Annotated in this window: 49 protein-coding genes and 2 pseudogenes (1 of these 51 running past the window's edge); 17 read left to right on the top strand and 34 right to left on the bottom strand. The window is 33.2% G+C overall.

From position 1 onward, the window contains the following. From HOY35_RS10460 to HOY35_RS10400, 13 genes are all read right to left on the bottom strand, one after another. Positions 1-392, bottom strand: partial view of a carbohydrate ABC transporter permease gene (locus HOY35_RS10460; RefSeq protein ID WP_172213463.1) — the start only. Its footprint begins 496 nt before the window's first position; 392 of the gene's 888 nt are visible here — the first part of the coding sequence; the start codon lies at positions 390-392; its stop codon lies off the left edge, out of view. A gap of 23 nt (positions 393-415) precedes the next feature. After that, positions 416-1,336 carry a sugar ABC transporter permease gene (locus HOY35_RS10455; RefSeq protein WP_172213465.1) on the bottom strand — a complete coding sequence of 307 codons (921 nt, stop codon included), beginning with the start codon at positions 1,334-1,336 and terminating at the stop codon, positions 416-418. Positions 1,337-1,467: 131 nt separating this feature from the next. Beyond that, a complete protein-coding gene (locus HOY35_RS10450; RefSeq protein WP_172213467.1) occupies positions 1,468-3,156 on the bottom strand; it encodes an extracellular solute-binding protein in 1,689 nt (562 codons plus the stop codon). Between the two features lie 242 nt (positions 3,157-3,398). Further along, positions 3,399-4,403, bottom strand: coding sequence for a LacI family DNA-binding transcriptional regulator (locus tag HOY35_RS10445; protein WP_172213469.1), 1,005 nt, complete (start codon positions 4,401-4,403; stop codon positions 3,399-3,401). A 316-nt stretch (positions 4,404-4,719) separates the two neighbouring features. Then, on the bottom strand, positions 4,720-5,001 hold the full coding sequence (locus tag HOY35_RS10440; protein ID WP_172213471.1) for a metal-sensitive transcriptional regulator: 282 nt from the start codon (positions 4,999-5,001) through the stop codon (positions 4,720-4,722). A gap of 87 nt (positions 5,002-5,088) precedes the next feature. Next, positions 5,089-5,679 (bottom strand): sugar O-acetyltransferase, encoded by a 591-nt coding sequence (locus HOY35_RS10435; RefSeq protein ID WP_172213473.1) that lies wholly within the window; start codon positions 5,677-5,679, stop codon positions 5,089-5,091. Positions 5,680-5,872: 193 nt separating this feature from the next. Further along, the gene (locus HOY35_RS10430; RefSeq protein ID WP_172213475.1) at positions 5,873-6,763 is read right to left on the bottom strand and encodes an aldo/keto reductase; all 891 of its coding nucleotides are present in this window, start codon (positions 6,761-6,763) and stop codon (positions 5,873-5,875) included. A 194-nt stretch (positions 6,764-6,957) separates the two neighbouring features. Continuing rightward, a complete protein-coding gene (locus tag HOY35_RS10425; protein WP_216656372.1) occupies positions 6,958-7,899 on the bottom strand; it encodes an NmrA family NAD(P)-binding protein in 942 nt (313 codons plus the stop codon). A 192-nt stretch (positions 7,900-8,091) separates the two neighbouring features. Next, positions 8,092-9,036: an NAD(P)H-binding protein gene (locus HOY35_RS10420; RefSeq protein ID WP_172213477.1), complete on the bottom strand. Its 945-nt coding sequence runs from the start codon at positions 9,034-9,036 to the stop codon at positions 8,092-8,094. A gap of 123 nt (positions 9,037-9,159) precedes the next feature. Beyond that, entirely contained in the window at positions 9,160-10,044 is an 885-nt protein-coding gene (locus HOY35_RS10415; protein WP_172213479.1) for a LysR family transcriptional regulator, read from the bottom strand. Between the two features lie 693 nt (positions 10,045-10,737). Next, complete coding sequence (locus tag HOY35_RS10410; protein ID WP_172213481.1) at positions 10,738-11,118, bottom strand: pyridoxamine 5'-phosphate oxidase family protein; 381 nt, start codon at positions 11,116-11,118, stop codon at positions 10,738-10,740. Between the two features lie 656 nt (positions 11,119-11,774). Further along, the gene (locus HOY35_RS10405) at positions 11,775-13,055 is read right to left on the bottom strand and encodes a 2-hydroxycarboxylate transporter family protein (RefSeq protein WP_172213483.1); all 1,281 of its coding nucleotides are present in this window, start codon (positions 13,053-13,055) and stop codon (positions 11,775-11,777) included. A gap of 13 nt (positions 13,056-13,068) precedes the next feature. Beyond that, positions 13,069-14,691 (bottom strand): malolactic enzyme, encoded by a 1,623-nt coding sequence (locus HOY35_RS10400; protein ID WP_172213485.1) that lies wholly within the window; start codon positions 14,689-14,691, stop codon positions 13,069-13,071. A 156-nt stretch (positions 14,692-14,847) separates the two neighbouring features. Between HOY35_RS10400 and HOY35_RS10395 the strand changes: the two genes are divergently transcribed. Then, a complete protein-coding gene (locus HOY35_RS10395) occupies positions 14,848-15,750 on the top strand; it encodes a LysR family transcriptional regulator (RefSeq protein ID WP_172213487.1) in 903 nt (300 codons plus the stop codon). A 218-nt stretch (positions 15,751-15,968) separates the two neighbouring features. Here HOY35_RS10395 and HOY35_RS10390 read toward each other — a convergent pair whose 3' ends face one another. Next, entirely contained in the window at positions 15,969-16,622 is a 654-nt protein-coding gene (locus HOY35_RS10390) for a recombinase family protein (RefSeq protein WP_172213489.1), read from the bottom strand. A gap of 427 nt (positions 16,623-17,049) precedes the next feature. Here HOY35_RS10390 and HOY35_RS10385 point away from each other — a divergent pair, with 427 nt between their 5' ends. Then, positions 17,050-18,516, top strand: coding sequence for a helix-turn-helix domain-containing protein (locus HOY35_RS10385; protein ID WP_172213491.1), 1,467 nt, complete (start codon positions 17,050-17,052; stop codon positions 18,514-18,516). A gap of 914 nt (positions 18,517-19,430) precedes the next feature. Here HOY35_RS10385 and HOY35_RS10380 read toward each other — a convergent pair. From HOY35_RS10380 to HOY35_RS10360, 5 genes are all read right to left on the bottom strand, one after another. After that, entirely contained in the window at positions 19,431-19,757 is a 327-nt protein-coding gene (locus HOY35_RS10380) for an LPXTG cell wall anchor domain-containing protein (RefSeq protein ID WP_172213493.1), read from the bottom strand. 16 nt (positions 19,758-19,773) lie between these two features. Next, positions 19,774-20,832 (bottom strand): DUF916 and DUF3324 domain-containing protein, encoded by a 1,059-nt coding sequence (locus HOY35_RS10375; protein WP_172213495.1) that lies wholly within the window; start codon positions 20,830-20,832, stop codon positions 19,774-19,776. Between the two features lie 103 nt (positions 20,833-20,935). Beyond that, positions 20,936-21,682, bottom strand: coding sequence for a WxL domain-containing protein (locus HOY35_RS10370; protein ID WP_172213497.1), 747 nt, complete (start codon positions 21,680-21,682; stop codon positions 20,936-20,938). Positions 21,683-21,771: 89 nt separating this feature from the next. Further along, a complete protein-coding gene (locus tag HOY35_RS10365) occupies positions 21,772-26,226 on the bottom strand; it encodes a pectate lyase-like adhesive domain-containing protein (protein WP_172213499.1) in 4,455 nt (1,484 codons plus the stop codon). Positions 26,227-26,380: 154 nt separating this feature from the next. After that, positions 26,381-27,859, bottom strand: a complete 1,479-nt coding sequence (locus tag HOY35_RS10360) for a glycosyltransferase family 2 protein (protein ID WP_172213501.1) — start codon at positions 27,857-27,859, stop codon at positions 26,381-26,383. A gap of 736 nt (positions 27,860-28,595) precedes the next feature. On the opposite strand from HOY35_RS10360, the gene HOY35_RS10355 reads away from it, so the two are divergent. Further along, a complete protein-coding gene (locus tag HOY35_RS10355) occupies positions 28,596-28,955 on the top strand; it encodes a hypothetical protein (protein WP_172213503.1) in 360 nt (119 codons plus the stop codon). Positions 28,956-29,027: 72 nt separating this feature from the next. On the opposite strand, the gene HOY35_RS10350 is transcribed toward HOY35_RS10355, so the two are convergent. Further along, a complete protein-coding gene (locus HOY35_RS10350; protein ID WP_172213505.1) occupies positions 29,028-30,854 on the bottom strand; it encodes a leucine-rich repeat protein in 1,827 nt (608 codons plus the stop codon). A gap of 410 nt (positions 30,855-31,264) precedes the next feature. On the opposite strand from HOY35_RS10350, the gene HOY35_RS10345 reads away from it, so the two are divergent. The 6 genes and pseudogenes from HOY35_RS10345 (at position 31,265) to HOY35_RS13675 (ending at position 38,009) form a co-directional block, all read left to right on the top strand. Further along, the gene (locus HOY35_RS10345) at positions 31,265-32,350 is read left to right on the top strand and encodes an S-layer homology domain-containing protein (RefSeq protein ID WP_172213507.1); all 1,086 of its coding nucleotides are present in this window, start codon (positions 31,265-31,267) and stop codon (positions 32,348-32,350) included. Positions 32,351-32,483: 133 nt separating this feature from the next. Then, positions 32,484-35,261 (top strand): hypothetical protein, encoded by a 2,778-nt coding sequence (locus HOY35_RS10340; RefSeq protein ID WP_172213509.1) that lies wholly within the window; start codon positions 32,484-32,486, stop codon positions 35,259-35,261. Between the two features lie 126 nt (positions 35,262-35,387). Continuing rightward, positions 35,388-35,713 (top strand): annotated as a pseudogene (locus HOY35_RS10335) (tyrosine-type recombinase/integrase); the annotation flags it as partial. A 1,121-nt stretch (positions 35,714-36,834) separates the two neighbouring features. Beyond that, the gene (locus tag HOY35_RS13510; protein ID WP_349627508.1) at positions 36,835-36,945 is read left to right on the top strand and encodes a DUF2786 domain-containing protein; all 111 of its coding nucleotides are present in this window, start codon (positions 36,835-36,837) and stop codon (positions 36,943-36,945) included. Positions 36,946-36,952: 7 nt separating this feature from the next. After that, positions 36,953-37,438 (top strand): DUF2786 domain-containing protein, encoded by a 486-nt coding sequence (locus tag HOY35_RS10330; protein ID WP_249641542.1) that lies wholly within the window; start codon positions 36,953-36,955, stop codon positions 37,436-37,438. Between the two features lie 514 nt (positions 37,439-37,952). After that, positions 37,953-38,009, top strand: coding sequence for a hypothetical protein (locus HOY35_RS13675; protein ID WP_367649913.1), 57 nt, complete (start codon positions 37,953-37,955; stop codon positions 38,007-38,009). 163 nt (positions 38,010-38,172) lie between these two features. Here the strand turns inward: HOY35_RS13675 and HOY35_RS10325 are convergent, their stop codons facing one another. Continuing rightward, positions 38,173-38,400, bottom strand: coding sequence for a hypothetical protein (locus tag HOY35_RS10325; protein WP_172213511.1), 228 nt, complete (start codon positions 38,398-38,400; stop codon positions 38,173-38,175). A 186-nt stretch (positions 38,401-38,586) separates the two neighbouring features. Here HOY35_RS10325 and HOY35_RS10320 point away from each other — a divergent pair, with 186 nt between their 5' ends. The 5 genes from HOY35_RS10320 to HOY35_RS10300 all read left to right on the top strand — a co-directional run bounded on the left by HOY35_RS10320 (position 38,587) and on the right by HOY35_RS10300 (position 41,892). Further along, positions 38,587-38,865, top strand: a complete 279-nt coding sequence (locus HOY35_RS10320; RefSeq protein WP_172213513.1) for a TIGR04197 family type VII secretion effector — start codon at positions 38,587-38,589, stop codon at positions 38,863-38,865. Between the two features lie 2 nt (positions 38,866-38,867). Then, a complete protein-coding gene (locus HOY35_RS10315; RefSeq protein WP_172213515.1) occupies positions 38,868-39,230 on the top strand; it encodes a hypothetical protein in 363 nt (120 codons plus the stop codon). A gap of 161 nt (positions 39,231-39,391) precedes the next feature. After that, positions 39,392-40,816, top strand: coding sequence for a hypothetical protein (locus HOY35_RS10310; protein ID WP_249641543.1), 1,425 nt, complete (start codon positions 39,392-39,394; stop codon positions 40,814-40,816). Between the two features lie 17 nt (positions 40,817-40,833). Next, a complete protein-coding gene (locus HOY35_RS10305; RefSeq protein WP_172213517.1) occupies positions 40,834-41,391 on the top strand; it encodes a hypothetical protein in 558 nt (185 codons plus the stop codon). Positions 41,392-41,451: 60 nt separating this feature from the next. After that, entirely contained in the window at positions 41,452-41,892 is a 441-nt protein-coding gene (locus HOY35_RS10300; RefSeq protein ID WP_172213519.1) for a hypothetical protein, read from the top strand. Positions 41,893-42,010: 118 nt separating this feature from the next. Here HOY35_RS10300 and HOY35_RS10295 read toward each other — a convergent pair whose 3' ends face one another. From HOY35_RS10295 to HOY35_RS13505, 12 genes and pseudogenes are all read right to left on the bottom strand, one after another. Then, positions 42,011-42,613 (bottom strand): recombinase family protein, encoded by a 603-nt coding sequence (locus HOY35_RS10295; RefSeq protein WP_172213521.1) that lies wholly within the window; start codon positions 42,611-42,613, stop codon positions 42,011-42,013. A gap of 30 nt (positions 42,614-42,643) precedes the next feature. Continuing rightward, positions 42,644-43,456, bottom strand: coding sequence for a MerR family transcriptional regulator (locus HOY35_RS10290; protein ID WP_172213523.1), 813 nt, complete (start codon positions 43,454-43,456; stop codon positions 42,644-42,646). 486 nt (positions 43,457-43,942) lie between these two features. Further along, positions 43,943-44,533 carry a recombinase family protein gene (locus tag HOY35_RS10285; RefSeq protein ID WP_172213525.1) on the bottom strand — a complete coding sequence of 197 codons (591 nt, stop codon included), beginning with the start codon at positions 44,531-44,533 and terminating at the stop codon, positions 43,943-43,945. 13 nt (positions 44,534-44,546) lie between these two features. Next, positions 44,547-44,858 carry a BRCT domain-containing protein gene (locus HOY35_RS10280; protein WP_349627507.1) on the bottom strand — a complete coding sequence of 104 codons (312 nt, stop codon included), beginning with the start codon at positions 44,856-44,858 and terminating at the stop codon, positions 44,547-44,549. Positions 44,859-45,592: 734 nt separating this feature from the next. Next, on the bottom strand, positions 45,593-46,750 hold the full coding sequence (locus HOY35_RS10275; RefSeq protein ID WP_172213529.1) for a mannitol dehydrogenase: 1,158 nt from the start codon (positions 46,748-46,750) through the stop codon (positions 45,593-45,595). Between the two features lie 43 nt (positions 46,751-46,793). Beyond that, a complete protein-coding gene (locus HOY35_RS10270; protein ID WP_172213531.1) occupies positions 46,794-47,465 on the bottom strand; it encodes a ribulose-phosphate 3-epimerase in 672 nt (223 codons plus the stop codon). A gap of 62 nt (positions 47,466-47,527) precedes the next feature. Next, entirely contained in the window at positions 47,528-48,352 is an 825-nt protein-coding gene (locus HOY35_RS10265; protein WP_172213533.1) for a PTS system mannose/fructose/sorbose family transporter subunit IID, read from the bottom strand. A gap of 18 nt (positions 48,353-48,370) precedes the next feature. After that, entirely contained in the window at positions 48,371-49,132 is a 762-nt protein-coding gene (locus HOY35_RS10260) for a PTS sugar transporter subunit IIC (protein WP_172213535.1), read from the bottom strand. A 22-nt stretch (positions 49,133-49,154) separates the two neighbouring features. Further along, positions 49,155-49,631, bottom strand: coding sequence for a PTS sugar transporter subunit IIB (locus tag HOY35_RS10255; protein WP_249666052.1), 477 nt, complete (start codon positions 49,629-49,631; stop codon positions 49,155-49,157). Next, positions 49,628-50,053 (bottom strand): PTS sugar transporter subunit IIA, encoded by a 426-nt coding sequence (locus HOY35_RS10250; RefSeq protein ID WP_172213539.1) that lies wholly within the window; start codon positions 50,051-50,053, stop codon positions 49,628-49,630. The genes HOY35_RS10255 and HOY35_RS10250 overlap by 4 nt, the downstream gene beginning before the upstream one ends. Positions 50,054-50,252: 199 nt before the next feature. Further along, positions 50,253-52,706, bottom strand: coding sequence for a sigma 54-interacting transcriptional regulator (locus tag HOY35_RS10245; RefSeq protein WP_172213541.1), 2,454 nt, complete (start codon positions 52,704-52,706; stop codon positions 50,253-50,255). A gap of 503 nt (positions 52,707-53,209) precedes the next feature. Next, a pseudogene (locus HOY35_RS13505) lies at positions 53,210-53,332 on the bottom strand (ATP-binding protein); the annotation flags it as partial. 1,451 nt (positions 53,333-54,783) lie between these two features. Between HOY35_RS13505 and HOY35_RS10240 the strand changes: the two are divergent. The 3 genes from HOY35_RS10240 to HOY35_RS10230 all read left to right on the top strand — a co-directional run bounded on the left by HOY35_RS10240 (position 54,784) and on the right by HOY35_RS10230 (position 57,218). After that, entirely contained in the window at positions 54,784-55,698 is a 915-nt protein-coding gene (locus HOY35_RS10240) for a hypothetical protein (protein ID WP_172213543.1), read from the top strand. A gap of 211 nt (positions 55,699-55,909) precedes the next feature. Beyond that, a complete protein-coding gene (locus HOY35_RS10235; protein ID WP_172213545.1) occupies positions 55,910-56,767 on the top strand; it encodes a macro domain-containing protein in 858 nt (285 codons plus the stop codon). Next, positions 56,757-57,218, top strand: coding sequence for a TIR domain-containing protein (locus tag HOY35_RS10230; protein ID WP_172213547.1), 462 nt, complete (start codon positions 56,757-56,759; stop codon positions 57,216-57,218). Before HOY35_RS10235 ends, HOY35_RS10230 begins: the two co-directional genes overlap by 11 nt. A 207-nt stretch (positions 57,219-57,425) precedes the next feature. Here the strand turns inward: HOY35_RS10230 and HOY35_RS10225 are convergent. Continuing rightward, positions 57,426-57,671, bottom strand: a 246-nt coding sequence (locus HOY35_RS10225; RefSeq protein WP_172285821.1) for an IS3 family transposase, incomplete at its 5' end; no start/stop codon positions are given.

Below are 57,671 nucleotides of genomic sequence, written 5' to 3'. Positions count from 1 at the left end.
CTAACAACTAAGTAGGTCGGAATCATACCACCTGAAAAGAGCATCGCAAAAATCATCAAATTCATAAATATTTTGCGTGAACGAAAAACTCTCTGTGATTTTCCTAACGGATATGCCATTGTCACGATTAAGACTAAATTTAGGATTAACGCAGCAAAAACCCGAAATACAGAGATACCAAACGAACGCCAGAATTGCTGATCATCTAATATTTTATTATAGGCTGCTAGCGTAAAGTCAACTGGCAATAGACCAACCTTATTAGCTGCAACCGACTGAGCACTACTCATAGAAAGTGCAAGTACATTTAGCATCGGAATCAGACAAGATAGCGATAATAGAATAACAATTGTATAAATAATAAATTGGCGAAGTCCAAACTTCTCCTTCATAGCTTTTCCTCCTTTGAACTTGTCTAAAACATAATCCGATTTGTTTTCTTTTCAGCAATCCGATTAGATACGACAATTAGCACTAGCCCAATAATCGATTTAATTAAACCAACCGCTGTTCCCAAGCTATAGTCTCGACCTATTAAACCGATTCGGTAAACATAAGTGTCTAGAATGTCACCACTTTGATAAACTGGTGGTGAATAAAGGTTATAAACTTGGTCAAAGCCTGCATTTAGGATGTTTGGCAATGCCAAAATGGTCATTAAAATAATGAAGGGCATCATTCCTGGTAAAGTGACATGCCGAACACGCTGAGACCAGCTCGCGCCATCCATTGTAGCTGCTTCATATAAGCCTGGGTCAATTGAGGTAATAGCCGCTAGAAAGACGATTGAATTATACCCAAATTCTTTCCAGACATCTGACCAAATTAATAGATGAGGGAAAACTTTATTACTACCTAAAAAATTAACATTATCAATACCAATACTGTTTAAAATTTGATTAACTGTACCATCTAAATTAAAAAGATTGACAACGACTGAGGCCAGAATAACCCATGATAGAAAGTGAGGTAAGTAGACAATGGTCTGCATGGATTTTTTCATCCATTTAACCCGAATTTCATTTAACAAAATAGCAAATGCAATCGGAATAACCGTGTTAAAAATAATTTTAAAAACAGCAATAAATACAGTATTATAGGTTACTTGCCAAACATCAGGTAAATTAATTAGATATTTAAAATTTTCCAGCCCAACAAATTCTGAGCCTGTCACCCCTTTTGCTGGGACATACTTTTGAAACGCCATAAGCAGACCGAACATTGGGCCGTATGAAAAAACGATTAAAAAAAGAATTCCTGGTAAAACCATCCCCATAAAAAAGAGCTGATCTTTACTAAACCATGATTTCTTTTTAGCCTTTACAGTTTGTTCCATTTCGTATCCTCCATTTGTAGCAGTATTGACTAAGAAAAAAGGACGGAGGCGATATGCCTCCCGCCTTCATATTTCTAACTTCAAGCTTGATAGACCTTAATAGCTTTTGTTAAATGTCTTAGAAATACTTACTATTCTTGCTTTTCGAGCGCCTTTTGCATCTCATCAATAATGGCGGTACCGCCTTGCTTATTCCAAGTTTTAGCATATTGATCGAATTTATCTAACGACTCTTCACCGGTAATAAATTTAATAAAGGTTTCCTCTTCCAATTTAGCAATTTGAGCACCATTTCTTTCGGTTGCATCAATCTTATCCAAAATCACTGGTGGCTTGATTTCATTGAAAATTCCTGCCTCACGAACACCATTCATTACATTATTAACTGCTAGTAAGCGAGAAGCATAAACTGCCCAGTCTGTCGGATCAGCGCCTGTCGGATTATCTAAATAGGCTTTAATTTTTTGGGCATTATTTTTAACGGTAAAATTCGTAATATCATCAATATTGGTTTTACCCTCTGCTGCTTGAGAGGCCTGAACTGCATCATCAATTTCACTTAGATTTTTAAATAATTCAATATTAACCGGTCTAACTGAGCCATCAACAGCAGATTGTGCATAGCTATAGATTTCTGGAAACTCTGTTGCCATATCCTTTGAGTTAGGTACTTCATCAAAAATCAAGTTAATAATCTTGATCAGTGCTTCTGGCTTTTCAAAGCCTTTACGAATAACAATAAATGAGCCCGTGCTTGGTTTTGAAATGCCATTAACCTTACCGTCGCCATTTTGATTTTCTAAGGCGAATGGTGTAAATAATGCATTTGGATTTGCTGTTTTAGCTTGAACTAAAGACCAATCAGATAAATGCCAAGGTCCAGGGACAATACCTAATTCACCATTAACCATCATCGCTGTAATATCATCAAAGGTTCTTGTGCCAAACTGAGGATCAAGTAACCCTTGATCATACCAAGTTTTCAAATAAGAAAGTGTATCTTTCATCTCTTTAGTATTTGAACCATAGTAAAGTTTACCGTCAGAGTCTTCCAAATATTGTTTTGGAAAGGCACCAAAGGCATTGGCAATTGCTGTCGCTGTAAATCCTGAGCCACCGTGGTCACCTGAGGTTAAATATGGTAAGAATGCTGCACCAACAGCTTTCCCCGTCTTATCTGGGTCATTTTCCTTAAAGGCTTTAGCTGTGCTTTGTAACTCATCCAAGCTGATTGCATGATTACCATCCTGATCGAGCTTGATATTCAACTTGTCTAACCAATCCTGTCTAATCCAAACCATATTTGGTCCAAAATCATTGGCGGTGCCCGGAATTGCCATCAGCTTGCCATCAAATGTTGCGGCATCAAGCTGCATATCATCAAATGAGTCATAAATTGACTTAATATTATCACTTGCGTATTTTTTATAAACATCACTTAAATCAGCAACTAAATCGTTGTCAACCAATTCCTCTAGCTCATCACGACTAACAGCCATCATATCTGGGATGTCACCTGAAGCAATCGCTAGAGATACCTGACGTGTATAGTCATCTCCTGTTGCTTCAAATGAGCTTTGAATATCAATCCCCAGTTTTTCTTTGATTAAACGACGATAGGCATTATTATCATAAGTATCACCCTCAGGCAATTTTGAATTGGGCTGTGTTTGTTGCCCGATTTTCATAATGATATTACCATCAGAATCCTTTGGTGCCGATTCTGTCTTACTACCACCCTTACAACCTGCAAGTACAACAGGAGCAACCAATAAAACAGCCGCCATTGCAATTAATCTTTTTTTCCAAACCTTTTTCATTTAATAATCCTCCTTGGTTAAACGTTTACGTTAATTGCAAAAAAATTTATCCCTGAATTAACGAACTAAAATAAACTGATTGCTTCCCGATTAATCAGTCTAAAGCGCTTTACAAATTATTACTTGAGTAACAAATAACTGAAGATTGTATATATAGCAGCTAGCAACTGCATTATACAAACTTCATTATTAAAAGCAAAACAATCTGAATAATTTATTATAAAATATATGAATTAAACCATTTATAGCATTGCAGTTACTGAATTCCTTTCAATTAGTTTAAAAGGAATAATTTGTGAATCAATCTTCTTTCCAGTAGCAATTGCAATCAGCAAACTTTCACAACCAATACTACCCATATCATAAAAGGGCTGCGCAATCGTTGTAAGCGGCGGAATCGACATTTGTGAGACAGAAGAATTGTCATAACCCACGACCGAAATATCATTTGGAACGTTAAAACCTCTCGTATAGCAAACTGATAAAACCCCCAAAGCCGTTTCATCGCTCACACAGAAAACTGCCGTAATTGCTTGATTTTGCTCAATCAGCTCAGTCATTGCTGCCTTTCCAGATTCAAAACTAAAATCACCCTGCTTGATTAAATTTAGATCTGCTTGAATATGATGGTCTTCTAAGGCAGTTAAATAGCCCTGTATTCGTGGTTTTCCAGCAATCGGATCCCCCGGGTTGACACCAGCGAGGCCAATTTTTGTATGCCCATTTTTAATTAAATATTGTACCGCTGCATAGGAAGCAGAATAATCATCAACTTTAATATATGGAATTTTCGTATTTTCTGCCTTTGTTGAGAGTAGCAATAAGGGAATATCCAATGAATCAATCGTACTAATGTCCTGAACGGAAAGATTAAGAGAGAAGATAATCAAGCCATCTACTCGTCGCTCTGCCATTAAATTCAAGCTTTCCTGTAATCGCTTACCTTCGACTCCAGCATGCGTCAAAATAACACTATAGCCATTATCATAAGCCTTATCTTCGATTCCATTAACAATATTACCGTAAAATGAAGTCGCCACGTCTGGCATAATAACCCCAATCGTTTTCGTTGTATTTTTAACTAAACTGATTGCATTTTCATTTTTACGATAACCTAGCTCCTTAGCAATTTGCAATACCTTCAATTCGACTTCTTTACTATAGCCACCTAAATGATTGATAACTCTCGATACGGTAGCCGTTGAAACGCCTGTCGCTTTTGCAATATCTTTAATCGTGGCCACCATCTTAAGACACCTCCTTAAAATTTACCATTTAGTTAAACGTTTACGTAATGAATATAATACATTTTAAAAGTGAAGTCAACCATTTTTTGAAAGCCTTTTCATATTTATGATAAAACAGTATTCTTTCCGACAAGCAAACACAAATTAGAGCTATAAAGCGCAAGTCAAAATATTTATCAATCCAATTTATTGTAGAATCAAAAAAACAAAGCATACTCTGAAAGTATACTTTGTCTATATTCTAAATTATCCAAAGTAATCGGATAATAATTTAAATGTCAAATAATATAAAATAACATTATAATAAAATAAGCCTTTAATTCATCTTATTATATTGAGTAATGACTCTGCGTAATTGTTGCATTTCTGCTTCTAAATTTTTACCCTCATTAACATGCATTAATGAATGATCTGCCTGAGCCTCCAACAGTATTTGACTTAGCCTTTGTAAAGCTGAACGAGCAGAATTAATCTGAATTAACACTTCATCATAAGGCTTCTCCTCATTAAGCATCTTTTTAATGCCGGAAACCTGTCCTTCTATCCGATTCAGTCGATTGATTAGATTTTTATTTTGATGCTCTTCTAAATGTGACACAGTGCCACTTCCTTTCACCTTATATTATCCTTGATATTAAATAGACTCTATCATCAGCTAAAACTCGCATAATCAACAATCATAGCTTTATACATGAAAACCTGTTTTATCTGCTGCAGTAATTTTACGAATTACCCTACAGGGCACTCCAGCAGCAATAACGTTCGCTGGAATATCCTTATTGACAACACTTCCAGAGCCGATGATTGAATTTTCACCAATAGTCACACCTTGATTAATATGAACGCCAGCCCCAACCCAAACACGATTACCAATTTTAACACCTTTTGCATAGCAGGCACCAGCAACTCGCTCCTCAAAATCAATTGCGTGGTTTGAAGTATAAATGCCGACTCGAGGTCCAAATAACACATCGTCGCCGATTTCAATGGTCGCGCCATCCAGCATGACACAATCAAAGTTTGCATAAAAATTTTTCCCTAAAGAGATATTAAACCCAAATTCACAACGAAAATTAGGCTCAAAATACGCTCCCTCGCCGACGGAATGCAGGACTCTTTTTAAAATTGCGGCTCTAATTGCTGGAGAAGCGCCAAAGCTTTCATTATATTGATTCGTAAGGACAACTGTTTTCGCTCTTGCTTCAATCAATTCTCTTGATAAATCATTATACATCGCACCGCTCAGTATTTTCTGCCTTTGTTCTTCTAAATTCATAATTCATCTCACCCTTTGTTATTTTAATTTATTTTAACATAAAATCTAAGATCAAAAGTTACCACATCATTAATAAGATATGCTCTAATCCTAATTAGTAAAATTTATATTAAATAAACTACTTTACCAATTAAAAAATGCCTCACAAGTTAAACTGTAAGGCATTCATTATTTACCAATAGCAGGCAACTAATTATTTAAAGGCAAGATCAATTTTTTGATAATCAGCTTTAGACAGTTGAATCGTCAAAGCCTTTGCTAAATCCTTGGCTTGTGCCGCATCCCTAGCACCTGGAATAACGTGAGAAATGCTAGGATTAGCCATATACCAAGCTAACACAATATGTGTGACGGTTGCCTGATGATTATTGGCAATCTCTCTTAAGACCTCAATACCTTGTATGGCTCGATCAAAGGATTCATCAGTTAATCGGCTAAATTTAGCGCGATCTAAAGCGCCATAACGACCAGTTAATAATCCTGACTCAAGTGGAAAATACGGTACAAAATCAATCTGATTTTCTTTTAAATAGGCCCACTCATTATTTTCAGCTTCCCGATGCGCTAAACTATAATAATCCTCTACAATATCCACATAACCATCACGATTGGCTTCCTTTATCTCGGTAAGTGAAAAATTTGACAAGCCAATTGCTCTGATTTTACCCTCATTTTTTAATTCCTGTAAGGCGGCAACAGCTAATCTTTTATCTGTAGTCTTATCTGGGAAATGAATATAAAAAATATCTAGATAATCCGTTTTTAAACGTTTTAAAGCTGCATTAACTGATTGAATTAAAAATTCAGGCTGATTCGTCAGCTGCAAATCATGTTTAGGATCTTGTGCCGCCTTAGTTGCAATGATTAAGTCCGATCGCTGATAATCTTGAAGCACATCACCAATTATTTCTTCTGAACGTCCCAAGCCATATACAAAAGCTGTATCGAGTATGCTTATACCCGCATCAAGCCCTGCCCGAAGTAAATCATAGCCATCCTGATCCTTCAAATTATCAAAAAGATTATGCCCCCCTACCTTATTGGTACCTAAACCAAGCTTTGAGTGTTTAAAATTTACTGCCATCAGCTTCTCCTCCTTCAACATGATTAATAGCTCTGATACGCCCATTTTAAATTATTATTAATCATTAAAATATACTATTAACAGTTTCTATAGGAAAAGCTTAATGCTTTCAGCAAATATTTGCAAACAACTAGATTTAATCAAGCAGGATTCAACAATTTTATACTTATCTAAAACAATATTAGCAGTCTAATTTAATCATCAGTGGCATTCCTTACCCCTACTTGATATGCCTCTAGCTGTTCAAACATTGCTTTAACACTAACTGGTTTCTGCCCAGTTAATAATTCAAAATCCTCTGTAAAGGTATTCATTTTACCCTCGCGAATTGCTTGACCAAATGTTACCATCCCTTCACTAGAATACGGTGCTGGTGAATCCTTTTTAAAATCACCATCGGTTGTCCTAGGTACACCCATTGCATCAAAAGCAGCATAAGTCTCTTCGTCACTAGCCACTTGATAATGTACATTTTTACCCGTTACCTGATTTCCGATTTCAACAAAACGGGCAAGCGTCATTAATTCAGCACCATTAATATTAAAAATTCTTTTTTCTTCAACAGGCCCTTGTAACGCGTACGCAGCAGCTAATGCACAATCCTTTCGGGAAACATATGCCATCTCACCATCAGCCTGATTTGAAGCCTGAACACCGCTCGTTGCTGCTGCATTCAGATAGCTAGTAATCATTGCTTCAGCATATTGAGAATTCCGCATAAAATTGTAATACAATTTGGTTTGATTAACCAGATAGTCTTCAGTGTATGCATGATCAATTTTTTCAATACTTGGATTAGTTGGGTCTGAAGCATTAACCAGCGAAGTATAGACAATTTTTTGAACGCCTGCATCAATCGCAGCGTTAATCGCATTTCGATGCGCCTGTTGCCGTTTTTTCCCAACAAAGGGTGCTGAAATAAGTAGCATCACATCTCCACCTTTAAATGCTTCAACAAGTGACGATTGGTGATTAAAGTTTGCAACTCTCAAAGTTGCACCAGAATTTAAAAATGAGTCTAAACCGCTTTCACTTGGTGCAGTAAAGATTAAATTTTCGGCATTAACTTTAGTCAATAATTCTTTTGCAACAATTGAACCAAAGTTGCCATCCACACCATTCACAATAATTTTCATAATTTCCTCCTTGTTTGTAAATAACTTCACAATATTTTTAATAATTCTAGTATAAGTGTGAATAGCGTAAAATCAAAGCATTGAATTATAATCAAGATCGTAAGTAAATCTAACAATGTTATCTAAATTTAATAAAAAAACTGAGTATAGCCTTCAAATTACAAAGCTTACTCAGTTTATAGATTAATTACTTTAATCAGACTCTAGCGCATGACGCTCACCCAATAAAAAATCATCCAGATGCTCAAACATAAATTTAAGACTTAAAGGCTGGCGTCCTGTTAGCTTTGGAAAATCATTCACTTCAACGTCAAGATAGCCGTCTCGAACAGCCATACCAAAAGTTACCATACCTTCTGAAGTCGCTTGAATTGGGCTCTTAGAAAAATCACCATCAGTATCTCTGGGCACACCGATTTGATCAAAATAAATATATAATTCTTCATCAGTTTGTCTTTGATACCGTATTTGATTATTGGTCACTTGATTACCAATCGCTAAAAATGCCTCATAAGAGACCAACTCAAAACCATTAATATTTAATATTTGTCGATGTAATAAGTCATTTGCTAGTGCACATGCAGCAGCATATGCCGCATCTCTTCTTGAAATGTAGGCAACACGACCTTCACCTGCATTTTTAGTAATTATTGCTTGATGATTATTAACAGTTAACTGATATTCAGAAGTAAAGGCTTCAGCAAAAAGTGAATTTCTTAAAATTAGATAATCCAGTGGCGTATTTTGAATAATGGACTCAGTATAAGCATGATCGATATTTTCAATACTAGGATTTAATGGATTTGCAGCCGAAAGAACTGATGTATAGACAATTTGATTTACATTAGCCTTAACGCAAGCTTCAACAGCATTTTGATGCGCTTGACGACGTTTTTCACCGACAAAGGGCATTGAAATTAATAAAACCTTATCAGCATTTTCAAAAATTGAAATTAATTTTGAAACATCGTTATAATCAGCAACAGCAGTTTCAATACCCAGCGACTGAAATTTTTGTAAGGATGAACTATCAGGGGCAGTAAATAACAATTTTTCCTTTGGGACAAGCTGCTGAATTTTTTCAGCAACCACACTGCCAAAATTACCATTTACACCGTTGACTACAATTTTTCGCATAAAAGCCTCCATATATAAGCAGTTATATTTTGTTAAAAAAGTAACAATCTATTCTAGCAAAATTATAGCCCGAATTGGCTTGAAATAAAAGAATAATTCACTTATCAACACTATTAGAAAAAATTACAAAATATTTGGTATATCGTTAAAATAATCAATAACATGTTGAATAAAAGAATGAATTAATGGCGTCGTAGGAATTGCGTAGGCTACACAGTACGATGAATGGTGATGCGTCTCTTTCAAATCAATCATTGCAATGTCCTCTTGATTTTTTACCACCTCTTTTGAAATTACAGCGACTCCCTTCTGCACTCGGACAGCTGTTAATAATTCATCAATATTATCATAGGTTGCATGGATTACTGGTGTCACTCCATCTAATTTAAAGGATTTAAATAAGTTTTGATAATAGTATTCACCTGTTGCCTTTGAGAAAATAACAAGAGGTATGTCTTTCAACTGCTTACCGGTCAATAATTTTTCCGTGGCAAGTGGATGCTTTTTTGCACAAATCACTACCATCTCTAGCGGCTTTAACGGGACAATTTCAATCATTGGCGCCTTAAAATCATCCTCAATGCCAAATGCAACGTCAAGACTACCGTCTAATAAGCTCTCACGCAGCATTTTAAAGGTGCCATGCTTAAATTCAAATTCTAAGTCCGAATATTTTGTCCGATATGCATCTAGTAATACTGGTAATAAATTACGCTCCACAGGACCTGTCGGTCCAATTCTAAGCGTTTTTGCTGCCTCATGTGCCAGCTCTATGGCATGATAATAAGCATCAACAAGCTGCCGAGCCTGCTGATAAAATATTTGCCCACTTGCCGTCAAAACCGGCTTATACTTCGTACGATTAAATAAAACCAGCTTAGTTTCGTTTTCTAATGCTGTAATTTGCTGATTAACTGCTGAAGCGGATATATATAAATGCTGAGCTGCATTTGAAAAGCTGCCATATTCAACCGTTGCAATAAAGTATTCTAATTTACGAATGCCCATCATCAATTCACCATTCCTAACTGATATTTTATGCTCATTATATCACAATATATTCTCGCTTAATTTTAAAATTTTCAAAACGATTACTCCTAATTATTAAGAAGTTTCAAAAGCCTTAGATAAAAAAAGCATTTCACCGATTAATCGTAAAATGCTTACACATCATTTAACTATTAGCTGAGTCAATTAAATTTAAAACCTTTCAGCAGCAAATCGAAAATCAACCCTATTAATTATATTGATAAGCCTTAGAAGATAAAAATATTTTAATTGCTATGATATTAATTAAAAATCATAGCTGACCTCTTTTCCTGCCCAATAAGATTATAGGCTTTAGCGAAAAGAAAAATATTATCTATCAGCTGATTAATCCTGAAATGGACATCATCGTTAATAAATTGTGGTTGAAAAAAATCAAGCACCTCAGTAAAAATATAATTTGATAGCATATAGCCTTCAAATAATTTATGATTAGTTTTAGCTGTGTTTCAGCCACTAAAAAATGCTTTTTAGATCCACCGTTCTCACCAAATCGATAATTTTATTTTGAAATGCACTCGGTGGCAAAAGCTCAAAAGCATTTTTTAAGAAGGCCGGTCTTGATACCTGTAAGATTGGAGAGCCAATAATGGTTATATTAGCCAACATCAGCTCTGATGTTAAAAATTTGGCATCTCCAGCAAGATTAATAATTTAAATTGATGAACAAGTTACAGGACCATTTGATGGATATTCAATTAAGGTACCGTTCCTTAACACAAAGGTTACTGCATCATTTTGCTGTCCATACTTTGGAAATGCTCGCCTAAAGGCCTCCAAGGATTCAACTGATCCTTCAGCTAGGTCACCAGAAATTCTGAACCATCTATCAGGCAGAATTGCGGAAATTTGAATACGTGGATTAGCCTTCAGCTGCTCAAAAACTGCCTTACCTGTGTTAGTAATAAAATAGATTTCATCTTGAAAGACGATGTAGACGCCAAACGGCCGAATTTGCACACCCTGTGTTGACGTAGTTGCCAAAAAAAATACTTCTGATAAATCAAGTAGCTCTGTTACCCGTTTTAAGCTCATTACTCTCCCTCCACTTTCTCACTTCATTTTCAAAGATTGATAACTGCTATTATTACGGTCTCAAAACGATTATTAATTAAATATAGCTTATCATAAATGTAAATAAATCAATATCATCCACAATAATCAAGTAATTAATCATTAAATCCTTTAAAATAAAAATTTTTAAAAGGGGTTACCGATTAATCCAGCTATTGCATCGTAAAAATCTTTATTGATAAAATAAGGGGTTAACCATCATTAAATAACAAACAGTCAACGCAATTATGTCATGTTTCAAAATAAATGAAATTAATTTCAACCAAAAATATCGATTGTTATTAATATTCTAAGGGATATAATTTTTCCGATAAATTAAGTAAAAAGCGTTGGTGATAAAAAGGCATTTAGCAAGCTATAAATTTATTAATTTCTACCTTATTCCTACCATTCCAATAGGCTGCTTGATAAGAAATCGAGCAAGTAGTATGAAGACCTCTTTTCACAAATGATTGAGACTTATACCGAGAGCTTCAAAACGATGACCTTCATTACTCTCAGCATTAAATCAAAATAGGAGGACTTATGTCACAGCCCTCCTATTTAGTATTTATCAAATTCTCTAGCTACTATTTCATATTTATACATTTAATATTTTAACTCGTAGCTCATAAAAATTAATGATAAAAGAAACGAATTAAAATACCACCTAGAATTAAGACAATGGCACCACATAAGCGATTAGCCATTTGAGCAAAGGCAATCATTTCCATTCTATCAGCTGCTGATAAAACCGCAATATTACCTGTACCACCCATTGAATTATTAATCATACCTGCACCAATCGCTGTTTCAACTGGGTACATACCTAGCGCCATTCCTAAAAACCAACTACAAAGCCCCATCGAAATCACGCTTGTTAGACAAAGCACGACAAACTGCCATGTAAATGCTGATTCAAGCGTTGTTAAATCAATCATAGCAAGACCAATCCCAGCTAAAACCGCATGTGTCAGATTAGTCATAATCACTTGATTAAACATTACAACAGACGCTTCCAATTTTTTAGGGACAATATTGACCGCCTTCAATATAAAGACGATAATAATCATAAAAGCATATTCATGAACCTTAGGGAAAAAGTTATTTAAAATACAGCCGACTGTAAGTAATGAAAAGGCAAATAGCATCCCAACGCCGATTTTTTGTGCATCTAGTGTAATTTTTGGCTTTTCCAGCTCCTCTTTCGTCGCTGAAATTAGCGTACCATGTCCATTATATTTTGAATTGGCAAACACCTTTGAAATTAATAATGCACCGATGACTGCAATAATATTACCAAAGGTCACTGATGGTGCTAATTGTGAAAATATTGCGGCCTGATTGCCATGAGCTAAGCCGGCAGCATAGATTTGAGAAAGTGGGGTTATACCAGCACCCATCCCTCCAGCCATCATTGGCATCGAAACATACATCACAGAATGCGCAAAGCCTTGTCCTAAAAGCACGCCGACTAAGCCGACTGAAAAGAAGCCGACAACCATCGTCCCTAAAGCAACTGGGATAAATTTGGTAGAGGCCTTCACTAATAAATTACGATTCATGCCTAAAATGGAGCCACAAATAAGCGCTGCAATATAGAAATCAAGAAAACCAAATTGTCCTCCCATAAATTTGCCAACCGCTGTAATCACATGAGCTGGTATCAGATGAAAGGAGGCTAGCAGTGTCGCTCCAATTAAAGTAAATACAGAGCCTCCCCCAAGATATGAATTCATAATCGGCAGCTTTTCACCAATGTAATATAGAAAATGCCCCAGAGCAACTAATAATAACGTCAAGCCAACCATATTAAGCGGTAATTTATCTAATGCAATTGCCCCAGCAATCACAATCATAAAGAAGACATATAGCGGTAGACTAATCCCCGAAATTTTAATATCTTTAAAATTTTTCATTTACTTACCTTTCCTAATATTTTGGATACCATTTAAGCTTTTTAACTGCTTTGGCCATGTCTGTTTCTTCGGACTGAGCTAAGCCTTGTTCCTGCGCTTTATTAGCAACTGCCTCAGCCACTTTAACTGAAACATCTGCGACATATTTAAATGGTGGTAAGACTGGCGCACCAGCTTGTCTTGAATCAACAAGACCGCTTAATGAATGAGCAGCTGCACCAATCATTTCATCGGTAAGCAAAGACGCTTCCGAAGCAAGCATCCCTAAGCCCAAGCCCGGATAAATTAAAGCATTATTCGCTTGACCAATTTGATAAGCAACACCTTTGTAATCGACAGTCCCTGAAGGAACTCCTGTTGCAACGAAGGCTTTGCCATCAGACCATTGAATTACTTGTTCTGCCGTTGCCTCTAATTTTTTTGTTGGATTTGAAATTGGAAAAATGATTGGACGATTTGTGTTTTCACACATCGCCTCAACCACTTCTTTGGTAAATGCACCTGCATCTGTAGAGGTCCCTACCAAAATAGTTGGCTTAACGCTTTTAATCACATTTAGCAGCTGAGCCATCTCACCTGAATTTTTAAAATCTGAACGTTTTTTTGCAAAAGGTTTTTGTGCAGGCGTCAAGTCTTTCATATCATCAAATAATAAGCCTTGCTGATCTACCATAAAGAAATGCTGATATGCTTCTGCCTCTGACAAGCCTTCACTAACCATTTCCGCATGTACTCTGCTCGCAATCCCTGCACCTGCTGAGCCGCCGCCATAACAAAGGTAAACTTGGTCAACTAACTTTTCACCGGTAATATCTAAAGCACCAAAAATACCACCAAGAACAACGATTCCCGTCCCTTGAATGTCATCGTTAAAAGTTGGTATTTTATTTTTGTATTTATCCAAGATATTAGCTGCATTCGAGCGTCCAAAATCTTCCCAATGTAAATATAGCTTAGGGAATAATGCCTCAGCTGTTTCCACAAATTGATTGATAAATGCGTAATACTGTTCGCCATAAATACGTTCTTGGTGGTTGCCAAGATATAAAGGATCATTAAGCAGCTCTTTGCGTGTCGTGCCTGCATCAATAACAATCGGCAATACACAGGAGGGATCAATACCGGCCGCTGCTGTATAAACCATTAATTTACCGACTGAAATATCAACACCTTGGGTTCCCCAGTCCCCAATTCCAAGAATGCCTTCGGCATCAGTAACCACAATCAGGCGTATTTTTCGCTCTCCTGCAGCATTTTTTAACGTTTCCTTAATATTTTCTGGATGATTAATATCAAGATAGGCTGCATATTGTGGATCAATAAATAAGTGACTATAATTTTCTATCGTATCAGCGATTGTTGGATCATAAACTATTGGATTAAATTCAACAATGTGCTGATTAAATAAATAATAAAATAACGTTCTGTTTGTATTAAAAATTTCCATTAAAAAATGACGTTTTTCAATATCAGATTGTTTGGTCAAATACTGCTGATAGGTCTGCTCCGCCTGTTCTTCAATGGTTTGAATATGTGGTGGCAGTAAACCGACCAAACCAAGTCCTTGACGTTCTTCTAATGTAAAGGCAGTACCTTTATTTAAAAAAGGGTTATTCAAAATTTCATGTGCACGCATTGTACATCCTCCAATTAAAATAATTTAGTAATAAAGCTAATTTACATTTGTTACTTTAATTCTCTATAATAAATATAGTCAAATCAGCATGTTATGATAAATTTTATTTATAACAAACAATTAAGTGATAAACTAACTAAAAGGAGAAATTGAAGAATGAATATACGTGATTTTGAATATTTTAATGCGTTGGGCGACTTACTATCATTTACTCAGGTAGCCAACCAGTTTAATGTAAGCCAGCCTACGATTAGTTACGCTATCAAACGATTAGAACAATATTACGGTTGTGATTTGATTAAAAGAGAAGCATCACATCGCTCGATTTTACTTACGAATGAAGGCGCAATCTTAAAGGTGCATATTGAGAACATACTAAATGAATTTATCACCGTTGAACGTGCGATTGAGCATTCTAAAAAGAATAAAATTCATATCGGCTTTCCACCAATCATCCGCTCGAGAATCTTTTCACAGCTACTAAATGAGAGAGGGGCACTTAGCTTTATAGCAAATTTTCATTTAGTCTCAGGTGGTTCAAATAAACTACTTGCCCAGCTACTATCTGGGCGGCTAGATTTTAGTTTAATTGGAAGCGTTACACCTTTGCAGCATCCTGATTTAAGCGTTAAATTAATTCAGCAGCAAGAATTCTTTATTTTCGTTTCTAAAGATAACCCACTTGCAAAAAAAAACGAAATTTCATTTGAAGAGACGCTTGATTATCCTTTTATTTTACTAGAGGAAGGCAATACACATATGAAAGCCTTCCAAAAGCTCAATGAAAAATATAAAAAAAAGGCTCAAATCTTATTTTATTTTTCTGATGTCCAAACAATCGGTCAACTAGTTAAGTCAAACATTGGTATTACACTAATGACTGATTTTCCCTACTTTCAGGATATAGAAGGCCTAATCAAAATTCCATTAGTTCCACAAGACAAAGAAATATTTTATATTCAATATGCCTTCTTAAAACAAGCTGTGCTAAGTGATGATTTAAGCAAACTAATCAATATCTTGGATAAAATTGCTAGCAATAATCAACTGAAATATTAAAATAATAGCGGCAGTTAAAAAACGGCTAATCATATTATCAAATAAAATAGACACCTCTCCGGGATTGGATAGATGTCTGTTTTATTATCTGTATTAATGCAATAATATCAATTCTACTTGTTGAAAAATTGCCACTATTTCTTGATCCTGTCAATATGAGTAGCAATTTCTATAAGTATAGTTCCAAATTCTTCTAATGAATAAATTAATATATTTCATCAACGATTTTTATCTTTTTTTTTTCGTGATAACCCATGCTGTCGAGCAATTTTATAAACTGTGCTTTCTGAGACTTCTAAGCGCTCAGCAATACGTTTAACCGAAAGTGTATTTAAACGATATAATCTGATAATTTCTCTTTGCTTTTGCTTTGAAACAGGCGGTTTCCCAAGTACAACACCATTTTTTCTCGCCTGCTCAAGCCCCTCTCTAGTTCTCTGCCTAATATTATTTAATTCAAACTCAGCAAATATACCTAATAATTGATACATAAGAATACCAGTTGGAGTTGAGGTATCAATATTTTCCTTTACGCTTACAAACTCAATTTGATGCTCCTTTAAATCCTCAACCAATTTTAGTAAGGTTGATGTCTTACGACTTAATCGATCCATTTTATAAACACAAAAAGAAACCTTCTTACCGCAGCCAGCTAGCTCTTTAGCAAAATTAGTACCCTTAATTAGCTCTGTGCGTTTATCATTACTACCTGATTGCTTTTCTGAAAAAATAATTTGGCAGTCTTTTAATGCTTCAAGTTGAACTGCGAGGCCCAATTTTTGACGATCATCAATAGAAGAGACCCGAGCATAGCCAATCTTAATTTCTTCTAGCTGACGTATTGCGACGTATTGATTCTGTTTTTTTCTCATTCCAATTTCCCCCATATATTTTTATTGATACTCATATATGGTAAGCCAAAAACACACTAAATTTAACTTTTATTTACATTTATCATTTTTTATTTTTAAATAGTATGCTTTAAAATTAATATTACTCATTTATTCTAAAAAAGCATTAGACCAGAATCATTTTAATCTATTATAGTTATTGCCTAATAATTAAACAAATAATAATATTTACTATCTACTTAAAATATTAATTCTCAAAATTTCATTTTCGTTACTTATTATAAATAAGATATATTTAAAATTATTCAATCTATAACTTAAAGTTATTTTATTATCTGATTTTATAATTTTTTTATTTTCAAATAGAATAATACAAATGATATAATAACCTCAGACAATTTTTAAAATGTTATAAATATCCTATCTATTTGAATGAGGAAGTGAGTTTTTGTTTACAAATTTTTTTACCAAGAAAGAAATAACTTATATTAAGTTAATTGAAGAGGCCTACACAAATAATCAAATACAATTATCTAAATTAAATAGCGAATTTTCAATTGAAACAGATCAAATTGAATATGAAATCAAAAAGATTAATTCAATTATTACGCCTAATTATTTTGAAACCACCAAATCCTCTTTAAATTTAGTGACTGTTAAAAGTGAAAATATTTCTAATATCTATGCTAATTTTTTAAAGAACAACATTTATTTTAACATTCTTGAAAAATTATTTTTCAACTCTCAGCTCACGATTTTTGACCTTTCTCAAGAATTATTTTTAAGTTTATCAACCCTGAAAAGAAAACTAAGTGAGCTTAGAAAAATACTCTCACCATTTAATATTGAAATCAAAACTCGACCGCTTAGAGTTGTGGGCGATGAAAAAAATATTATTGACCTCTATACAATTTATTTCCTTGAAGCTTATCCAAGTCGACCATATCCATTTCCAGAAGCACAAATAGACCTATTTATAGAATTTTATAAGACAATTCACAAGGATTGGGGTAAAAAAAGTCAAATTACGGAAATTGGCCATGATACAACTAAAGTGCTTATTAATTTGTATCGGCAAAAATCTGGTTTTCAATATAAGGCATTGCCAAACCCTGAAAAAATCCACACTGGATTAAATTTAAGCTCATTATCTTCAAGTGAGTTTGTCAATTCTTTCAAGGCTATTTTTAAAATGGATTTAACCTCAGATATAATTGTGAGAATATTTTCAAATTATCTTGATTTCCCCTATCAATTTTCATACCAATACTTAATGGCGAATCAAAAGGATAAAGTAATTCAAGAAAAAACAATCGCTACAGAAGCATTTTTGAATCAACTTTCAAGCAGCTACTCAATCCCAATCGTGAACAAACAAGATTTAATTCTTGAAATTGTTAATTATTTATCTGAAATGGAATATCGAAAAATACCAACTTTTATCTTAAACGATTCATCAACACGTTTTATTTTAGAAAACAAAGAAATCTCGGAGGATTTTTTCTTAAATTTCAAGCATATTTTTGAACAGCATATCGAGCCAATTGTGTCGGTTGAAATTAATATCTACGAAATATTCTTTAGAGTTATTATAAATTGGGACCATCTTTTATATTCAATTATTTTGAGACAACCAAAAGTCAATGTAGGTATTTTATTAAACAGCTTTACTGCACATTCTAACTTTATAGTGGAGCAGCTCAATTTGCAGCATTCAAACTTTGCAAATTTTTATCCAATTTACGTAAATGATTCTTTAGAGAGTATCGAAAATTATGATTTAATTCTTACCAACATTTCTGATTTCAAGACCTCATGTAAAAAAATCATCATTGATATGGCTTTAATGGATAATGACTGGGTAAAAATCGCTAATGAAATCCGAAATATTCGTCAAGCAAAATTTAATAATTAAATTTTAAAGCTAAAACAAAGGTGGGAAAAAAACATTCAACGACTTAGAAAATAGGCTAAATTACCTTGTCAAAAAATTATAAAGCAAGGTAATTTCTTTCTCTTATTAAAACTGTGAAAAATAGACAAGCCAATTTCGCGTTTATTTGCTCGGGCATACTACGCTCGAACAGAAAATGTACTTTTTTTGAGATTGTTTAGGTAATCTAGCTCCAACGGCTTGAAATATTCGATACAAGAAAAAATAATTCAATTGCATACCTTACTGACTAACTGCCTCAAATTTCATTCTGAAATTTGAGGCAGTTAGTCGGCATGGCAAAAAAACGCCATTATCCACGACCTCTAAGCACTAAAGTGCTTAGAGGTCGTGGATAAGATTAAGCAATTATTTTCTGCTTAGACGCATATTTCGGAACAAGCCGTTTACGCTTTTTAAACAATCAGCTTCAATGACCAGCGTATAGGAAATTAAAGAAAAAGTGCGAACAAGCTAGTCTTGCATTCATTCACTTTGGCGATTTTTGCCAAATTGCAAGACATACTTGTATCACTACTTTTCTAGTTGATTTAACCCATTAACGCTAAACAGTCATTTCAGCTTTTTTGACAATCTAGCTTCAACGGCTTGAAAGTATCGGCATAAGCTGAAAAAATAGATAGGCAAAGAACGCCTTTACTATTTTCCAGTCTTATGCTCAACTTTCAAAGCAAGTCGTTACAGCTTTTTTGACAATGTTCAAAATTTTGTCTATTTTCCTATGGCATTGAAGCTGTCGCTTCAGCGAATTACATAAAAACTTATGGCAACGTGCCTTAGCGGATTTTCCGCTTAGACGTTGACTAGTCTTTGTCGTATTGTCCTCCGTAAATTACGAACAATACAAAAAAGTTAGGACTTTTGTCACATTCCTATTATTTATATTCATTTGAATTATCATTTTTGTAGTTATGCCTGATGGCAAAAAATAGAATTACTAAGATAATCAGTAGACCGATAAAGCTTAGAAATTGATTTTTGGTTTCACTAGTTTTAGGCAGGCTCTTTTTTTCTCTACTGTCTGATTTGATATCTGATTTTGAATTAGTGGTAGTGCTTGATGCTATTGGATCAGTAAAAGTTATCCCTGCATTTGAATTGTTTTCAAAAGCATTTACAGAATTGTTTAAAATAATCATAGAGCATGATGCTAAGAAAATTAGAAGAATAATCTTAACACAGGCTATTTGTAGCTTTTTCATGACAAACTGCCCCCTTTTAACTAGTACCTTCACTATTTTTTTGAGTTCTTCTCAATTTTTGATTGCGAACCACCAATAAAATAATAATAAATGTCAGGATACAACAAAAACCAATTAGAAAATATAAATAAAGATGATCATTTTTTTCAATTGTTACGTCCTCAGCGTTCAACGAGTTGGCCTCTTTTGCTGTAATCGTAAATGTTTTAGAAAAGTGCCACTTATAATCTCCACTCGTAATGGTTTGTTTCCAAACATACTCTCCCGCAGTAAATGCTGTATTATTTTCTAAGTTCAAAGTATAGTTAAAATTTGAATTTGGTGCCATTTGCTGACTAGACGTTTTTTGAGTATATATTACCTTATCTACACCTTTTTTAGATACCTTAACTGTACTTTCAATATTATTAATGTAAGTGCTGGTTGGATTTTGTAGATTAGCTAAAATCACATTCCTGGCATTATTCTGCCCCGCCTTGACATTATTAATTTTTATCTCAGGCGTAACTGGATCAGAATTTTGTTGAATTAAAATGGCATCCATATACTGAACTTCATTTTTCAAAGCTATACCGTTCGTATTCGTCGTATCGGAGTTATTAGTGGTTTGATTCGTATTTTTTTCTTTAAAGGTGATACCACCAGCGATTAGACCTGTGATAGCCTTATTTGGCATTGTAATATTAATAATATAATCTATAGATTCATTAGGCTTAATGACGACTTCCTTTGGGTATTGAACCAGATCTGCAAGATTAAATTTTAAAGTATCATCTAAATCATCAATTTTTGACTCTGAATAATCAACCACACCGTTATCATTTGTAGTGGCTGGGCCAATCTCCGATATAATAGTTATTTCTTGATTTTTGTTATTTTTCAAGGTTAGATGAATTTCTTGTACTTCACCAGCAGCCATCTCTAAATTAAAATAACCTTTAGTTGAATCAATTTGATTAGCGGGAAAAATAGGAGTGACACTAAAGCCTACATTGTCCGCAGCAGCCAAATCAATTTTAATCATAAAAATTGATATTATCGATATAATAAGAATCAATAATTTTTTTCGTTTCATATTAATGTTTAATTTCCTTTCATAATAGATACATGCGTACCCATTTTTAAAAATTAAATTTTTAAAAATACGTACGCATATCCTATATTTTCTATCGTTTTTCTTAAGGCTGTGCTGAAAGTGTCCACGTCAATGTAGACTCATAGGTTTGTCCAGCATCTGCTGATCCACCAATTACCTCCAAGGTTGCCGCTTCAGTAGTTGAATCTGCACTATCCAAAAGCGTAAATTTGCCATCTGAAACCGCACCAAAGGTACCATATGTTACGTTTTTACCTGTATCAGTACCTGCGGATAATACAGTTGCTGCTTGACTAGAAACAGTAACTACTGATGAAGCAGTAGCATCTCCAATTGCCGCTGCCTTTAATTGTAATTTAGCACCAGTTAATTTTTTGGTTGCATCACTTGTACTGGTTGGTACATCATTCCATTGCACCTTTAAATTCCAACCAGTTGCTGGTGTCGCACTTTGATAACGTAAATCCGAAACCTGTAACCATGGCGCCACGTAATTATTAGCAGAGGTTACAACCGATTTTGCTTTATAAATAGTCGTCGTTGCTGGCGCTGGATGTGTGCCAAAATCTAAATTAGATATGTAATCCAAGCGTAATAATTTAGTTATATCGCCATCACCTTCTCCAGTGCCAGCACCTGGTCCTTCAGGATTTGCTGGATCAGTTCCTGGTAATTGTGGGTCTGTATTATTTTCAGTAACTTCCGTAAACTCAACCTTACCCTTAGTATCAACAATTGAATCATCAGCAAAAGTAGTTAGAGCACCACTTAAAGTTGTAGCAGCTAATAGACCTAATGCACTTGCCATCATAATTTTGTTTCTTTTCATAATATCTTTTTCTCCTTTTGCCTATCGGCTTTTTTTATATCAAATTTCTTAGATTAATAAATAAGAAAATTGGTAACTAAATTAATAAATTACGGGGCTACCGATAATGTCCATGTGATTGTATACTCATACTTTTTATTCGGTAGTATCTTACTTTTATCAGGAATCATTAGTTTTACCTTTTCCTGATCACTACGTTCCATTAAGTGATATTCATTACCTACAATTAATGGGCCTGAGTCATTGGTTTTTTCAACAAAATTCGAATTGCTTTGATTAATTATTTTGTCATTGATAACTAAATAGCTGCCCGGTATTTCTGTAGCAGCATTTGATGACGTAATCTGAGATTGTAGTCGCCAAAAGGCTTGCTTTTCATCCGCTGTATCAATTACAACTAATGGCTCATTTAATGCTTGAGCTGAAATTGCACCATTTGAAATTTTATTTTTCCCAAAATCAATATCTGGCGCAGAGGAAATTGTAAAAATATCGGCACCCTTTGTATATGCTATTTCAACATTCAAGCTGCCTTTTCTAGAGATCGTATCATCACTAGCTGCAGAATCTAACCATTGCCATACTGCTTTAAATTTATTATTTTTATCAATCGGCATGCTTTCAAAATCATACTGGATTGGCAGAGTGACTACTTCTCCCTCAGATAAAATAATCGGGTCAGAATTATTAACAATAACCACCGCAGAATATCCTGGTTTTCCTATTGTGATTGCCGTTGATGAATCACCATATTTTCCATTTTGTTGGGTTATCTGGTTATTATCATCCAATCCGCTTTCAGCAATATTTATTTCAAAATCAATTTTCTTAAGTTTTAGAACTGGATTATCATAAACTGGATTTCCTTCGCTGTCATTACTTTCTATATAGGAGGCACGCCAATTTTCAAAGGACTGCATTGATGAATCATCCCAAGTCATTCCTTTAAAATCGTGATAATATTGTGAAATACCATCAGTTTCCAGTGTCTGCGCTATATTGTAGTGATTAATAAGCGGCTTTAGAGCATTAATCCCCTCTGTTAAGCCTTGATAGCGATAATGAATTTGTGAAGCACCAGGTTCTTTAATTTGTGTTTTAAAGATGTAATCTAATGAAGTGCCAAAGCTATATCGAACTGCAGGATTCAAATTACCAATCGCTGCAAATTCTTTTTTGGTCGTCTCATCTTCTTCAAATTGATAGTACACACGCGTCATACCTTTAATTTCAGCTCGAATACGACTGATATTAGACATTGCATCAGTTGCTCTAAAATCTGTCGCAAACTGTGAATGATCTGTTGTTAAGGCTAAAGCACTACCTGTTGCTGTTATATCCGCATAATTGACATCGGAATATGAATAATCTGGTGTATTCTCGGTTGCACTCAGCTCCGTCTGTAATTGCCACAGCGAAATATTAGTTTTATTAAGCGAAAATACAGTGTGTTCACCAGTTGATGATGCTTGTTTTGAAAACACTGGTCGATTGGAAGTATTTTTTAAATCTAAAACCTTTGGATTAGTGATAGAGAAGGTTGTACCAACAGGCAAGTCAAAAACAAAACCACCTGAGCCCTCCGCTATGAATGAACCACCATTTTGAATTTCTATATTCCCTTTACCAGAGCTTGGTTCAGAAGCTAGCTTTTGCACAACTGCAACATTGGGATTTTTACTATTTGACTTTAAGCTTAATAAGCCACCCCGTTTTACAATATATTGTGCAAAGCCACGATTCATTGTACTGGAGCTACCTCGATCTCTAAACCAATTTATAGCATTACCAACGCTCTCAATTGCAAGCTGTCCGTCATTTTCAACGTTAATATATTCAAAAGAGGAATGAATCGGTGAAGAGATATTATTACTATCTTTATTAGGATTATCCTTATCCATATAGCCCCAACCATTAAGCTTCACATTAGCACCAGCTTGTATATTCACCGCACTACCTGATGTGTCTGAATTACTACCAGACCATAAAACTGATTTTTTGGCTGTTATCTCTGCTGAGGCGCCGTCATCCTTAATTCGGCCGATGTATTTCATTTCAATATTACCAGCCGTAAAATTAATTACTTTACCAATTGCGGTCATATCTGAGTTTGAGCTAATAAATACATTTCCACCCAGATTGATTGTGCCTCCTACAGAACCAACAGCTCTTGATTTAATAGCTACCCGATAACCGATAATTTCATTCCTATTAGCTGACTCAGTTCCACCCTCTGTAGTCACCACACCGTCAACACTATTCGTTAGATTAATGGCAACACCACGATTACTATCATCATCTGAGCTATAGGTTGCAGTAATCTGATTGCCCGAGCCACCAACTATCACCGAAGGCGCACTGCTCCGCCAATTCAATATGCCATTATCCTGCGCACTCAGATTATTATTATTACCTGTGATAGAAACTATTAGCGCACTTGTATCAATGGCATTGGCTTTATTATCTGTATTTACCTTTGGCAAGAGCTGATTACCATTACCACTGATTGAAATAACGGAATTTTGCTGCTGATTACCATCAGAAGTGACAAATGCATAGCCTTTTCCAATAAACGTATTTGCGCTACCACTAACAGCTACATTACCAGTTGCTTTAATGGCAGCCGTATTGCTAATTCCTGTATAAGCATTGGTTACAGCTGGCGCCGTTGAATGATACGTCACCACGCTATTATCACTACTTTCAATGGCAACATTCTCAGCTGTAATACCACCAACTACGTTACTGCTATTGGATTCCAAACCGCCACCATAAATATGATTATTATTTCCAGTCAAATTAACAGAATTAGAAGCAGAAATTGCAATTCTTTTTGGCGAGGTTTGCCGATCAAAGCCCCCATTAGTACCGCTTCCGATTGTGACATTGCCTGCTAATACAACATCCGTTGCACCATCAATTCCATAATCAAGATTGGCCCAAGATTGACCAATAACTGTTGGTGTATAGGTACCATTTGAAGCAATACTTGTATTCATCAGGCTGAGAGCTGCAACATTTTTAATGCCACTCGTTGCTGCAGAGATAGCTAAGCTAGCACCATCGGTCATCGTTAAGGACTGACCTGTGCTTATACCTGTATCGCTCGTTTTCATGGTATAAGCTGTGCTACTCCCAGATAAGCTTATGTCATTAAAATTAGTGACACCACCCATTTTTGAGGTTGAATCGATTGAAGTCGCTGAATTAATATCCAATGAGGTAATATTATCAATTGCAGCATAATTACTTGAATTCAATTTAACTTCTGCACCGATCATTTTAATTAAGCCAAAACTGGAAATTGCCGAATAGCTGCCAGAGGTTCCATTAGCATAAGCACTGAAAACTGAATTTTTATTAATAATTAAGCTGGAGCTTGCTTTATTAGGTGCACTAAAAGCAACTCTAGCACGAGCAGTAACATCAACTGTGGCTCCCAATCCATCAGCTGTGCCAACATTAATTTGATTAAAGCCAACAATACCCGCACCATTAGAAACAACATTTAAATTTGAGCCATCTGCCATAGTCAAAGTACCATTTGCAGCGTTAGAGGTATTCGCAATGCCATAATCACCAGTTGATATCGTAAGATTTGCACCACTATTCAAATTTAATCTTGAATCAGGATTGGAAAAGGAAATGCCTGTTGCTGAGCTTGCAGGATTGATGGTGACAGGTGAACTCAAATCAATATTATTAAATTTCTCTATACCGTTACCATTACTATTAATAATAAAAGTTGCATTACGTTCAACATTTAATGTACCCACTTCTCTTGAATTTGAAATTCCTACCCCTCTGGAATTCAAGGTAATATTTGAACCTTCATTAACAGATAGTGTACCTGTTAGGTCTATGGCTGGATTCGCAACATCCGACCTAATTGTCACTTTTCCATCTAAAATCAAATTACCGCCTAAAATAGGTATAAGACCAGAACCTGGACTAAAGTTTCCACCTTGATTAGTTATATTCAAATTTGATAGACCTAATGTTGTGTCATTAAATAAGCTTAATTGTGCTCTTTCCGGTGACCAAGACAAAGTACTTGACAGCCTTAATTCAAAACCATTTCCGATTATATTAATATCTGAGGTTCTTTGAGCTAAATTGAGCGCAATTGCAATACTCGCTGTTAAGGTGATTTGATGGCAATCATTATTTTCCCATGCTGCCTTAAATTGTTGCGCGTTACTTACATCAATATTTCCAGTTTTTTCAGGTAAAGAGCGAGTTACTATTTCTTCTCCCTGTTCAATTTGCAATTCCGGTTCAGCAGCTGACGATTTAGTAGAGGCTTCACTTACTGAATCCCGATCAGAAGATGAAACGGCTTCCTCATTTAAGCTTTCATTTTCAGATTTTTGTATACTGGTCGAAGGACTTGCATCTGCATTATCCGCTGAGGCTCCTGATTGATTCTCACTACTTATAGCCGATGTCTCAAGCTCTTCAGCAATAGCAATATTAACAATCGATGTAGTGAAAATATTGAGCATCAATGAACATAAAATTAATAATATTTTTGATTGCTTCAACGATTTTTCTCCTTTTTATTTAATCTGTTGCTAGATTAACAAAAATACTCAAATTAAAAAGTTCAATAAAATTCTAAAAAGAATAAAAAAGAGCTCATCAATAGAAAAAATCGATGAGCGCTTTGGCTATAGCTATTTAGTTAAAAACAATATTTTAGTATAAATCACTAATATCAGTAAAGGAAATCATTGTTGTATTAAGTGGATATCGTATCCTCCTGCGAAATTTCTTTTGCTCTTCAACAGTTAAAAAAATATTGTTATCTTTCAATTTTTTGTCCGCAATTAAAAATTGAGCTTTTACTTCGCCTTGATTAGCTACAATCAAAATATCAGTTTCCAATAAGAGTGCATTTCTGCTGAATGAAATACTTTCTATAGAAGCTTTTAGTGGCATCGCAGCATTATTTTCCATTAAAGGCTCCTGTAATATCATTACCTTCATGTTTTCTTTTTTATGCAATAAAAAAAGCAAAGGACTCGAAAATGCTGGTATGATGATTAAAATTACAGGTAAGATGCTATGCGTAAAAATAAGAGAAATAAGGGTTAAAACTGCACCATAGAACAACTCACCTTTACTTAAAAATATGGCATCAAATAAATTTAACGCCTTAGATGATTTAGGAGTGACAATAAATCGAGCCTTCACACCAAGCATAGATTTAAGATATGTCGTAAGACTTAAGAAAAAAAGTGAACCGTACAATAGCAAAGAGCTGAGCCAATAAGTAATAAACCGATAGATACTTTTAACTCTTAAAAAGTAGATAATATCATTCAAGGTTGGGGCTAAAAATACTAAAATAGTCGGAATTAGTATCCATAATTCATAATGTGGCGAAAATTTTAATAATGGAAAAATTATTAAATTCATTATCAAATAAATTGAAAAAACTGCCATCAAGGGTAAATTAAAGGTAAACAAAATTAAATCAAATTTTTCATACCAGCTTAACGAGGAGGTGAAAATAAATCTGCCATATTTTTTTAAAAATTCTAAATTTCCTTGTGTCCATTTAGAATGTCTTTTTTTAAATGCATAATAATCAACTGGGAACTGCTCCTGACACTCGATTGAATTTGCATAAATTGTATAATAGCCTTTCAAGCGCGCTTTTAAGCTAAAGCACAAATCTTCAGCTACTAAATGTGGAAAGCCTCCACTAGCCTGATAACAATTTTTAGAAATTAAAGCGCCATGACCAAAAAAAAATTGAAAGCCATAATATTGCTTAGTCTGAAGATACGTGGGCCAATTCGCTTTGATACTCCGAGCGAATATCTGCATAAAATAGTTCTCATTTCTAGTCCCAGTATGTCTAGCCTGAACAATCCCAACATCCTGATAAGCCTCAAATACTTTCAAAGAATCTATTATAAAATTAGGTGGAATAATTTCATCACTATCCAATATGATGAAATATTCATAATCATCTTTTCCCTTTAAATAATTATTAATATTACCCGCTTTAAAACCAATTCGATTTTTTCTACGCACTACCCTTGTGTCATATTTCAAAGAAAACTCATCAATTTTATCAAGAAAAAATTTATCTGAAGAATCATCTAAGATAATCGTCTCAAAATTTGAGTATTCCTGCTCCATTGAACTGAGTAGACATTCTGACATAAAATCATTGCAAGTGCAGTATAAGAGAAGAACCTTGGGATTATTTATTTGAGGATTAGCTTTTTTCTGATTAAAGCATTCCTTTTCTATTTGATCAAATTTCTTCTTTTTTATTAAATAGAAAAGGACATAAACAACATCCTTAAATCCATTAATCCAAAAACAACAAAGAAAAACAGTATTTAATATCAAACAAATTTTAATTAGCAAATCATAGTTATAAGACGAGGATAAATGCCAATCATTAATAACCATTGGCAACGACATAACCATTAATATCATAACAATAAGAAGCAGTGTTAGGTGAAGGGTCACATTTTTTTGCTTTCTATTTAGTTTCATGTATCCACACAACTTTCATAAATTTAGCGATACCTCAATTAATTCGTATCTATTGTTATTTTATAGATATAAGCAATCCAAAAAGGGTTAGAATATCAATTTATAAAATTTTTTTGAGCTGTTTAATAAATTCTTTCATCTAATTTCCATAAAAAAGGAGTTAGTAAATAAATAGTAAATTGACTATTAAAATTGGGAGTTATAATCACATTAGAAGGCTTCTCAAAAAGATAATGGATATAATTTAATAAAAATCAAAAATAGAATCTAAATTATTAATTACTAAAAAGGTTAAATCAAAAAAAATTGACTCAAAAAAAAACCAACTTACACTGAAAATTAATATATATTAAAGTTAAAAATATTGAATTTTAATGAAAGGTCGAATTACTCAATGAAGACTTACAAAAATATTAAGGAATATAAAAATAGTTTCCAAAAAACTTCAAAAATGGTGGAATTAGGAGAACAAATAGAGCTAATAAATTTCTATGAGCGCTTATTATTACAGCTTGATAGTTATATCCAACAGATAAATTCTGATAATTTTTGGCAAATTTTACCATATATTCTTGGTCTTGATTCAAAATTTGTACTCTTAGAATTTTATATAGAAACCGAGCTGGAGGAGGATTACAACCCTAAAGAAATAATCAAAAATATAGAAAAAGATTACGAATTATTGAATCAAGAGTACTGTGGCTACTTTATAAATGAAAAGCCTCATTCTTCAATTATTTTCAAAATAAAATAATTGAAGAATGAGGTTAAATTAGACGTTTAGCTTTTTAATAAAGATTATTTTTTAAAAATTATATCTTAATTATCATGCTTTCTCTTTTGAACGATAATAAATAATAGAAATCGTAAATATCATTAGTATTCCGATTAGGACTATAAAAGACTCGTTAATTGCATTAGTTTTTGGTAATTGTTTATTACTATTTAATTTTGAGCTGTTACTGCCTGCTTCAGTTTTATGCTCATCAGATTGATTGGAGTTACTATTTTTAGTATAAACATAGGTTACTGTCTGTTCTTGATCCGTAAAGCTGCCAGCTGGGTTACCCTGCACTTCCTTGAAAGTATAGCCTTCAAGAGTTAATTTTTCTGTTGTAAAGCTATCACCAATATTACCTGATAATATCTTTTCATTTGCAATACGCTTATTATCTGTATCAATATATCGAACAGTCACTTTAGCACCTTGAGCTGACGATTTGGTATAGACATAGTTCATCACCACCCATTGAGTATCCTCTTGAATTACCTTACTATTCAAATAATTAATCAAATCTTCGATTTTGTCGATTTCAAATAAATCCATAAAAAATTTTAAGGTCATCGTTTGAGCTTCCTCTAAATCAAGACGCATCGTTTCTATTGTAGATTTATCATAGTCAACTTGATAGCCTGTAATATTTTCCGGAATCAACCAGCTAAAGGTCGAACCTACTTGTGTGGAAACATCCTTTGACTCTAATAAAGAATTCCCTAATTCATCTTGATAATTGATTGTCCCAGTTACAATAGTGGGCTCCGTTAAACCGACTGTTAATGTACCAGTATGTTGACCGTCCCACGAACTCCATTCAACAACAAATTGGGTATCACTAAAGCTAGAATCAAGCTGTAATTCTGTGCCATCAAAGGCGACTCCTGCAGTCAGACTTACGAGATTTACGGCCTTACTTTCTTGAAAAAATGTTGAAATGCCTAATTCACTTGGTGTATAGGATGACCTTCTAGGTTGTGTCGTATCGCCTTCTTGATATGAAAATATTCCAGCTCCTAAATTCTCAACAGTATTAGGTACATTTATTGAGATTAGACGATTTTGCGCAAATGCATAGCCGTCAATTGACTTAACAGACTCCGGAATGCTTATCATAGATAGCTGATTTTGAGTAAAAGCACCATAACCGATACTGGTTACCGAATTAGGTATTGTTACTGAGTTTAATTGATTCGTTGCAAAAACAAAATCTCCAATACTACTTATAGAATTAGGAATGTCGATAGAGGTAAGCTGGTTATCTCTAAAAGCGTTTTGCTCAATACTTATCACTGAATTGGGAATATTAATTGCTTTTAAAGCATTAATCTGAAATGCGCCAGCGCCAATATGTGTAATAGAATCAGGTATTATGACCGAGCTTAACTCATTTTCAGAGAACGTATAATTTGAAATTGTTTTCACTGAATTAGGAATATTAATTGAAGCTAATTTATTTCTAGTAAACGCTCCGTTTTCAATATCAGTTACCGAATCAGGAATGATTACCGTGGTCAAATTATTAATTCCAAATGCCCTAGCGCCAATACTTATCACAGAATTAGGAATTGATACAGAAGTTAGCTGTTTATTATAGAACGCTTGATTTCCAATTTTTGTTATACCTTGCGGAATAATCACATCCGTCGCCGTGCCATTATAACCAACCACCTCAGTATAATTTTCATTATATTGAATGCCTAAGGTCCCCTCAGCCGGATTGGCACCGGATATCGCTACTGCATTAAAAATTGTAGCTTTTATTGGTTGATTATCATTACTCTCTACTGTTTCCGCTGAGCTCAGTAAAGGTGAAAGGATACCTAAAGCTATTATTAATAGCATTGATATCGTAATAATTTTTTTTGAATATAACAATACAATTAACCTCCTAAATATTTTTTATTAAGCTCGGTTAAACAGCCTTAAGCAAATGCTCAGCTCTTGTATTCACTAAAAGCTATTTACCAGAAAGGCTATAAAGTAAATTTTTTAAAAAAACAATCAGAAAATTGAGCTTAATAATTAATTATACCCTTTTCAAATGATATATATCAATTCTTAAAGTGAAAAATATTGAGCTCATTTTTATTTTTCACAGACAAAAATTTACTCAATATCATGCGTTCTAAAATATGAAGCTACTAAATCAAAATTAAGGGCAATGCGAGTGAAATCGCCTTTAAATTAGTTTACAATGAGTAAAAAGTGTGATATTTATAATTTTATGGTTTGTTTATCAAAATTTGAAGCAAATTGACGTAGTAATACATGAGGAGGAGATTTTTATGTTTAAAAAGATGAAGGGTTTAAGTAAGCAGCTTGTGATTGTTGGTGCGCTTGGTTTGAGTGTGATTGGTGGTTCGTTTGTTTCGGCGGCAGAATTTCAGGATATTACTCATTTGAGCTCAGAATCCCAGCAGGCGATTGCTTGGTTAGCAGATAAAGGGATTACAACTGGCTATAATAAAACCACCTATGCGCCTCAGGATCGTGTGACACGCGCGCAGATGGTGACCTTTTTATATCGATTGGCAGATAAACCAGCCGTAACGATTAATGACTTTGCGGATACAACTGGGCTATCAACGGAATTTCGTCAAGCGATTACTTGGGCAAAAAATGAGGGTATAACGACAGGCTATAATACAGCTGCTTTTGGTCCAGCGGATTCAGTGACTCGTGAACAGATGGCTGCCTTTTTCAATCGTTTAGCGGAGAAACCCAATCCAACGAAAGCTAATCCGTTTTTAGATGTTGCCGCTGATAATGAATTTAAGGCAGCGATTGCTTGGTTAGCTGAAACCGGGATTACGACGGGCTATACGCCGACCACTTATGCACCAAAGGATACAGTTACACGTGAACAAATGGCACTGTTTATCAAGCGTTACTCCGAGTGGTCTGAAACAGGAATGGTAACACCGCCGAGCGTACCAGAAACACCTGTTGAAACACCACCGTCCATTTATGTACCAAAGGGGGAACCGTTACCAATAACGGCAGCTGAACAGGCAGTCACCGCTAAACCTTGTGCTGTACCTAATCCAGTCCCAGTCAATGCTCAAAATTATGATGGGATTGGTGATACGCATTATTATTTCTATAATGACATAGGTGAGTTAATTGGCGTGATTGATGATGAAGCATGGAATTATGGTGTTGGTATGACAGCTGAAGAATACGATAATTACGCTGATGCAAACGGTTGGGCATGGGATTTTCGTCCCAAGGGTAGATTATATTATGCGAACGATTCGAAAAATGGCGTAAAAGGTGTTTTTCGTTTTGCACCACTTGAACAGTATGCGGCTGACCCAACACATCAATTCATTAGAGTATATCCGGGTTGGAGAGAAGTTGTGGGTTTTTAAGCTTATTACATTAACCGTTAATCATTACAAAATAATAACTGAGACAAGCATAATTGACTTGTCTTTTTTGTCGTTTTTTAACGTAGTAATAATTAATGAAGTATTTTAAAAATAGTCAGGAAAGGATTGAGCAATGAAAGACTTAAAAAAGAAGCGATTTAGCTTGGGTTTAAAATATCTCCTCGTCTCATGTGGCTTGATTTTATTATTTTTGGGATTAACAAGCGACATACATTCCATGTCCCAAAGCATTTGGGATAATCGAAAAACAGTCGATTATGAACAAATCGAAAAAAATGAGGCCACCTTTGATTTTGAAACCTTTCTAGCCGACAACTACGATGAAAGATTAGTTGAAAGCCTAACGGATATTCCACAAATTTATTGGCATGAAAAGCAAACAAAAATTGAAGTGATATCGGGGCATGTTGAAAAAGAAAAATATTTTCCATTAGAAGGTGGGATTTCTAAAAATCCCGAAGACCCTTATTATCAATCTGATTTTAGTTGGAGTCCAAGTGATTTTTTTACTATCGGTATTGGTAATCAATACCGCATTACTCATGTCAGTGAGCTTGATGATGGGACAGTACTTGATTTAATTGTCACAGTTAGGGGCACCTCGCGCCCAAATGAATATAGCTACACCGATAATGTCGGAGCACTTGTTAACCCAAAGGGCATGCGTATCTTACCACAAGATGTGGGTGCGGGGACTGATGGCAAGCCACTTTTTGAGGATGTGATAACCTTTATACCATATGGTTATTCTAAGGTTGATTTAAGCTTTAAGCTCGTCCAAGCGGGTACCACACAAGCACCAAAGAGTCCGATTGGTATTTTCGCTGTCTGGCAGGATATTGATGCAAGACAAGCCATTTTTGAAACACTCAGTGAACAAATCTGGGTGCCGACAGACAAGTCCAATAAAAATCCCGAATACCGACTAACCAATTTAGAACCTATTGAAAACGGGACATGGTTAAAAGATCTTCAACCAAACTTCGCCACAAACGGCATTGATGGCGCACGAGGCTATTATTTCAGCTTTGGCCTTAAAAATAGCTTTAATCTATCATTTAACGATGGCGTCTATGATGATTCGAACCAAGAAAAGGGCAACAATCAGCCATATCTTTTCTCGGTATTAGGTCAACAAAATTTAGTTACATTGACTGAAGAGGATGGTCAAACCCCTTGGACACCGCCAAGCAATAAGCCAAAGCCAGATGAGCCAGAGCCAAAACCACCTGTCATTACTGAAGGGACTGCGTTAGTTGAATTACGAGATAAGGATACGAATCAATTATTGACGGTTGGTGACTTTACAGCGACAGAGGCCTCGGTAACAGGTAAAAAATACCGCTATGACTCGAGTCCAACGCATACTGGGACAAGCTATCAGTTTCAAACCGCAAAGGGTGTGACCTTACTTAATGCTGTTACGGATACTTATCATAAAAATGAGGTGAGCTACTATCTCGGCGGCTATGATTATTGGTATGATGATAATGATATTATACAAAGCAGCTGGAATGCTTATAAATACTATTACCCAGCAATTAGTGCCAATCCAGATGTCAAGGTGACGGTCACTCAAACCAAAGCACCAGAGAACTATTATCTAATAGCTGGTCAAGGTACGCAAGCTGATACCTTCTTCAACCAAGGGGTACATCAAGATAAAACATTCATTTTTTATAACTATCGCAAGGCTGATTTAAATGTCCAACGCATTGAGATTGACACTGATAAAGCAAGCGCTGGCCTTCCTGTTCGGGTTTATCTCAATAAAAAAGCCAGCTCAACCGATGCCGACCAACAAAAATTTACGCTAAATCTTTATAATCAAACGACCAATCAAAAGGTTTATACGTGGGGTGAAATCAAGATTGGTGATCTGCCTTTAGGGACGGCGACTAAAACCTTCACTGGAACGATTCCAACGAGCGATTTGAGCGTTAACCAAAAGCAAAGCTACGAAGCACGGATTGAGAGCTTTAATGCTGATAAGGTTCAGTTGAAAAATGGCAAGCTTGATACAGAGGGTTATACAGCGGTTGAGAAGTCGTATACGGCAACGATTGATACGACTGGCAATCAGACAGGCGATAGTCAAGGGGCAAGCTTTACCTTTACCAAAAATCAGGCGGTATTTAAAGGTGTTGTGCAAACCTCACGTGAACAAGGGCTGCCAATTGAAAAAGATGAGGAAACGATTGCTTGGTCGTATACTAAAATCCCAAATACCAAGTCAGGCTATGGCTTTGAGCGCAAGCTGACTACTAATTATGTGATTGAGGGCAGTCGAGCTAAGGCAAACTTCGACTATGCCTATGATTTAGTAATGGATAAAGCATTGGTTGAAAAAGATACTTATGTCCCTTATACCGCAGTTGGTAGCCAAGCTAAGCTACCATTAGATGCAACAACCAATACGATTAATACGATTGCGGTTCATCAGGTTGCCGAATTCCCGAAAGTTCAATCTGAGAAGATGACCGGTGCGATTTTCACGGACGAACAGGTTACGGCGAATGATTCACGGATTACGACTGGCAAGACTGAAGGTTTTAGGGCTGCTGGGCGCAAGTTTTATACACCAATCTGGGCAAAAATCAGAAACTATGAGATCGATTATCAAAGCACCAAGGCCATGGGCGTCCATGCGATTAATGTGCGCTTAAAGGACAATGTCAATGTCTATGCCCAGCTCTGGGTGACAATGGATTCCGTGACCCAAAAATATGATGAGTTGATGATTATCCCAGTCTTTCCAGATGAATATGTGCCACCTGCAAGCTGGCCGAGCTCTGCGACTACTTGGCTGAGAGATACGATTAAACAAGATAGCGAGTGGCATGGGACAAAGTATGTTTTGAATGATGAAGGTGTGTTTGAAGAGGAATAAAAAAAATTTAAAAAAATCCAATCAAAAGTAAAAAGAATAAAATATAGTAAACGATAAACAGCTTCAGAAAATGGAGTTGTTTTTTTACTTTTCCTGCAATATAGTCCATTTACAAAAAATTGTTCTAATATCAATCAACCACTTCACACAAATTATCTTAACTATCGAATGAAATCAATTGAGCGCAGACATCCACATCTTGCACACGCAACACCTCATAAATTAAGACATACAGGTGCAACACTTGCTAGACAGTCTGGCACATCCTTAGAACAAATTTCTGAAGCATTAACTCATAGTGATACTAACATCACTAAACCTATGTGAATAAACCAAATGTCATTAAATTACCTGTAGGCGAAATCGCCTATCGCAAATTGTTTCAAAATGATATGGACTGGAATGGTGTCAACTGTGGTGTCAATAATCGAGCCTTTAAACTAAGTTTTTAAAGTGCCCTTTGGTTGCTTGTAAAAACTTAGTTCAAATGCATACCTTTGTCACTAACTGCCTTAAATTGCAAGCAATTTTCAGAGAGTAAGTGGCAATGGCAAAAAAGCGTTTCACAAAATGAATTGCGAAACGCTTGAAACGTTGTATTGATTGGTACTCGATTTCTTCTAAAATCTCCGTCCCATACTGTATCCGTAAGCGAATCAATTCGCAACGGCTCCAGCATATTAACGTTTTGAAAATTGTGAAGCTTTACGGGCTTTTTTAAGACCTGGTTTTTATAGTTTTTGTTTCAGATGATTTCAGATGGTTTTAAATAAAACATTATTCAAGAAAAATCTTTCACTCACTTGCACTGGATTTCAAACAATTCAACTGGAATGGTGGGGATTTTGTAAAAAATAGCGAGCTGGAAGAATATCTTTCATAAAAATCTATACGATAAAATTCCAAATTATATTATTATATTTTCTAAAAAAATATAGTCGCCTTATTGGTATATTATAGAAAATTTTAACTGATCAATTATTTTTTCAATATTCCTAGCTTTTCTTTTTTCTCCTCTAATCAACCTGCTTTCTTTACTTCTCCTTATTTTTCATATATATTTCTATAATCTAGTTATTGGATATATCCTATAAAAGTAGATATAAAAAAGTGTGTTATAGTCTATTTAAAATGACACAATATCAAAAGGATACTTTTATGACAAAATACAAACGTTATGATGAAGTTTTTAAGCAATCTCTTGTCAGCCTTTATCACTCGGGCAAAAGCCAAACTGAACTATGAAAAGAATATGGCGTATCGACCTCATCAATCAAATAATCAAACAACACCCAATGAAAAAGAAACAAAATATTTTAAAGAAAATTAATTATTTTGTGTCTACTTTATTAACATTGTTCCAAATTGGCTAATATTTATAATGAGAATCATTTTATACACCCTTATCTTGAAGTACAAGAAGATACAGCTGAATTAATTAAAGCACGTGCTAAAGCGTTATCAGAAGGACAAGTAATTGATTCTGATTGATATGGTAACTTGGCTTAGTCATTAGATTTTGAAGAAAATAACGACTTTCGTGGGGCAATCTAATTTATATTTGGAGGTTAATGTGACAAACAAACAACAAGAAAAAATAAAAAAATTATTAGCCTTAGCAAATGATGAAGAAAGTATGACAGCTCTTTTAAAAGCACAACAATTAATGCTAGCATATTTCTGAGTCTGATATGTTTGATTACAAAACTAAGCAAGATACTCAAAATATTACAAATCAAGTAATTTATGAAGGTAGACCACACAAATGGGTATACGAATTCGCTAGAATAATAGCTAAAAATTTCCGAGTGAAGTTTTATTATGAACAAGGAAATACCATTTTATTACATTTTCTAGGTTTAGATACTGATGTTCAAATTGCTGAAATTACTTTTCATTATGCTAAAGGCAGTGTAAGTTACTGCGCCCAAAATTTCATGCAAAAGAAAGAAATCAAACGGAAATATAAAAGAAAATGGGAATTAAAACGTGATTACATTGAAGGTTATTTAACAGGTTTATCTAAAGCATTAAATCAGCTGGTCATTGCAAATGGCTATGAATTATCCTTACAATTACCACAAATCGTTTTATCTTCAGCAAAAGAATTAAATTTAGTAGCTGGTAAAGATACTTCTCATACAATCAAAGATTATTCAATTTATTACAATGGCTAACATGAAGGCTTAAAATTCAAAAATCGTGAATTAATTGATTGTTAAGATTAAATATTATTTTGTCGCCAAACTTTGCTTGCTGCAGGTTGCCAGGGCATAAAATTATTGGCGACATTTATTACATTTATGGAGGATCATTTTTTATAAATCAGATACATTCAAAATTAGAAAATAAAAGAAAACAAATCGGTTTATCAATTGATGAATTAGCCTAAAAATCTGCGATTGGCATAATGACTGGTTGTGCAGATCACATAAAGTTAACAATTCAATCCATTGAAACTGGCAAAATGCCTTGTCCTAAACCACGTAAAACATATGAATATGCGGCACTAGCAAAAGCTTTAAAATGCAAGGTTGATGATATAATCTGATTCAATTAATGATATAATGATTGTTGTAGAAAAGTTATGACGGTGGCTATCTTTACGGAAGGTGGTGGTGCTTATGAGAATAGGTGCTAAAATCTTAAGAAAGGAAATGCCTGTTGACAGTCTATCAAGCTTTGAGCCTAATGATTGCTTTTGCAATATTAGTCCTGAAGCTTAACGGCAAGAACAACAAAAAATAACCGTCTTATCTTTGGCACGATAACGGTTATTATTTAACTTACTCAATGCCACCGTCTTAAACGGTTCTGCATTAGGGGAGTATTAGCGTACTCCTCTTTTATATTGTCATTATAGCATCAATATCTTTTTTTTTCAATTTTGAAGTAATGATCTTGTGGGTAATTATTTGTTTAACTTCCTAACAATGTCTTTTGATATTAAAACTTGTAATTCGAGATTGATTGATTCACGTAATTCATCAGATATTGAATTAGTTAAAATAGCAACTTGTTTTGCTAAATCATCTTGATTTTCAAATGAGAGTGTATATCTTTCAGTATCGAAGTTATCAATAGCACTTTCAGCAGATTGCCTAATTAGTTTATGAAGGTTGACTGATATTTTATTCATAGTAATTCTCCTTTAAGTATTATTCATGCTTATCATACATCGTTTCTTATGACAAATTTCGACAATTGATAGCTATTTTTTAACATTGTTGGTGCTACAACTAAATATTATTTATAATTATGATGATAATTTATTAATCTATTCATCAATGATATAATATATAAAATAACATCTAGGAGGTTAATTATGGCTGGAGGTAAAATCAGTTCTAATACTGTTGCGGCTGATGCTGCAATTAATGAGTTAGTCGGCATCAATACAGCTGAATTTCAAAATAATCAAGTTGAGTTTGGCTATACTTCTGAAATTCCAGGTATGGAAACAACTCGACAAACCGCAAATCAAATGTTACAAGCAATTAGTGAATTCAGTTCAGCTGTTTTAACACAGGCAAACAAATTTCCTGAATTAGCTGCTAAAATTGAAAAACGTGATATTGAATTGAGCAATCGTTGGGGTGAATGAAGATGGTACATGATATTAATGCAGAAAAACGTTTTGAAATCGCACAAGAGATTCAACAAATTGAACAAAACGAGGAAACATTGCATCATTTAAAACAAAATTTCCAGCGTTCTTTAGAACAATTTCAGAATGATTTTAAGCAATTAGCGAATGAAGATGAAGCATTGAGTTACGATTCTTTAAAAAATGGTAATCCACTTGCACAAGCAGATATTCAAAACAGTCAAACCATTAATCATCAATTGAACGTTTATGTAGAGACATTTCAAGAAGCAATTGAAGCCTCAAATCGACAAATGACTCAGAATATGAATGAGCAAATAGATTTACTTCATCAGGAAAGGAACAAATTACCATGGGCATAAAATATAGTTCCTCTGATTCTAGTAATCTCATTCAAGCAATTAATAATAATGTTAACCTAGCAAATCAAATTACTGATTGACTCGCCTCTGGCGCCAATCATTTAATCTGCAGTCTTGATTCAGGTGAACTTCAAGGTGCTGCTTACACCGCAGGTAGAGGCTTGTTTAGTGAAATCATTATACCAGCGATTCAAAAACTACAGCTGGCGATTGATGATATTCAATCTGAAATAAGCAGTTATCAATATGCGGATTCAATTGTATCTGAATATGGGACATTAGATATGGATTCATTAAAGAAACAACTTAAATTGAGAAAGCAGCAACTCAAAGAAATTGAAAAGCAACTTAAGAATAATCAAGATTTTTTTAAGCAGGCACAGGCTTTTGTGACTGGAAACTTAGGTAACCTATTAGCACAGAATAGTGCTTTATATCAGCTTCAAGATGCGGTTCAAATGAGAATTAATGATACGCAAGAAAGAATTGATAAACTGGAATGGTTCGTGGCTGATGTTTCTAAATATTTCTCTGATAGCCTACAAGTCTTACAACTGGCTATTAAAGGTGCAACCGAGTTAAATAAGGTAACTGTAGACTCTGATGGTAACTATTATACAAATGATGCTGATATGAGTTGGTTAACTCAAATGAAGAATACACAGATAGATACACAAATACATGGTAATAAACCAAGTACAGATCAAACTCTAGAAGATGCAGTAGCACACTTAGGTTTAACACCAGATGCACTTGCCTATTGGAAAAAAGAAATGAAATCGGAATTAAAAAATATTCCGAAGGATCAATGGCAAAAAATTATTAAGCAAGCTTCAGAAGGTTTACAGTTTGATAGTGAAGGTAATATAATTCAAATCGGCCCATTTCAACAAGGGGTCATCGTTCTAAAAAATGGCGTTTATGATGAAAAATTAACGATTACAGCAAATAAAGAATTAGATGCAGAGAATTGGGAAGCAATTAAAGATAATTTCGGACAGTTATTGGCTGGTGGTGCCTCTATAATAGCTGGTGGATTTCTTGATTTAGTTGGTTTTGCGACTATTACTGGTGGTAGTGCCTTTTCATTATCTGGAGTAGGCGCACCTATAGGTGCGCCTGCAGTTGCGGCTGGTATATCATTAGAAGGCATAGGCACTGGATTTTTAATCGGTGGTATGGCTATTGCGGGTAATGCACTAAGTAAATCTAATGTAGATCCTGGTAGTGCCGATTATAGCTTTTCTTCTAATTCAGAATATCGTGAGCAAACTGTTAAAGACACTAATAAAAAAATAGATGATTTAACAAAAGAATTAAACAATTCATCTAAAACTCCAAATAGTAAAATAAAACAATTTGATAATTCTGGAGGAATGGATCAAATAAATAAAGATTTTGATAGTTTAAATTTGAGTAATGTGAAAGAGATAAAAACTCAATATGGGGCGGGAAGAACAGGAGATCTTCCTGACGGTTCCACCGTAGGTACAAGACCAGGCAGTAGCGGAAAAAGTGATAATGCACCTACTCTTCAAATAACTAGACCCGATGGAAAACAAATAAAAATTAGATATCCTGAATAAAGATAAGGTGATAATATATGAAAGTAATACCAATATCAAAAGTGATTTTTCCAAAAATAATTAATAATGACCTTGAAATTATGAAATACGAAATTGGGGGATTTATCTCAATAGCTATAGTTTCTGATTTAGAAGAAAGTGATAAGAAAATATTAAAAACCACTATATCTGTTCCTATTCTAGCTTTAAAGGTAATGGATGATTTTAATTATATGAATTGGGGGAAAGAATATATTTCTGAATATCCAAATTTAGATACGCTAGATCGAGAAATATTCGTGAATAATATTGTAATGGAATTTATAGAAACAAAATATTTAATGGATTTCAATAAGACAAGTTCAAATATGTATGTTGAAAAGGCAAGACATTTTTGTGTGCATACCAGAAACGAAATAATAGATTTTATTTCCGAAATCGAACCGATTATTCGTTTTGATTATATAGATAAACAAGAATACGAAAATGAAAAACAACTGACAGTACCTTCAATAGAAGAATTTGAACTCATGAAAAAAGAATTAGCAGAATTGCGTGATTTTAAACAAAAATATGAAAGCTCATTCCAATTTTAATTTATATATTTTGATAAATAACAATAAATTTTATAATTACTGGGGGAAAGGGTATAAAACGTGGGATTATTTAAAAAATCTAAAAATAATAGCAGTACTGGTGAAAACTCTAACAAGTATAATTTAGCTGGTGCAAACATTTCAGTAATTAGTTTTTTTAAGTCAATAAAAGATTTTGAAAAAGGTAATCAGGTCGGATATGATGATGGATTATTAGTATTTCCTGCAAATATTGCTCAGGATGTCTTAAATTTAGCAGCTGGAAACCCCAGAATTATTGAGCAACTTCTAGATTTCCCTAATAAATATTTAGGTGAAACACCAATCATTATTGGAGTTCCTAAAAAATATATGAATAATTTACGAATTCCCTCGGGTAACGAACAAATTTATATTGACTTAGAAGATCATTGGATTCCTGGAGGAATAAGGACAACAGGAGTACCAGAAGCAATAATAGATCCTGTCAGATGGAATGACGTATTTTTTCAAAATATTTAAAAGCAACGTTACAGCTCTGTTCTATAAAATGATGCCAAGGTATAATCTTTTGTCCTAAATTTAATTTGTGATGGTATTGAAACATCACAAAATAATTAACATTTTTTCATAAACTCCTTTAGCTATCTCTTTGAGATAGCTTTTTAATTTTATAAACAGTAGGTCTTGATATATTGTTCTTTTTAGCAATTTCTGCAACCGATAAGCCTTTATCAAGCATGGCTACTACTGCTTCATAGACTAATCGTTTCTGCGGGTTATTTGAGCTTTCTGAATACTCAGCTGGTCGACCTTTATAATGACCTGCAACCTTAGCTAACTCGATACCTTGCCTTTGTCTTTCTTTAATCTTCTCACGTTCATTTTGAGCAATATAGCTCAATAATGAAAGAAACATATCAAACATTGCTGTATCTAATAGTTCATTTCCAGTATTGAAATTTAAAAATTGAGCATCTAGTATTTTTATATTGACCTTTTTCATTTTAAAATAAGCTACTGTATTTTTTATATCTTCATAATTTCTACCTAAACGATCCAAAGCAGGCACTACTACTGTGTCACCTTCTCGTACATAATCTAATAAATTTTTGAATTCAATACGATCTGTATTCTTGCCACTAGCTTTTTCTTGAAAGAGTTTATCAATATTTTCATCTTTCATCATCGATATTTGTCGATCTAAATTCTGATCTACAGTTGATACTCGAAAAATGACCATTTTCTGAACACTCAGATAATTACAATCAAACTATTTGGTTACTATGAATCCAGATTCTGTTACCCAATTTTCAGGATTAGGATCTTGTGCTGGAGATACATGTGAGATATTCACCATTGGTCCCGTTATTTGATAATTATTTACTTCAATCCATGTTGCTAATGCTTCAGTTACTTCAGGCATTTGCTCGTAGCTTCCGTTAAAAGTAACTGATGCCATCATAAAACTAGGTGCGTTAAGAAATTTAACAGTGCTTGTATCTTTATAATCTCCAACGATATTACTTTGGATCTCGATATCAACATTATTTTCCTTGTACTCTTTGTCATGATAAAAAGTTAGTCCCATTGGCGGATTAGTCAATGTAACTTTTTGTTGTAAAGATTCGTTGTATAATTCAGCCCAAAGTTTTCCTTCCTCATTAAATGTAGGAAGAGTCTTTCTCAAAGACATGACTTTCCGCTCAGGGATTGTTTTTAACTCAACACTATATTTTTCCATGTATATTCCTTCTTTCATTTTATTCTGATATTTTTTAATATACTGCTGCTTCAATTGAAGTTCTTCAAGTTCGGACTCAATTTCAATAATTCTCAGGTCATAATATTTTTCTAGTTGCTCAGTATCATTCGATTCTAGTATCTTCTTTATTGCCTTCAGGGGTAAGCCTATCATTTGTAATGTTTTTATTCTGTTAACTGTCTCTAATTGTATAGCAGAATAATAACGATAATTCGTGAAAGGATCAATAGTTGTAGGAACTAATAAATTTATTCTTTCATAATAATGTAATGCTCGAACTGTCACTTGTGACAATTTTGAAAATTCACCTATTTTAAACATGTTCATATACCTCCGTTAGCTAACTTACACTCACTATAAACTATCACGTAGGGGAAGAGTCAACAGAAATTATAATGGTTGACTCTTCCCCTTTTTGAAACCTGAAGCTTTCCAGACAGCTTGTTTTTAGGCGACAAATATTTTTACTTATTAAATAATAAAAAATATGAGTAAGCTACTTTTATATCGGTAGCTTTTTTCTTAAAAACTCCAGTTTTATTAATGATGAAACATTGATGTAATATTTTTTTAGAGACTACTACTACTTTTTAGGGCAAAAACAACCAATACCACTTATACCAATCCAATAATTTTGCTATTATTGTCGCCAAAATTAGTTCGCTGTAGCTGCTCGAAGGTACTTTAAACAGGTATAGCCGTATTTGAACGATATTAGAAAAGTAGATACATCTTTAAGCTAATTTAGTAAAAAAATATTTGTCAATTTAATTGTGCCCAAAGGATACCAATTAGTATAAGAAATCTTTAGTCTATATCCTTCTTTTGATACTCTTTTCTATATCGTCTAAAAGTTGATCTATTAATCCCAGTTTTACGTTCAATAGCTTTTTCTGTAAAGCCCTGTTCATACAATTCAAAAGCATGTTGCAAACCTTCATCATCTTCAGTATATTTACGTTTTCTACCTTTGAATCTGCCTTGTGATTTAGCAATCGCAATACCTTGCGCTTGGCGTTCCTTGATTCGCTTACGTTCTGATTCTGCTTGATATTTATATAATTCAATTACTAAGTTGTTAATTAATCTTCTCAAATTATCATCTTCAATACCTTGCATAGATGGCAAATTCATAACTTCTAAGGTTGCCCCTTTTTGTTGGATCAAATTCATAATATCTGTTAAATCTTTACTATTTCTACCTAGTCGATCTAGTTCTGATACTACTACAATATCATCTTCTCTTAGGTAATCTAACATGGCTTGTAATTGTTCACATTGAACGGTCTTACCGCTTACTTTATCCGAGAAAATTTTAGATACATCTTTAAGTGCTCCGATTTGTCGATTGAGATTTTGTTCTTTGCTACTAACTCTTATATAACCAATTTTTGCCATAAATAATACTTCCTTATAAATTATTTAATAATGATTGAAAATCTTTTGTTATTAGAGTGATAAACTCCTTTTCACTAATCAATTTTATGTTTTGAGATAACTTTCTTCTATTATATAGAGCATTTATTACTTTTTTAGGCTGCTGTTGATTGTCTAATAAATTGGTTTGTTGATAACCAATGACAAGTATCGTAGTTTGTTTTGTAATACTTGACTGATTAGTCCCATTTAATGCTGATACAATTCCTTGAGCTTGTTTTCTTGTCATAGTTGACAGTGTGCCTGTAAATACAATAAATTCATTTTTTAGAAAAATCAGAATCACCCCATTTTAAACAAGTCTATTGAACATCTACAAACCCTATTATATCAACAAACATAAATAGTTCAATAGAGTATACTCTATTGAACTATTTTAAATGATTCAGAAACATAAATCGAGATATTATAGAAATGAAGCTATATTATTTATTATTAAATTGACAATAACTATAATAATTTTTCTGATAATAATTAATGAATAAACAAAATATTTTTTGGTTTATTCATTAAAGTCTACAGAAGCATCTCATCACGATTTTATATATAATTTATAGCTTAATATTAGATTTTTCTAGAACTCTATTTTGATTTTTTTAAATCCTATGATGTAATTGAAAATCTAACAGATATCTTATAAATTTGATATCCTTCTAAAGATTTCGTTTCCACTATTTACTAATCTCTAGCCTCTAAATTTTCTATTATTATCGTGTACCATCACTACCTGTTACAATATCTCTTCTTAAAATTTTATCATGATTATCTTATAATTCAAATTCTGCATTAGTTAATGTTTTCGAAGTTTGACCGTCTATTTTTTTCAATACAATTTTTCCAAGATTTGAATTTAAATATGAATTTTTAAAGATTACATTCTCTTTATAAGTTGGGATAGCTATCAATTGAACATCTTGATTCTCAAATTTAACTTATACTTTATATTTTGTAGCCTCATAACTAATTATATCATCTGTACCAGTGACTATTTTTAAATTTATTATTTTCAGCACAATCATATCAAATTGCATTATAATATTCTAGAAGCCCTTTAAACATATCGGATCCTTTTTTAAGTTCTAAAAATTTTTCAATTGCATTCTCAATTCCATTTTCAGATATATACCGTTGAAGTTTTACTGCTTCTTCATCATCAGGGTTATCATATCTCAAAGCATAAGCTGCACCACACAACAAGTGTTTATTTAGTAAATTATACTCATAGGCAATAAATGCAGGTCCCATAATTCTATCATCAGGAGATAATTTCCGAAGTGGTTGACGCGCAACTCTTGCAATCGGGTCATTGATACCCTCTTGATTGTAATCATCATATCGCTTGATAATCATTTCATTAATGTAATTATTCATTTCGCTATTTGAGAAGCCGAATTTTTTTTCTAAACCAGCAGCAGATTCATGTATGGCTTCTTTTACTATTTTTTGGATTTCTGAATCTCTCAGTGCTTCATCAACCATTGTGTAGCCACGTGAATAGCCAATATAACTAGTTATAGCCAACCAACAATTCACTAAATAAATTTTCCTTTTAAGTACGGCTTCTAAATTATCAACATATTCAGCACCCGTAATCGGTTTACTATCTGGATCATCTAATTTTTGACGTTCTATCGCAAGTTCATGAGAATCACTAACTGCTGTCCCTTCTTTACCGTTATAGATACCTCCAAATACAAACCTATCAACACCCGTATTCGGATATGCACCAATATTTTTTAACTGTTGTAAAGTAATAATTCCTGTATCAATCATATGATTTACTAATGTATCAGTTCCCATAATAGCATTCTCACAAGCCATAACCAGTACTCTACTTCTACCTTCAGCTAATCGCTTTTTCAAGCCTTCAGCTAAAACAGGTGCAACATTCACTAAATTCGTTTTCATAACAGAAGTCAGAATAATATCTACTTCAGAAATTAATTCAATTATCTCTTGTTGATTTTTTACAAGAGAAAGTGCAGAAACATGATTAATAATCTTTTCATGATAGTTATGGTTAGTCAAAAATAAGCTATAGCAATTGTTTTCATTTATCTCGTTAATTACCTTATCAGAAACATCCGCAAAAATTATTTCATATCCATCTTCATGAAGCAAATCACCAATAAATCCTTGACCAATTTTTCCCGCACCAAAAATCAATGCTTTCCTCATTTTGTAATCTACCACCTTTACCTTATTTTTTATAATTTCATGGTTAATTTAATACATCCATAAATTCATCGTAGTATTTTTTAAATGTCTTTGGACTTTTTAGAATTTTTGATGCACTGCCAACTACAAAACCATTCGCACCACTTTTACACATTTTTTGGCTGTTTTCTGGTGTTGTATTACCATCTACTAAAAGATCAATTTCATAATTGTGTAAATCTAACAATGTTCTGATTCGCTTTAATTTTTCAAACGAATTTGGAACTAATATTTGTCCAGCAAATCCAGGATTTACTGTCATTAAAGTCACATAATCTAGTTGATCAACAGATTCTTCTATGTAAGAAATAGGAGTTCCAGGACTAATTACTAACCCTGATCGACACCCCATATTCTTAATTTTTTGAAGCAAACGATAGGGTTGTTTCGTTGTTTCTGGATGAAAACTAATCCAATCACCTTTAGTCACGCTAAACATATCAATATAATCCTCCGGTTCATTGACCATTAAATGAATATCCACCGGAATTTGTGTCATTTCTTTAATATCTTTAAAAACTGATGTACCTAGCATAATATTTGGTACAAAATGACCATCCATTACATCAAAATGAATAACAGAGAGATTATGTTCATCAAACTGTTTCATGTATGCCTCATATTCATAAATTTTTGGAACCATAATTGATGGAGATATGAATTTAGTTAATCCCATATGCTTGAACCTTCCTTTATTCTTATTTCTAATTAATATATTAATTCTTAATTTATGACATCTTAAAAAATTCCAATGACTGCTCCAATTACCGAAATTAAAACTAAGATTAATAATACTGTCGTCGACTTCATTTTTTTATTTAAACAAACTAGGGCAATCATTGTAACAGCTAATGGCAACATCCCTTTTAATAGTTTATCTAAAATGTCAGTTTGTACATTTAGCTTTAAATCATCGAATTTAAAAACTAATTCTGTACTCAAACTCACGTAATTTGCTGTTAATGCTCCAATAACAACACCACCCATAACTTTGGCACCTAGCATTACCTTTTTTAATAAATCGCCACCCATTAATTTTTGGATACCTTCTTTACCATAATTATAGCCTTGCATCCATAGATAATAGGCAAGTCCCAGCATTATAGCAAACATTGTTACAATATAGAAAATCGGACCAAAGACATTGCCTTCCGAACCAATACTGATTGCAATAGATAACAAAATTGGGACAAGTGTACCTTGCCACAACGTGTCTCCAATGCCAGCTAATGGACCCATCAACCCAGTTTTAATAGAATTAATTGCGTCTCCTGTAATTGTTGAACCAGCTGCTTTTTCTTCTTCCAAAGCAATTGTTAAACCACCAATAATACCACCAAAATGAGGTTCTGTATTAAAAAATTCTAAGTGACGGTGATAACTTGCTCTCAATGCCTCTTCATCATCACCATAAAGTTTATCTAATACAGGTAGCATAGCGTGTAAAAATCCAGAAGATTGCATACGTTCATAGTTATAATTTGAATGTGAAAAACAAGTCCAACGCCAAAAACTTTTTTTTATATCTTTTTTCGTTAATTTCTTTTCCTTCATATTTTCCATTTATTTGTCACACTCCTTTTATTTGACTTGACTAGGTTTAAATAATAATTGTGTATAAACAAAGGCAATAATAAACGCTAAAATTGACACCGCAATAATTGGTAATTCTAAATATACTGCCAAAACAAATCCTAAAAAATAAAATACAGCAGTATCTTTACTCATAATGGACTTCAATATCATAGCAACCCCTAAGGCAGGTAAAACGCCCCCTATTACTTCTAGCACGTGTAAAGGTTTACCTGATAAGGCATCAAGCACCTCCTTCACAACTCCAGATCCGAAATAAGCAATAATAAATACAGGAATCACTGAGATTAACATTAAAAAGAGTTGCGGTGCAAACATCTGGATACGATTAATTTTTTTTGAGTCAGTATTATCTGCAGCTCTGTCAATCATATGTAAAAAAGAAATATCGACCGTCATATGTGCAATCCATATTACAGTTCCCAGTAAACCAATTGGGACAGCCATTGAAACTGCGACTTCTGGGGAAGCATTTGCCGCCATCGCTAAAGCAGTCCCTAATGTCCCAGCCAGCCCTGGATCCATCGGTACAGTGCCACCAGCTGAAATATATGCCAAATATGGTAGACTAATCGCTGCACCAATCATACAGCCCTGAACAACATCACCAAGTACTAAGCCAACCAATGTGCCACAAATTAAGGGACGAGCTAATACTGTACTCCCTAGCAATGTTAACCAAGGCGTACCATTAATACTAAGATAATAAATTAAACCAATTAATAATGCTTGAATAATATTAATTTCCATTTTCTTCTCTCCTTATTATTATTTATAAATATTGTTCGATATTCATACTCTTTTCCTCTGGAATCACTTGTACATATACAGAAGTACCATCCGATATGATTTGCTTAAAACACATACGCTCTTCATCACTAGCTGAAATGTTACGATATAATTGTGTCCTATCTTTTCTCGCTCCCATTCCACCAACATTCAATTTATCAATTTTTACACCTCCATCCATGATATGCTTAATGACAGTTGGATTTTTGGCTAAAACAATCAATTTATTGCCATCGGAATTTTGAGTCAAATAATTAATTGAGTCTTCTTCTGACTTAATCAAAACTTTTATCCCAGATGGAGCAGATGATGTCATAATCATCTTCAAAAAGTCGTCCTGTGCAACATCATTATCAATAATGACAATTTCGTTTGCCTTTGTCTCATGAACCCAGGCAGTCATAACTTGCCCATGAATTAAGCGATCATCAATGCGAGTAAATACAATATTTCTCATCATGCTTCCTCCTCAGTAAAATTTTTTGCTTCTGCAAACAACTCTTTAATCCCTATTTTTCCAACTTCCATCACATGCTTGGTTAATTCTTCTAATGACATTGTTTCTCTACATAAAACACTCTCAATAAACATAGAAAAATTGATTCCCGAAATCGAACGGTATGAATTGGGTCGTAATTTTTTTACACAATAGGCTGTTGCCTTAAATGGACTTGCGCCATATAAATCAGAAAAAACCAATACACCATCACCATCATCTAGCTCTTTAATTTTTTCAGCTGTTTGATCATAAAACTCATCAATATTGTTTCCACCGTATAATCCTAAATAATCCACTTTTTCATTTTTTCCAACAATCATTTTTCCACTATCTACTATACTTTTAGAAAAATTGCCATGACTTAATACTAATATTCCAATCATATACTCACCTCTTCACGAAATTCTATTTACATTTATATTTAAAGCAAAAAACGTGCCATTATTTTATGCACACATTTCTTCACTTACAGAAAGCGTTTTTCAAAAAAGTTGTCATTATCTGTGACAATATAATGCACACATTAACACTTTTAACATGTGTGCATAAAAAATATCTGTCACACATAATGTGTGACAGATATCAAATAAAAGTACGAATAATTTTCGTAACATACAAAATCTCACTGGCCGAGAACTCTGTACCATATGTCCTTTCCAATATGTTCAACTCTTTAGCAATAATATGATATAGCTCATCCTTTATATTTTCTGATACCTCAAACTGTAAAGTTTCTTTTCTAATTGCTCGCTCAATCATTCCCAAGCAATGAAAATAAAACTTAATAACTAATGTATCAATAATCTCGAATTTAATTTGTTTGGATAACGAGATAAGTATCTCATCCAAAAGTTCCGTCGCACCATAAACATTTAAAAAAATAACACTTTTCTCTAAAGAATGATAAAATAAATGATCTTTATTTTTGATTAATCTACGACTAGAATAATCAAATATATTCGTATTTTTTCGATTAGTAGTATAGTAATTAACCTCTTCCAATAATTCACTGATTAACTGATTTAGGTTCAAATTGGCAAATAGGGCTTTTCTAGTAGCATCGATAATAATCGGTGAAGTTACATTATCAACAACCATTGTATCAATACCTGTATCCTTAATTAACTTTGATGGAAAAGTTACCAGTGACCCCATATCAACCAATAGTAGTACCCCAGAGCCTTGATCTATTAATTTAACCATCTCTACCACTTTTTTATAAACATTTTCAACAGATTCATCCAAGGGCATATCCACACCCACCGCATGATTAATTCCTAGTAAATCATTTACCATTTTCGCCAAATTTGTTGCCACACCGATACCATGCATCAATATTAAAATGCCAATTGGATTCTTGCGTACATCTTTATATATCGTATCTAAAAATAATTCAATAATATCTTGCTCTTCTGATGAAATTAAAACATTCATTTTATTATTTACTTCAACAATCAGTTTATCGGCATACTTTCTTAACGGTGAATCGGATACCTTTTCAATAACTTTATTAACTCGGTAGGGAATCGTACTCGTTTGTAGTTTCAGTACTAATGCCTCAATATGAAGTGCTAAATTATAAACAACATGACGATCACACACAATATCTAAATCATTAGATATTTCTTGAATAATTTTATCTACAATAACTAATATTTCCTTAGAAACAAGTTTTTCAATTCCTTTATTTCTAGGATTTTCAATAATATCATTTTTTAAATCAACAGAAAAAAAATCATCTAAAAAATAATTAATCTTGGTCTGAATTTCTTTCATAGAACGACCTTCTCTTAAAAGATTAGAATATTTTTCTAAAATTACCTTGTAAAAAGAACTTTCATTATCATTACTAACTTCATAGTTAATTCTTTGTTTCTGTTTTTTTTGACCATGATAATAGACACTATCTCTAAAAAACTGTTTTTTATTAGCTAATTTATTTTCTTGTAAAACTTTTTTCATCTCTGTATTTTCATCATAAATTTCAATTCGTTCTTGTTTTTCAAGCATTGCTTTAGCAAACTCTTTAGCACAGAAAATTTGAACATCATTTTTTAGTTGTCCAATGTTGCCAGAACAATTATAAGTTGATAGATACTCCAATATATTAGCTTTAACTAAAATTTCAAGATTAATTTTTTGAGATTCTAAACAAAAAAAATGATCGATTAGATTCAAACGTTCTTGCGTACTTCTGTCTTTCAAATCAGGCAGCGTAAGTACCATCGGAAATCTTCGTTTAAAAGTTTGAAGAACAGAACTCTCTATATTTTCAGTTGTTGCACAAATTATAAGTATGTCCACATCTCTATTAACATTTTTTGTTTCACCCATTCTACGATATTTCCGCGTATCAATAATCGTAAATAGCATCTCTTGTCCTTCTGGAGGTAAACGATGAATTTCATCTAAAAAAAGAACGCCGTGATTTACTTGTTCAATTAATCCAAATTTATCTGTGTCAGCGCCTGTAAATGCTCCTTTTACATATCCAAATAAAACCGATAATAATAATTGCGGGTTATTGGAATAATCTGAACAATTAAAATGAATGAATGGACTTTTGTTATTAAAGCGCCCTATTTCTTGACCATACCGAAACATGATTTTTGCAAAGGTTGTTTTCCCAACACCTGTAGAACCCAAAATAATTGTATGAAGTCCATTCGGCGGGTACATGATAGCAGCCTTAGCAAGATTCATATGAACTGCCATACTTCCTTTTGTACCAATAAAATTAGAAAAAGCTCCCTTTTCTTCCATTTTCATAAGACTTTTATTCTGTTTTTCATTTTTAAAACTTATTAATGTATTTTTTGAATCAGTATCCAAATAAAAATATTTAACAGGTTTTCCTTTTTCTTTACCTAAAATTTGGTCTCGAACTAAATTATTTAATTCTCTACTAGCTGCCGTTCGACTAATAGATAGATAATTACTAATATCTAGAGTTGTAATTTTAAAATCAGATTGGTTATTTAAAGATTCTTTTCTTTTTTTTTTCAAAAATAAGATAATTTCATCTTTTCTCCTCATATGCTCACTTCTTTCTGCACTTAATTTTACTGTGAGAGATGGTACAAATTTCAAAAATAATAAAATTAAAATACTGATTATGGCTATTCCATTAATGAATTAGAAATATTAATAGAATAATATTACCTACAGATAAAAAACTAGAAATACTCATTTTATGTGGAGTACATAATCGATATTGATTATAAATAGTTTTTCCTCCTATGCTTCAGACTGAAGATTCTGTTGCAAAATTTTCCGACAAACTTATTTTAGGTTAAAATGATAGAAAAAGATAGCATGGAGGAACGAATATGGACCATTTAAAAGGGAAACAATTTTAAAAAGATGCGATTATCGTCTCTGTGACTATTATCTTCGCTATAATTTTAGATACCGTAACAGATAAGAAACCACGATTAAAGGCATGAAAACGATTCGAAAAATATACAAGAAAGTCAAAAAGTTGATCGGTTATCAAGGGCCACAATAAAATGTTGGTTTTAGGCCATTGAAATAATTAATTATTTAGTTTCTTTATTCTCACTGTAACTCTTCATTCTGTATGAAGGACCAGTAATTTGAATAATTTTAGAATGGTGGACCAATCGGTCCAGTAGTGCATTTATTAGTTTTTTGTTCCCAAATCCGAGAAGCAGCGGAGGAACGGTAGTTCTTCTTTCTCTAAACTGATCTAAATTATCGGCCATACCTACATCATAATATCGTTTTACTGTTCGATAGTCACAATTATATTGTTTTGCGAGAGCTGCAAAATCAGATACATTCAAAATTATAAAAAAAGAGAAAGCAAATAGGTTTATCAATTGAAGAATTAGCCCAAAAATCTGTGATCCGCATAATGACTGGTTGTGCAGACCACATGAAGCTAACAATAAACTATATCGAAAATGTAACAACTCCTTGTTCAAAATCTCGTAAAACATATGAGTATGCGGTCTTGGCAAAAGCATTAAAAATGTACGATTGATGACTTAATCTGATTCAATTAATGATATAATAATTTTTGTAGTAAGTTTATGGCGGTGGCAATTTCTCTATAAAGGGGGGAATGCCTATGATTTTTCTTGTTTGCTTTTTCCCTAGAAAGGAATAGCATTGACTGTATTTGAATCATTAATGTTTGGATTAGCTTTTGCGACATTAATTATTAAAATCAGTGATAAAAATAAAAAAAGTAAAACCGTCATAAATCTTTAGCCAGATTGATGGTTTTACTTTAAACTATTTATTAGCTACCGCTTTAAACGGACTACTAATGGGAGTATTAGCGTACTCCTCTTTTCTATTGTCATTATAACACCTAAAAAATTTTTTATCAATATTACTAACTTGAGGTGCTATAACTTGCATTAACCAATCATTATAATATTCATGATATAACATACTAAATAAAAAAATTGAACTCAACATCATTTTAAAGGGTAATAATGAATTATATTTTTGCAGAAAATTTGTTGAACACATAATTTAACTAAAAAAAAAGCCTTCTGAGCGTTTGAAAAGTATTAATGCAACATATTTGTTACTATTCGGAAGCTTTTATTATTACTCTTATACCCGCAGTATACAAGTCCAAATAATACATATTGTTACACATGATGAAAAATTATTAAACATTACTGATGAAATTATAGATTTAACTTAATTTCTTATCATGAATAAACAATATTAGAATAAGAATCACACCAATAAAAATAATTATTTTAGAGCTTGAAAAAAGAAAAAGTACTCCTGCAATGTATCCAATCCATTTAAAAACAAAGCCCGCATAACTATTTCCTCTTTCTTTTTCATTTTCTCTATTTGAACTTCTATCAAATAAATCAGTATAATCATTAATAAATAGCCCACCTCTTATTTTTAGTAATGAATGATGCTATTAATAGTATAAAACAACATAAAAGCAGAATTAAAATGATTTGGTCAATAGTGGTCATGATGAATTCCTCCTCGTGATTGTTTACCACCAGATAAAAAAATTGATTATATTTTTATATTTTCATTTTTTTTTTTTTTGTTATAATTAAATTAAAATGTTTAATTACAATAATTATAATAGAAACGAGGTTTTTTTATGGTTGCTGCAGGACCTTCAACTATTTCTAACATAGGGCTTGACTTCTCTCCAGTAAGAATTTTTTTAAGTTGGTCGGGTTTAAGAAGTAAAGAATTAGCTCGAATTTTTAAAACATATATTAACGACCTTTTCCCGAAGGCTAATATTTACTTATCATTAGACATTGCTGGAGGGAATCGATGGCGAGAAAATTTAGAAAAAGGTTTGGAAGACCGTAATTTCAGCATTATATTTTTAACAGAAGCCAATTTGAATTCTAAATGGTTATATTTTGAAGCGGGTGCTTTAAGTAAAGCTATGGTAAATGATAGAATTCAACCTTTTTTATACAATCTGTCTTTAAGTAATTTAAGTGAACCGTTGTCTAGCTATCAAGCAAGAGAAATCAATAAAGAAGAGATCCTAAAGACAATATATGATATTAATAATTTACAAGAAAATTCAGATAGAATAGAGAAAGCTACTTTAGAACGTAACTTTAATAGGTTATGGAATGAAATGAATTCTGAACTAAAAGAAATTGAGAAAATAGATGACACCGTCAGTGATACTCAAATTTCAGATGCTAATTTACTTATGGATCAATCAACACAGACATCTGAAATTTTACAGATTGTTAGACAATTACAACAAAATAAACAATCCGTCATGAAAACAAGATCTGAAGAAACTACCTATATTTCTTCTAACGAAATAAAAGATAAGGTATCTGCTATTATAGACACTGTAGATTTAGACAAAGGTAAAAAAAATAAAGATATAATTATTTACGAACTTGTAGAACTTTTAAAAAATGATTCAGAAGCTTCTATAAGTACCAAATCAATGCGTAAATCGCTTACAAATATTGCAACTAGATATGCCGTTAAATTAGTAGTTTTAAATGAAATTATTGATAAATTTAAATCTTAATTTATCATCACTAATAATAAATATTAGTTATAAATTAACAAATTTAAGCATATAACTTATGTTCTATTTAAATAACTTATATAGTTATCAATTCTTCTCAACAATTAATTTTATAAACAGTAGATAATGAAAGAAACATACCACATATAGCTGTACTTAAAATTAATAAAAAAATTAATTTTTTATAACATTAATAAGGAATGATGCGATTATGAATAAAGTATCTTTTTTTGATAAAAGACTTTTAAAAAAATTTTGGCAAGTATTTTCTGGAGTTGGTGGGACAATTTCGTTCATACTACTTTTTTGGGATATTCCTAAAAAATATAAAATTGTTGCTCTCTTGATAACTGTAATTATTCTGATTATATATTATGTTAATGTATGGAGAATCGCAAATCAACAAAAAAAAATAACATTACACTTTGGAGAATCAAGTGTAGACATATATTTTGGCGATATTTTTCAATCTGAAGATGAAGATTTGAAAATTATTACTTTTAATGAATATTTTGATACTGAAATACGTGATAATCCACAATTAATTTCTCCAACCACGATTAATGGAAAATTTATTAAAAAAAATAAAAATAAAATATCTCTGTTTAATGAGATAATTGATAATGATGAACATCTAAATTCAGAAATGTTAATAAGAACAAATCATAATCGAAAATATGGGAAGAAAAAACAATATAGACTAGGTTCTCTAGTTCACTTATCAGATAATTATTTAGCAGTTGCAGGTTCCAAGTTTGATAAAAAAAATAATGCCAATATAACAATGCGTGAATATATTGGATTTTTATTGACATTTTGGGGGGAAGTAGACCGTTTGTACAATAATCAGAGTGTAGTAATTCCAGTGTTTGGATCTGGTATTTTACGTTTTACTGATGGTTATGCTAATGCATCAGCTCAGGAATTACTAGAAATTATCATTTGGACATTTAAAATTAGTCGTATAAAAATTGCATATCCAAGTAGAATTAAGATAGTTGTATTTGAAAATAAATCAGACATGTATAATTTATACAAATTAAAGGAGATAGAAAAAGATGGTTTATAAAACAAAAACGTATATTGCTTTTGACGGGGGTAATGATATGAATTATTATAATACACTAAAAATGTGGAGTAACAATGACAAGATTAATTTTAAATTAAATAATGCTCATGATTTAAAAAGTGCTCTAGATTCAAGTTTACCTGAATCTATCAAACGAAGTTTACGAGAACGTATACAATCAAGTAAAATTATGATTTTGATAGTAGGCAAAGAAACCCATCATCATATCAAATTTGTTAAATATGAAGTAGAATATGCTAAATCACTAAACATGCCTATTATTTTAGCTGTTATTGATGGTGGTATTCTACCGAAAAGTTGGTTTTTTGATTATCCGGTTATTCAAGTTCCCTTTAAATTAGAAAATATAAATTTAGCAATGAATGATTGGCCATTAAAATTTCAGCAACACAAAAAACAGAGAGATGTGGGCATTTGGCAATACAAATGAAAAACTCTTAAAATAAAATTGAGTGACTTTTATTTATAATATGAAACAGCTGTTACTAAGAAGTGGTTTTAATAAACAAAGATAATTTAATTTGGTATTTCCTTTATAGGATAAATCCAGAGTGGAATGAATGTGACAAAAAAAAACGAATCTTTATCTGAACATGGGAAGTGCAACTACTTTTTGATACAAAATAAAAAGAGCGACTCAATTTAATCTTGCTGATCGGTATTCAACGGGCGAAAGATACCCTAATTTGGATAAAATTCTATTATGATTCCAAAAATAGATGTATTTTTCTACAATATCGATTACTCTAGTATTAGAGCCTATCGGCTCTTTTGAGATGTAGAACGTTTCTGACTTTAGTGAGGCATGAAACGACTCTATTGGAGCGTTATCTGAAGGTGTACCCTTACGGGACATACTTTGGATAACGTTTTTCTGTTTTAC

Origin of the sequence: Enterococcus sp. MMGLQ5-1 (assembly GCF_013155265.1) — a bacterium.
Classification (GTDB): domain Bacteria; phylum Bacillota; class Bacilli; order Lactobacillales; family Streptococcaceae; genus MMGLQ5-1.
The sequence above is the reverse complement of the archived record's forward strand: the minus strand, read 5'-3'. Positions and strand labels throughout refer to the sequence as shown.

What these genes read in the sequence shown, in the direction of transcription:
- HOY35_RS10260 (WP_172213535.1), bottom strand. Translation starts at nt 49,132, where the DNA reads ATGGAAATTAATATTATTCAAGCATTATTAATTGGTTTAATTTATTAT.
- HOY35_RS10400 (WP_172213485.1), bottom strand. Translation starts at nt 14,691, where the DNA reads ATGCGTGCACATGAAATTTTGAATAACCCTTTTTTAAATAAAGGTACT.
- HOY35_RS10230 (WP_172213547.1), top strand. Translation starts at nt 56,757, where the DNA reads ATGGTTTATAAAACAAAAACGTATATTGCTTTTGACGGGGGTAATGAT.
- HOY35_RS10275 (WP_172213529.1), bottom strand. Translation starts at nt 46,750, where the DNA reads ATGAGGAAAGCATTGATTTTTGGTGCGGGAAAAATTGGTCAAGGATTT.
- HOY35_RS10410 (WP_172213481.1), bottom strand. Translation starts at nt 11,118, where the DNA reads ATGAGCTTAAAACGGGTAACAGAGCTACTTGATTTATCAGAAGTATTT.
- HOY35_RS10355 (WP_172213503.1), top strand. Translation starts at nt 28,596, where the DNA reads ATGAAGACTTACAAAAATATTAAGGAATATAAAAATAGTTTCCAAAAA.
- HOY35_RS10420 (WP_172213477.1), bottom strand. Translation starts at nt 9,036, where the DNA reads ATGCGAAAAATTGTAGTCAACGGTGTAAATGGTAATTTTGGCAGTGTG.
- HOY35_RS10425 (WP_216656372.1), bottom strand. Translation starts at nt 7,899, where the DNA reads ATGAAAATTATTGTGAATGGTGTGGATGGCAACTTTGGTTCAATTGTT.
- HOY35_RS10270 (WP_172213531.1), bottom strand. Translation starts at nt 47,465, where the DNA reads ATGGGATTAACTAAATTCATATCTCCATCAATTATGGTTCCAAAAATT.
- HOY35_RS10380 (WP_172213493.1), bottom strand. Translation starts at nt 19,757, where the DNA reads ATGAAAAAGCTACAAATAGCCTGTGTTAAGATTATTCTTCTAATTTTC.
- HOY35_RS10290 (WP_172213523.1), bottom strand. Translation starts at nt 43,456, where the DNA reads ATGTTTAAAATAGGTGAATTTTCAAAATTGTCACAAGTGACAGTTCGA.
- HOY35_RS10265 (WP_172213533.1), bottom strand. Translation starts at nt 48,352, where the DNA reads ATGGAAAATATGAAGGAAAAGAAATTAACGAAAAAAGATATAAAAAAA.
- HOY35_RS10375 (WP_172213495.1), bottom strand. Translation starts at nt 20,832, where the DNA reads ATGAAACGAAAAAAATTATTGATTCTTATTATATCGATAATATCAATT.
- HOY35_RS10330 (WP_249641542.1), top strand. Translation starts at nt 36,953, where the DNA reads ATGTTTGATTACAAAACTAAGCAAGATACTCAAAATATTACAAATCAA.
- HOY35_RS10250 (WP_172213539.1), bottom strand. Translation starts at nt 50,053, where the DNA reads ATGATTGGAATATTAGTATTAAGTCATGGCAATTTTTCTAAAAGTATA.
- HOY35_RS10415 (WP_172213479.1), bottom strand. Translation starts at nt 10,044, where the DNA reads ATGGGCATTCGTAAATTAGAATACTTTATTGCAACGGTTGAATATGGC.
- HOY35_RS10395 (WP_172213487.1), top strand. Translation starts at nt 14,848, where the DNA reads ATGAATATACGTGATTTTGAATATTTTAATGCGTTGGGCGACTTACTA.
- HOY35_RS10305 (WP_172213517.1), top strand. Translation starts at nt 40,834, where the DNA reads ATGAAAGTAATACCAATATCAAAAGTGATTTTTCCAAAAATAATTAAT.
- HOY35_RS10340 (WP_172213509.1), top strand. Translation starts at nt 32,484, where the DNA reads ATGAAAGACTTAAAAAAGAAGCGATTTAGCTTGGGTTTAAAATATCTC.
- HOY35_RS10450 (WP_172213467.1), bottom strand. Translation starts at nt 3,156, where the DNA reads ATGAAAAAGGTTTGGAAAAAAAGATTAATTGCAATGGCGGCTGTTTTA.
- HOY35_RS10245 (WP_172213541.1), bottom strand. Translation starts at nt 52,706, where the DNA reads ATGAGGAGAAAAGATGAAATTATCTTATTTTTGAAAAAAAAAAGAAAA.
- HOY35_RS10390 (WP_172213489.1), bottom strand. Translation starts at nt 16,622, where the DNA reads ATGAGAAAAAAACAGAATCAATACGTCGCAATACGTCAGCTAGAAGAA.
- HOY35_RS10315 (WP_172213515.1), top strand. Translation starts at nt 38,868, where the DNA reads ATGGTACATGATATTAATGCAGAAAAACGTTTTGAAATCGCACAAGAG.
- HOY35_RS10430 (WP_172213475.1), bottom strand. Translation starts at nt 6,763, where the DNA reads ATGGCAGTAAATTTTAAACACTCAAAGCTTGGTTTAGGTACCAATAAG.
- HOY35_RS10445 (WP_172213469.1), bottom strand. Translation starts at nt 4,403, where the DNA reads ATGGTGGCCACGATTAAAGATATTGCAAAAGCGACAGGCGTTTCAACG.
- HOY35_RS10370 (WP_172213497.1), bottom strand. Translation starts at nt 21,682, where the DNA reads ATGAAAAGAAACAAAATTATGATGGCAAGTGCATTAGGTCTATTAGCT.
- HOY35_RS10435 (WP_172213473.1), bottom strand. Translation starts at nt 5,679, where the DNA reads ATGAATTTAGAAGAACAAAGGCAGAAAATACTGAGCGGTGCGATGTAT.
- HOY35_RS10255 (WP_249666052.1), bottom strand. Translation starts at nt 49,631, where the DNA reads ATGATGAGAAATATTGTATTTACTCGCATTGATGATCGCTTAATTCAT.
- HOY35_RS10320 (WP_172213513.1), top strand. Translation starts at nt 38,587, where the DNA reads ATGGCTGGAGGTAAAATCAGTTCTAATACTGTTGCGGCTGATGCTGCA.
- HOY35_RS10325 (WP_172213511.1), bottom strand. Translation starts at nt 38,400, where the DNA reads ATGAATAAAATATCAGTCAACCTTCATAAACTAATTAGGCAATCTGCT.
- HOY35_RS10295 (WP_172213521.1), bottom strand. Translation starts at nt 42,613, where the DNA reads ATGGTCATTTTTCGAGTATCAACTGTAGATCAGAATTTAGATCGACAA.
- HOY35_RS10405 (WP_172213483.1), bottom strand. Translation starts at nt 13,055, where the DNA reads ATGAAAAATTTTAAAGATATTAAAATTTCGGGGATTAGTCTACCGCTA.
- HOY35_RS10455 (WP_172213465.1), bottom strand. Translation starts at nt 1,336, where the DNA reads ATGGAACAAACTGTAAAGGCTAAAAAGAAATCATGGTTTAGTAAAGAT.
- HOY35_RS10360 (WP_172213501.1), bottom strand. Translation starts at nt 27,859, where the DNA reads ATGTCAGAATGTCTACTCAGTTCAATGGAGCAGGAATACTCAAATTTT.
- HOY35_RS10285 (WP_172213525.1), bottom strand. Translation starts at nt 44,533, where the DNA reads ATGGCAAAAATTGGTTATATAAGAGTTAGTAGCAAAGAACAAAATCTC.
- HOY35_RS10235 (WP_172213545.1), top strand. Translation starts at nt 55,910, where the DNA reads ATGAATAAAGTATCTTTTTTTGATAAAAGACTTTTAAAAAAATTTTGG.
- HOY35_RS10240 (WP_172213543.1), top strand. Translation starts at nt 54,784, where the DNA reads ATGGTTGCTGCAGGACCTTCAACTATTTCTAACATAGGGCTTGACTTC.
- HOY35_RS10345 (WP_172213507.1), top strand. Translation starts at nt 31,265, where the DNA reads ATGTTTAAAAAGATGAAGGGTTTAAGTAAGCAGCTTGTGATTGTTGGT.